Annotated in this window: 49 protein-coding genes (2 of these 49 cut by a window edge); 29 read left to right on the top strand and 20 right to left on the bottom strand. The window is 64.0% G+C overall.

What is annotated here, in order from left to right:
* Positions 1–1,271: the 3' portion of a lysophospholipid acyltransferase family protein gene (locus ABD842_RS11605; protein WP_345113763.1), read on the top strand. The gene continues 115 nt to the left of window position 1, outside the view; 1,271 of the gene's 1,386 nt are visible here — the last part of the coding sequence; its start codon lies beyond the left edge, outside the window; its stop codon occupies positions 1,269–1,271.
* A gap of 165 nt (positions 1,272–1,436) precedes the next feature.
* Here the strand turns inward: ABD842_RS11605 and ABD842_RS11600 are convergent, their stop codons facing one another.
* The 4 genes from ABD842_RS11600 to ABD842_RS11585 form a co-directional block, all read right to left on the bottom strand.
* On the bottom strand, positions 1,437–2,063 hold the full coding sequence (locus ABD842_RS11600) for a hypothetical protein (protein ID WP_345113760.1): 627 nt from the start codon (positions 2,061–2,063) through the stop codon (positions 1,437–1,439).
* A gap of 2 nt (positions 2,064–2,065) precedes the next feature.
* Positions 2,066–2,848 (bottom strand): metallophosphoesterase family protein, encoded by a 783-nt coding sequence (locus tag ABD842_RS11595; RefSeq protein ID WP_345113757.1) that lies wholly within the window; start codon positions 2,846–2,848, stop codon positions 2,066–2,068.
* Positions 2,849–3,154: 306 nt separating this feature from the next.
* A complete protein-coding gene (locus ABD842_RS11590) occupies positions 3,155–4,807 on the bottom strand; it encodes an NAD(P)/FAD-dependent oxidoreductase (protein WP_345113755.1) in 1,653 nt (550 codons plus the stop codon).
* Positions 4,808–5,207: 400 nt separating this feature from the next.
* On the bottom strand, positions 5,208–6,599 hold the full coding sequence (locus ABD842_RS11585; protein ID WP_345113752.1) for a sensor histidine kinase: 1,392 nt from the start codon (positions 6,597–6,599) through the stop codon (positions 5,208–5,210).
* Between the two features lie 166 nt (positions 6,600–6,765).
* Between ABD842_RS11585 and ABD842_RS11580 the strand changes: the two genes are divergently transcribed.
* From ABD842_RS11580 to ABD842_RS11565, 4 genes are all read left to right on the top strand, one after another.
* Positions 6,766–9,321 (top strand): T9SS type A sorting domain-containing protein, encoded by a 2,556-nt coding sequence (locus ABD842_RS11580; RefSeq protein ID WP_345113749.1) that lies wholly within the window; start codon positions 6,766–6,768, stop codon positions 9,319–9,321.
* A 137-nt stretch (positions 9,322–9,458) separates the two neighbouring features.
* The gene (gene radA, locus ABD842_RS11575) at positions 9,459–10,844 is read left to right on the top strand and encodes a DNA repair protein RadA (protein ID WP_345113746.1); all 1,386 of its coding nucleotides are present in this window, start codon (positions 9,459–9,461) and stop codon (positions 10,842–10,844) included.
* 283 nt (positions 10,845–11,127) lie between these two features.
* On the top strand, positions 11,128–12,603 hold the full coding sequence (locus tag ABD842_RS11570; RefSeq protein WP_345113744.1) for a TlpA family protein disulfide reductase: 1,476 nt from the start codon (positions 11,128–11,130) through the stop codon (positions 12,601–12,603).
* Positions 12,604–12,773: 170 nt separating this feature from the next.
* The gene (locus ABD842_RS11565) at positions 12,774–13,793 is read left to right on the top strand and encodes an SPASM domain-containing protein (RefSeq protein WP_345113742.1); all 1,020 of its coding nucleotides are present in this window, start codon (positions 12,774–12,776) and stop codon (positions 13,791–13,793) included.
* Between the two features lie 110 nt (positions 13,794–13,903).
* On the opposite strand, the gene ABD842_RS11560 is transcribed toward ABD842_RS11565, so the two are convergent.
* The 6 genes from ABD842_RS11560 to ABD842_RS11535 form a co-directional block, all read right to left on the bottom strand.
* On the bottom strand, positions 13,904–14,245 hold the full coding sequence (locus ABD842_RS11560; RefSeq protein ID WP_345113740.1) for a hypothetical protein: 342 nt from the start codon (positions 14,243–14,245) through the stop codon (positions 13,904–13,906).
* Between the two features lie 122 nt (positions 14,246–14,367).
* Complete coding sequence (locus ABD842_RS11555; RefSeq protein ID WP_345113737.1) at positions 14,368–14,565, bottom strand: FeoB-associated Cys-rich membrane protein; 198 nt, start codon at positions 14,563–14,565, stop codon at positions 14,368–14,370.
* Positions 14,566–14,700: 135 nt separating this feature from the next.
* Positions 14,701–15,513 (bottom strand): inositol monophosphatase family protein, encoded by an 813-nt coding sequence (locus ABD842_RS11550; protein ID WP_345113734.1) that lies wholly within the window; start codon positions 15,511–15,513, stop codon positions 14,701–14,703.
* 29 nt (positions 15,514–15,542) lie between these two features.
* The gene (gene lnt, locus ABD842_RS11545; protein WP_345113731.1) at positions 15,543–17,243 is read right to left on the bottom strand and encodes an apolipoprotein N-acyltransferase; all 1,701 of its coding nucleotides are present in this window, start codon (positions 17,241–17,243) and stop codon (positions 15,543–15,545) included.
* Positions 17,233–17,946, bottom strand: a complete 714-nt coding sequence (gene rsmI / locus ABD842_RS11540) for a 16S rRNA (cytidine(1402)-2'-O)-methyltransferase (protein WP_345113728.1) — start codon at positions 17,944–17,946, stop codon at positions 17,233–17,235. Before rsmI ends, lnt begins: the two co-directional genes overlap by 11 nt.
* Positions 17,947–18,024: 78 nt before the next feature.
* Complete coding sequence (locus ABD842_RS11535) at positions 18,025–18,273, bottom strand: 4a-hydroxytetrahydrobiopterin dehydratase (RefSeq protein ID WP_345113726.1); 249 nt, start codon at positions 18,271–18,273, stop codon at positions 18,025–18,027.
* A gap of 158 nt (positions 18,274–18,431) precedes the next feature.
* On the opposite strand from ABD842_RS11535, the gene ABD842_RS11530 reads away from it, so the two are divergent.
* The 3 genes from ABD842_RS11530 (at position 18,432) to ABD842_RS11520 (ending at position 20,040) form a co-directional block, all read left to right on the top strand.
* Complete coding sequence (locus tag ABD842_RS11530; protein WP_345113723.1) at positions 18,432–18,935, top strand: hypothetical protein; 504 nt, start codon at positions 18,432–18,434, stop codon at positions 18,933–18,935.
* Positions 18,936–19,009: 74 nt separating this feature from the next.
* Positions 19,010–19,237 (top strand): hypothetical protein, encoded by a 228-nt coding sequence (locus ABD842_RS11525; protein WP_345113720.1) that lies wholly within the window; start codon positions 19,010–19,012, stop codon positions 19,235–19,237.
* Between the two features lie 98 nt (positions 19,238–19,335).
* Positions 19,336–20,040, top strand: coding sequence for a metallophosphoesterase family protein (locus ABD842_RS11520; protein ID WP_345113717.1), 705 nt, complete (start codon positions 19,336–19,338; stop codon positions 20,038–20,040).
* A 72-nt stretch (positions 20,041–20,112) separates the two neighbouring features.
* On the opposite strand, the gene ABD842_RS11515 is transcribed toward ABD842_RS11520, so the two are convergent.
* Positions 20,113–20,916 (bottom strand): tetratricopeptide repeat protein, encoded by an 804-nt coding sequence (locus ABD842_RS11515; protein WP_345113714.1) that lies wholly within the window; start codon positions 20,914–20,916, stop codon positions 20,113–20,115.
* Between the two features lie 68 nt (positions 20,917–20,984).
* Positions 20,985–21,551, bottom strand: a complete 567-nt coding sequence (locus ABD842_RS11510; RefSeq protein WP_345113712.1) for a hypothetical protein — start codon at positions 21,549–21,551, stop codon at positions 20,985–20,987.
* A 166-nt stretch (positions 21,552–21,717) separates the two neighbouring features.
* Between ABD842_RS11510 and ABD842_RS11505 the strand changes: the two genes are divergently transcribed.
* The 3 genes from ABD842_RS11505 to rpiB all read left to right on the top strand — a co-directional run bounded on the left by ABD842_RS11505 (position 21,718) and on the right by rpiB (position 24,485).
* Positions 21,718–23,007, top strand: coding sequence for a serine hydroxymethyltransferase (locus ABD842_RS11505; protein WP_345113709.1), 1,290 nt, complete (start codon positions 21,718–21,720; stop codon positions 23,005–23,007).
* 149 nt (positions 23,008–23,156) lie between these two features.
* The gene (tatC, locus tag ABD842_RS11500) at positions 23,157–24,029 is read left to right on the top strand and encodes a twin-arginine translocase subunit TatC (RefSeq protein ID WP_345113707.1); all 873 of its coding nucleotides are present in this window, start codon (positions 23,157–23,159) and stop codon (positions 24,027–24,029) included.
* 18 nt (positions 24,030–24,047) lie between these two features.
* Positions 24,048–24,485 (top strand): ribose 5-phosphate isomerase B, encoded by a 438-nt coding sequence (gene rpiB, locus ABD842_RS11495; protein ID WP_345113704.1) that lies wholly within the window; start codon positions 24,048–24,050, stop codon positions 24,483–24,485.
* Positions 24,486–24,637: 152 nt separating this feature from the next.
* Here rpiB and ABD842_RS11490 read toward each other — a convergent pair whose 3' ends face one another.
* Positions 24,638–26,050 (bottom strand): hypothetical protein, encoded by a 1,413-nt coding sequence (locus tag ABD842_RS11490; protein ID WP_345113701.1) that lies wholly within the window; start codon positions 26,048–26,050, stop codon positions 24,638–24,640.
* A 159-nt stretch (positions 26,051–26,209) separates the two neighbouring features.
* Between ABD842_RS11490 and ABD842_RS11485 the strand changes: the two genes are divergently transcribed.
* The 6 genes from ABD842_RS11485 (at position 26,210) to ABD842_RS11460 (ending at position 34,368) form a co-directional block, all read left to right on the top strand.
* Positions 26,210–26,641, top strand: a complete 432-nt coding sequence (locus tag ABD842_RS11485; protein WP_345113699.1) for a ribosome-binding factor A — start codon at positions 26,210–26,212, stop codon at positions 26,639–26,641.
* A gap of 91 nt (positions 26,642–26,732) precedes the next feature.
* Complete coding sequence (locus ABD842_RS11480; protein ID WP_345113697.1) at positions 26,733–27,542, top strand: class I SAM-dependent methyltransferase; 810 nt, start codon at positions 26,733–26,735, stop codon at positions 27,540–27,542.
* A gap of 98 nt (positions 27,543–27,640) precedes the next feature.
* Positions 27,641–28,870, top strand: a complete 1,230-nt coding sequence (locus ABD842_RS11475; RefSeq protein ID WP_345113695.1) for an ABC transporter permease — start codon at positions 27,641–27,643, stop codon at positions 28,868–28,870.
* 179 nt (positions 28,871–29,049) lie between these two features.
* Positions 29,050–33,051, top strand: a complete 4,002-nt coding sequence (locus ABD842_RS11470) for an SNF2-related protein (protein ID WP_345113692.1) — start codon at positions 29,050–29,052, stop codon at positions 33,049–33,051.
* Between the two features lie 68 nt (positions 33,052–33,119).
* Positions 33,120–33,815 carry a hypothetical protein gene (locus ABD842_RS11465; RefSeq protein WP_345113689.1) on the top strand — a complete coding sequence of 232 codons (696 nt, stop codon included), beginning with the start codon at positions 33,120–33,122 and terminating at the stop codon, positions 33,813–33,815.
* A gap of 73 nt (positions 33,816–33,888) precedes the next feature.
* Complete coding sequence (locus ABD842_RS11460) at positions 33,889–34,368, top strand: SRPBCC family protein (protein ID WP_345113686.1); 480 nt, start codon at positions 33,889–33,891, stop codon at positions 34,366–34,368.
* Here ABD842_RS11460 and ABD842_RS11455 read toward each other — a convergent pair.
* Together ABD842_RS11455 and ABD842_RS11450 are read right to left on the bottom strand one after the other, a co-directional pair.
* Entirely contained in the window at positions 34,346–34,807 is a 462-nt protein-coding gene (locus tag ABD842_RS11455; RefSeq protein ID WP_345113683.1) for a GNAT family N-acetyltransferase, read from the bottom strand. The genes ABD842_RS11460 and ABD842_RS11455 overlap by 23 nt on opposite strands.
* Before the next feature lie 81 nt (positions 34,808–34,888).
* Complete coding sequence (locus tag ABD842_RS11450; RefSeq protein WP_345113681.1) at positions 34,889–35,875, bottom strand: Na/Pi cotransporter family protein; 987 nt, start codon at positions 35,873–35,875, stop codon at positions 34,889–34,891.
* Positions 35,876–36,032: 157 nt separating this feature from the next.
* Between ABD842_RS11450 and ABD842_RS11445 the strand changes: the two genes are divergently transcribed.
* The 4 genes from ABD842_RS11445 (at position 36,033) to ABD842_RS11430 (ending at position 40,228) form a co-directional block, all read left to right on the top strand.
* A complete protein-coding gene (locus ABD842_RS11445; RefSeq protein ID WP_345113678.1) occupies positions 36,033–37,235 on the top strand; it encodes a class I SAM-dependent rRNA methyltransferase in 1,203 nt (400 codons plus the stop codon).
* A gap of 30 nt (positions 37,236–37,265) precedes the next feature.
* The gene (gene crtD, locus ABD842_RS11440) at positions 37,266–38,756 is read left to right on the top strand and encodes a 1-hydroxycarotenoid 3,4-desaturase CrtD (protein WP_345113676.1); all 1,491 of its coding nucleotides are present in this window, start codon (positions 37,266–37,268) and stop codon (positions 38,754–38,756) included.
* A 119-nt stretch (positions 38,757–38,875) separates the two neighbouring features.
* Entirely contained in the window at positions 38,876–39,565 is a 690-nt protein-coding gene (locus ABD842_RS11435; protein WP_345113673.1) for a carotenoid biosynthesis protein, read from the top strand.
* 48 nt (positions 39,566–39,613) lie between these two features.
* A complete protein-coding gene (locus ABD842_RS11430; protein WP_345113671.1) occupies positions 39,614–40,228 on the top strand; it encodes a TetR/AcrR family transcriptional regulator in 615 nt (204 codons plus the stop codon).
* A gap of 44 nt (positions 40,229–40,272) precedes the next feature.
* Here the strand turns inward: ABD842_RS11430 and ABD842_RS11425 are convergent, their stop codons facing one another.
* Positions 40,273–40,515: a DUF6952 family protein gene (locus tag ABD842_RS11425; protein ID WP_345113669.1), complete on the bottom strand. Its 243-nt coding sequence runs from the start codon at positions 40,513–40,515 to the stop codon at positions 40,273–40,275.
* Positions 40,516–40,526: 11 nt separating this feature from the next.
* Positions 40,527–40,850: a thioredoxin family protein gene (locus ABD842_RS11420; protein WP_345113667.1), complete on the bottom strand. Its 324-nt coding sequence runs from the start codon at positions 40,848–40,850 to the stop codon at positions 40,527–40,529.
* A gap of 252 nt (positions 40,851–41,102) precedes the next feature.
* On the opposite strand from ABD842_RS11420, the gene ABD842_RS11415 reads away from it, so the two are divergent.
* The gene (locus ABD842_RS11415; RefSeq protein WP_345113664.1) at positions 41,103–41,699 is read left to right on the top strand and encodes an arylesterase; all 597 of its coding nucleotides are present in this window, start codon (positions 41,103–41,105) and stop codon (positions 41,697–41,699) included.
* Positions 41,700–41,759: 60 nt separating this feature from the next.
* Here ABD842_RS11415 and glgP read toward each other — a convergent pair whose 3' ends face one another.
* Positions 41,760–43,412, bottom strand: coding sequence for an alpha-glucan family phosphorylase (glgP, locus tag ABD842_RS11410; RefSeq protein WP_345113662.1), 1,653 nt, complete (start codon positions 43,410–43,412; stop codon positions 41,760–41,762).
* 361 nt (positions 43,413–43,773) lie between these two features.
* Here glgP and ABD842_RS11405 point away from each other — a divergent pair, with 361 nt between their 5' ends.
* From ABD842_RS11405 to ABD842_RS11390, 4 genes are all read left to right on the top strand, one after another.
* On the top strand, positions 43,774–45,666 hold the full coding sequence (locus ABD842_RS11405) for a glycoside hydrolase family 13 protein (protein ID WP_345113660.1): 1,893 nt from the start codon (positions 43,774–43,776) through the stop codon (positions 45,664–45,666).
* A 78-nt stretch (positions 45,667–45,744) separates the two neighbouring features.
* Positions 45,745–46,452, top strand: a complete 708-nt coding sequence (locus ABD842_RS11400; RefSeq protein ID WP_345113657.1) for an SDR family oxidoreductase — start codon at positions 45,745–45,747, stop codon at positions 46,450–46,452.
* Positions 46,453–46,545: 93 nt separating this feature from the next.
* Complete coding sequence (locus tag ABD842_RS11395; protein WP_345113654.1) at positions 46,546–48,387, top strand: alpha-amylase family glycosyl hydrolase; 1,842 nt, start codon at positions 46,546–46,548, stop codon at positions 48,385–48,387.
* A gap of 110 nt (positions 48,388–48,497) precedes the next feature.
* Positions 48,498–49,904 carry an MFS transporter gene (locus tag ABD842_RS11390; protein ID WP_345113651.1) on the top strand — a complete coding sequence of 469 codons (1,407 nt, stop codon included), beginning with the start codon at positions 48,498–48,500 and terminating at the stop codon, positions 49,902–49,904.
* 120 nt (positions 49,905–50,024) lie between these two features.
* On the opposite strand, the gene ABD842_RS11385 is transcribed toward ABD842_RS11390, so the two are convergent.
* Positions 50,025–50,426, bottom strand: a complete 402-nt coding sequence (locus ABD842_RS11385; RefSeq protein ID WP_345113648.1) for a hypothetical protein — start codon at positions 50,424–50,426, stop codon at positions 50,025–50,027.
* Positions 50,427–50,559: 133 nt separating this feature from the next.
* Between ABD842_RS11385 and ABD842_RS11380 the strand changes: the two genes are divergently transcribed.
* Positions 50,560–51,033, top strand: coding sequence for a DUF6799 domain-containing protein (locus ABD842_RS11380; RefSeq protein WP_345113646.1), 474 nt, complete (start codon positions 50,560–50,562; stop codon positions 51,031–51,033).
* Positions 51,034–51,220: 187 nt separating this feature from the next.
* Here the strand turns inward: ABD842_RS11380 and ABD842_RS11375 are convergent, their stop codons facing one another.
* Positions 51,221–52,939, bottom strand: coding sequence for a M28 family metallopeptidase (locus ABD842_RS11375; protein ID WP_345113643.1), 1,719 nt, complete (start codon positions 52,937–52,939; stop codon positions 51,221–51,223).
* 376 nt (positions 52,940–53,315) lie between these two features.
* Here ABD842_RS11375 and ABD842_RS11370 point away from each other — a divergent pair, with 376 nt between their 5' ends.
* Positions 53,316–56,375, top strand: coding sequence for a M16 family metallopeptidase (locus ABD842_RS11370; protein WP_345113640.1), 3,060 nt, complete (start codon positions 53,316–53,318; stop codon positions 56,373–56,375).
* Between the two features lie 303 nt (positions 56,376–56,678).
* Positions 56,679–56,909 carry the 5' portion of a DUF4175 family protein gene (locus ABD842_RS11365; protein WP_345113637.1) on the top strand. The gene runs 3,171 nt beyond the window's last position, so the window shows 231 of its 3,402 coding nt (coding positions 1–231); it begins with the start codon at positions 56,679–56,681; its stop codon lies off the right edge, out of view.

The following is a 56,909-nucleotide window of genomic DNA, read 5'->3' as shown; positions in this document are numbered from 1 at the left end:
TATCCAACCACCCCAACACCCTGATGGACCCGCTGGTGGTGGCGGCCAACCGGCGCGCGCCCATTTCCTTTCTGGCCAAGAGCACGTTTTTCAAAAACCCCGTGTCGAAGGCCATCTTCACCTCCGGCAACTGCATCCCGATCTACCGCCGGCAGGATGCTGAAAGCGGCGACGCCGGCGTGACGCCCGAGGAGCTGGCCCAGCGCAACGAGGCCGCCTTCGGCCAGTGCTACGACCACTTCGACCGGGGCGGCGTCATCCAGATTTTTCCCGAGGGCACCAGCGTGAGTGAGCGGCGCCTGCGGCCCCTGAAAACCGGGGCGGCCCGCATCTGCCTCGGCGCCGAGGCCCGGCACGACTTCACCCTGGGCGTGCGCATCCTGCCCATCGGCATCAACTACTTCGACCCCAGCCGCTTCCGCTCCGACGTGTTCGTAAACATCGGCCAGCCCATCCGGGTGGCCGACTACGCCCAGGCCTACCACTCCGACCCGGACGCCGCGGCCGACGCGCTGACCGAGGAAATCCGGCGGCGGCTGGAGCAGCGCCTCATTATCACCCGCGACGCGGCCGAGGACGAGCTGGTGCTGCAGATCGAGCGCACCTTCGGCGAGCATCTGGTACCCGACGACGAGGAAACGCTCTACGACAACTTCCTGCTCAGCCGCACCCTGCTGGATGCCGTGCCCTACTTCGAAAAGCACGCCCCCGCCCGCCTCACCGAGCTGCGCGACAAGCTCAGCACTTACCTGCTCGACCTGGACCGCCTGCGCCTCACCGACGAAGCCCTGGCAGCCAGCAAGGGCCGGGGGCAGCGCTGGGCGCGGGCCACGGTGTCGGGCCTCAAGCTGGGGCTGGGCCTGCCGCTGTACCTGTACGGGCTGCTCAACAACTACCTTCCCTACATCCTGCCCTCCCTGATTGCCCGGCGCGCCACCAAGGATCTGGAGTTTGTGGCGCCCATTATGATGGTCACGGGCATTATCACGTTTGGGCTGAGCTACGCCGTGCAGATCGGGCTGGTGCACCACTTCACCCGGCACTGGGCCTGGACGACGGCCTACGCGCTGAGCCTGCCGCTGTCCGGCTTTTACGCGCTCAGCTACTGGACCGGCCTGCAAACCCGCCTGCGCCGCCTGCGGGCATTGCAGCTGTTTCGCACCGAGCGGCCGGCCATGGAAGGCCTGATGCGCCAGCGCCAGCACATTCTGCGTCTGCTCAGCGAGTCGCGCGAGGCTTACCTGGCGGCTACGGCCGTGCCGGCGGGGTAAGCCCGGCAACGCATCTGCCCGGGGTGGCCGCAGGCAGGCGCTCGGAAAGGCAACCAGCCCTTTACCATCCGCTGGTAAAGGGCTGGTTGCGTTACGCTACGGAGCGGCCGCGGCAGGCTGACCAGCCGGTTTCGGGCCCGAGGTAGCTTATCGGTTCAGGGCGGCTTAGAAATCCGCCTTCACCCCGATGGCCAGGGTCAGGATCTGGCCGAAGCTCAGGCCCTGGGTGTTGGTGAGGTAGCTGTGCAGGTACAGGTCGTTGGAGCCCAGCTCGTAGAAGAGCGACACGGCCTTGGGCGCAGCCCCGTTCCGGGCGGGGCGCAGGTACGACACCCGGCTGCCGGCCAGCGGCCCGTAGCGGGTGTCGGTCGAAAACCAGTAGTAGTCGGCGGTGTACTGCCCGCGCTCCTCATCGTTGAGGGTGCCGTGGGTATAGCTGAAATAGCCGCCCACGGTCAGCGGCTTCAGCTGCCACTGCTCGGCCAGGCGCACGGTGAAGGGCGAGTACATCAGCTTGGCCGAGGCCAACGACAGCGTGGAGCCCGCAAAGCGCTTGGGCACGTAGCCCAGCAGAATATCCGTTTCCACCTTGTTATTGAGGTAAGCGTAGCCGGCCCCGGCGGCTATCATGCCGATGCCGCCGCCGGTTTGCAGTATCAGGTGGCGCGGGCGGTACCAGGGGTGGGTGGGCGCATCGGTGGGCTTGGCCGGCGCCGAATCCGGCTCCGAGGCGTGGGCGGCGGGGGCCAGCAGCAGGGCGGCCGTGGCGCAGAGGATGGTCAGGGGCCGCATGGCTAGAACTTCACTTGTTTAACGCGGAACTGCTTGTCGCCCCACACCGACACAATCATGTAGCGGCGCTCCGAAAACGCGTCGGAGTTGACGTACCACACCCCGTCGTTGAAGGGCTGGGTGATGCTGGAGCTGTGGCGGTGCCCGTTCATCTCAAACACCAGCCGGGGTGCCTCCCGCAGGGCGGCAGCATAGGCGGCGCTCAGGGCGGGGTCGAAGTCCGGGTCCTGCGGGGGCACGTGCGAAATCACGACTTCGCGGCGGGCACCGCCCAGGTCGCTGAGCTGCTGCTTCAGCCACGAAATATCGGGCGTGCGGCCGTTGAAGTTGGCCTCGCGGCCGTTGGTATCCACCATGATAAATTTGGTGTCGCCGTACTGGAAGGAGTAGTTCAGGGGCCCGAAGAGGTGCTGGTAGGCCTCGCGGCCGTTGCCCACCGAGTCGTGGTTGCCGATGACGGTCACGTAGGGCACTTTCAGCGTGCGCAGCTTCTCATCCACCCAGCGCATCTCGCGGGCAAAGCCGAAGTCGGAGATGTCGCCGGCCACGACCAGAAACCGGATGCCGGCCTGCTGGTTGACGCTGGCCACGAGGTCGTCGGCCTCGTCGTAAAAGCGCTGGGAGTCGCCGGTAAACACGAAGCGCAGCGTGTCGCCGGCGGGCAGGGGCTGCTGGCGCAGGCGCTCCAGGTTTTTGGCCGTCAGGTCGGTTTGATTTTCCGGCGAGCGGAAATCATTGGGGCTGAATTCGAGCAGCTCGCAGCCGCCCAGGGCAAGGGCAGCCACGGCGGCAAGCAGAGGAATCCGGGGTCGGAAGCGTAAAGGGTTCAACATCACGGGGCACTAAAAGGCAGGTGGGCCATCCTTTCACCAGGATGGTTTCGGCGCTATATACTCGCCGGGGGGGTAGGGTGTTTTTTGCCAAAGCTCCGGAAAAAGTGCCGGCGGGGCTACTGTTTCTGCCCAAAACTGCCTTACCGGCCCATAAACCCACGATTCGGCGCCGGCCGGGAACCTGTTTTATTTCTGAGTTTCCTAACCAAACCACGGGGCAGCAGCGGTCAGCATTGCCCGACAGTAGCCCGCCGGCCCCTACTCGTCGAGGTACTGGTGCACGAACTTGATAGCCATGCTGCCTTCGCCCACGGCGGAAGCGACCCGGGCCATGGCGCCGGCGCGGCTGTCGCCGGCGGCAAAGATGCCGGGCACGCAGGTTTCGAGCAGGTAGGGCTCCCGGTCACGCTTCCAGGCGGTGGCGTAGCGCGGGTCCGTCATCAGGTCGCGGCCGGTGAGCAGGTAGCCTTTGCCGTCGCAGAGCACCGTGTTGCACACCCACTCGGTGCTGGGCCGGGCGCCGATGAACACGAACAGCGCCCGGGCCGGCCGCACCTCGGGCTGCCCGCGCACCTCCAGCACCACTTCCTGCAGGTGGTCCTGCCCGCGCACTTCCCGCACCTGCGAGAAGGGCAGAATCTCAATGTTCGGCGTCTGGGCAATCTGCTCGATCAGGTAAGCCGACATGGACGCCGCCAGCGACTCGCCGCGGATGACGATGCACACCCGCCGGGCATACGAGGCCAGGTACATGGCGGCCTGCCCGGCCGAGTTGCCGCCGCCCACGATGTACACGTCCTGCTGGTCGCAGGAGCGGGCCTCGGTGCGGGCGGCCCCGTAATACACGCCCGCGCCGGTAAGCTGGTCGATGCCGGGCACTTCGAGGGTGCGGTAGCTGACGCCGGTGGTGAGCACCACGGCCCGGGTCTTCACCTCGGTGCCGTTGCTCAGCGTGAGCACTTTGTAGCCGTCCTGCACGCACAGGTCCGTTACTTCCTCGGGCAGAAACTCGGCGCCCAGACGCACGGCCTGGGTCCAGGCCCGGTGGGCCAGCTCGGCGCCGCTCAGGCCGGTGGGAAAGCCCAGGTAGTTTTCGATGCGGGAGCTGGTGCCGGCCTGCCCGCCCGGCGCCTGCCGCTCAATAATGAGCGTCTTGAGTCCTTCGGAAGCCCCGTACACGGCCGAGGCCAGCCCGGAAGGCCCGGCGCCGACCACCACCACGTCGTACAGCGCCTGGGAAGGCTGCGAGGGCAGGCCCATCTTCTCGACCAGGGCCGCGCGGCCGGGCCGCGCCAGCACCGTGCCGTCGGCGCTGATGGCCACGGGCAGGTCGGCAGACGTGAAGGCCGTGGTAGCCAGCAGCAGTCGGGCCTCGGGGTTGGTTTCGTAGTCCAGCCACTGAAACGCCACCATGTAGCCGGCCAGGAAGTCTTTCAGGTCGTGGGAAAGTGGTGACCATTGGAAGCCGATGACCCGCACGCCCTGGAAGCGGGGCCGGTACTGGGCCTGCCAGGCCGCCAGCAGATCGTGCAGCGTGGGGTACAGCAGCTCCTGGGGCGGGTCCCAGGGCTTGAGCAGGTAATGGTCGAGGCGGGCATTGTTGATGGCCCGGATGGCGGCCTCGGTATCGGCGTAGGCCGTGAGCAGCACGCGCTTGGCGTCGGGGTAAATGGCGCGGGCCTGCTCGAGCAGCTCCACGCCTTCCATGCCGGGCATGCGCTGGTCGGCCAGGATCAGGGCCAGGGGCTCCTCGCGCCGCTTCAGCTCCCGCAGCGTGTCGAGGGCCTCGGCGCCGGAGGAGGCGCGCAGCACCCGGTAGTCGCGGCGAAACTCGCTGCGCAGGTCCCGGTCGATGGCGCCCAGCACCTGCAGATCATCATCGACGGCGAGGAGGACGGGTTTCTTTTCCATGGTTCAGAGGCAGTTAGGCAGCAGGGGCCGGCTTGGTTTAATACAAATTTCAGAAGCTCTCCGAAGCGGTTCCGGCAGGGCAGCTGCGAGAAGGCACAGAGAAGGTACTCCGAACTCCCCCCGAAAGGACCGTATCGGGAAATTACAATAATCCGGGTGGCAGGCAGAGGGAAAGAGCGGTTCCGGGTAGGGCCGCGTTTCTGCGGTCAAAAGAGGCCGGTTCTTCGCGCTACGGCCGCCAGATGAAGGATGACAGACGATTTGCGTGGGGTTGGCATTGCCGGGCAGAGCCGAAGGCGAAGCATCTCGCGGGCTGACGGATGAATGGTAATCGTACGTCAGCCCGCGAGATTCCTCGCCTCCGCGGCGCGGCGCTCGGCATGACGTTCGGCTGCTTCACTCACCCACTCACCGGCAGCCAGGCGCAGAACTCGGTGTAGCCGGGCCGGGACTGCACTTCGAGGCGGCCGCCGTGGTCGCGGATGATGCGCTGGGCAATGTCGAGGCCCAGGCCGGTGCCGTCGCCGGCCTGCTTGGTGGTGTAGAAGGGCTCGAAGATGCGCGGCAGCACGCTGGCCGGGATGCCGGCGCCGTTGTCGATGACGAATACGCGCACGAACTCCCCCTCGTGGCAGGTGCGCAGCATAATTTCACCCCCCGGCGGCAGGGCGTCGATGGCGTTGTCGAGCAGGTTGGTCCACACCTGGTTGAGGCTGCTGACCTGACCGCGGACGGGCGGCAGATCCGGGGCGTAGTCGCGGGTGAGGCGGATGTTTTTCTCGCGCAGCTGAAAGCCCAGCATGTTCACGGTGCTGTCGAGGCCGGCGGGCACGTCGAGGGGGGCGTAGTCGCCGCCGCGGTCCATGTGGGAGTAGGTTTTCACGTTGCTCACCAGCTGGCTGATGCGGCCGCCGGCTTCCTGCACGTCCCGGATCAGGTGGAGGGTGGTGAGCTGGCCTTCGAGCCAGGCAAAGGCGGACGGCCGGGCAGCCGGGGGCAGCAGCCCGGCCACGGCGGCCAGCTGGTCCTGCCGGAGACCGGCCTCCAGCAGGCCCGCGGCCAGGCAGTAGCCGTCGGGTACGCCCTGCTCTTCGAGCCAGGTGGCCAGCTCGTCTTCCCGGTCGGCACCCTCCAGGGCCGACAAGGTGCGGGCGGGCGACTCGCCGGGGACGGCCAGCGCCGTGAGGGCCTGCATGGCTGCGGGCGTGGGGCAGTGGCCGACCAGCTCGGCAAACAGGGCGGGCTTGGCCCGGGCGCGGGCGGCCAGGGCTTCGGCGGCGCGGGCAATGGCGGCGGCGGGGTTGTTGAGTTCGTGGGCCAGCCCGGCCGAGAGCTTGCCCAGGGCCCGCAGCTTCTCGTCGCGCTCCTGCCCGCGGGCCTCGTCGCGGGCCCGGTCGCTCATCAGGGCCACCAGCCGCTGCACCAGCTCGGGGCTGGCCTGCTCCAGCGCCGGAAACTGGTCGCGGTGCAGCAGGTAGAGCAGCGTGTCGCCGGTGGCCACGCCCAGGCCGCCGATGACGCGCAGGCGGGAGTAGGGCAGCACCCCGCTGATCTGGCCCGCGCCCACCCGGAAGCGCGGCTCGCGGCTGCCGTTCCGGACCGTAAAAAACTGGATGCCGCCCTGCAGCACGGCCATCATGACCTCGGCCGCGTCGCCGGGCTGGGCGACGGTCTCGCCGTCGGACACGGCCCGGGGCTGGCCGTGGGTGAGCAGCCAGGTAAGGGTTTCGGGCGGCAGGTTCTGGAAGGTGGGAATGACCAGCAAATCGTCGGCAGTGAGGGCAGCAGGCATGGGCTACGAAGGTTTGGTCGGCGGAAATATAAGGGAAAGCCGCCGGGGAGGGAAGAGCTTGAGCGGGCCTGCTAAGGCAGCAGCTTATCAAGGCCGGCAAAGTTGGGTTTGGGCGCCAGGTTTTAGGCGTAGCTTTGGTAAACAGTATTCACTCAATCTACCTGTTATGGTTACATTCTTTACTCGCCTTGTTTTGTCGGCGGCTTTACTGGCGGGCTTAAGCAGCCCCACCCTGCTTCAGGCCCAGGCCCTGGACCCCACGTTCCAGCCCACGGTGCTGAAGACCCCACTGGCTCCGGGCATACAGCTGTCAGTAAACGCGCTGGCCGTGCAGCCCGACGGCAAGGTACTGGCCGCGGGCGGCTTCGACTTCGTCAACGGCAACCTGACGGGCAAGCTTCAGCGTTTTAACGTCGACGGCACGACAGACGCAACATTCAACGTGGGCGGCACGGGCGCAAATGCCTTTCTGTCGGCCGTGCTGTTGCAGCCCGATGGCAAAATTCTGGTGGGCGGTGGCTTCACTACGTTCAACGGCCAGCCTCGCAGCATGGTGGTCCGGCTTAACCCTGATGGCTCCCTCGACAACAGCTTCACGTTTGGCTCTTCGGCTTCCGTGCGGCAAATTACCCGCCTAGCCCTCCAGTCCGACGGAAAAATACTGGTGGCCAGCGGCCCAAGCCTGCAAAGAACGCCCGAAACCGGGGGCGTAGTCCGGCTCAATGCCGATGGCAGCGTTGATTCTTCCTTTAGTGTTGGTACCGGCAACACCCAGGGCACCACCATCTCCGTCTTGCTGGTGCAGGCCGATGGCAAAATTCTGGTGGGTGGCTCTTTTGTTCAGTTCAATGGCCAGGCGTGTATCGGTCTAGTTCGCCTGACCAGCAGCGGAGCAATCGATCCGGACTTTATGGTGACTAACACTAACTATGTCGGGTCTATTTTTTCGGCGGCAGCGCAGCAACCCGATGGCAAGCTGCTGGTGGGTGGCAGCTTCACCCAGCTCAACGGGCAGCCGGCTCCCTTTATCGCCCGGCTACTGGCTGATGGCACCTCGGACAATACCTTCCAACCTACCCCTGGCCCCAACAACTCAGTGCGTAACATTGTGCTGGAGCCCAATGGCAACATCCTGATTGCCGGTTCTTTCAACCAGGTAAGTGGCGTAAGTCGGGGCCGAATAGCCCGCCTGACGCCCAACGGCAGCCTGGACCCAGCCTTTGCTACCGGCACCGGCATTGGTAGTAGTTCCAATGCTTTGGCGCTAACCCCAGCCGGGCAGGTACTGCTGGCTGGCGGCTTCACCCAGTATAACGGAGTTTCTTACGGCGGGCTGGTACGGCTGAATGCTGTTACCGGTCAGCCTGACGCGACTTTTGCTCCCGTGATTGAGGCCCGGGGCATTATAACGCGTAGTCTGCCGCTTTCCAATGGGCAATTGCTGGTCAGCGGCAACTTCACTCAGTTTAACGGCGCAGCGGTACCCGGCAGCAGCAACTCCGTACGGCGCATCAACGCTGACGGCAGCCTGGATGGCAGCTTCACCACTCCGGCGGCCGGCACCTTGCAGGCTGTACAGTCTAATGGCAGCTTTTATGTATTCACTGGCCCTACTCCCGGCTTAGTCCTGCGACGGTATCTGGCCGATGGCACCCTGGACAACAGCTTTACCGCCCAGACCTTTGGGGTCGGCTCGCCGTCCGTCGGCCCCTTGATTCTTCAGGGGGTAGTAGCGCTGCCCAACGGGCAGTTATTCGTGCACGGACTCTTTATCAGCTACGGCAGCCGCACGGGCCTCAGTGGCCTGATACGACTCAATGCCGATGGCACCCCCGACAACGCCTTTGTGCCGGCCACTGCCCCGGCCGACCGGCGCGTACTGCAGGTGCTTACACAGCCTGGCGGCAAGCTGGTAGTGGTAGCTGATGTTGTGAACACCTTTGTAACCACTGTAAGTCGCCTAAACGCCAACGGCAGTGCCGACAACAGCTTTTCTGTCGGCACCGCCGCTGGTACCGGCGCCAACTACGCCGTTCTGCTGCAGCCCGACGGCCGCCTGCTGGTTAGCGGTGCCTTCACCAGCTTTAACGGGCAGGCCACGCCCTACGGCCTAACCCGCCTGACGGCAGACGGTGCAGCAGACCCCACGTATTCAGGCCTTGCAGGATTTTATTCACCGCGACTGGTGCAGCCTGATGGCCACCTGCTGGCTACTACTGGCAACTCCGCGTTTACCAACGCTGCTTCCGCCCTCGTGCGCCTAAATACCGATGGCAGCCTGGACGCCAGCTTCAACCCTGTCGCGACTCCTCTGAGCATCTTTACCGGCGACGATGCAATAACGGGCGTGGTCCTGCAGCCTACCGACGGCAAGATTCTGCTCTTCGGCTCCTTCCGCTACATTGCCGGGCAGGTGCGCATCGGCCTGGCCCGTCTTACCAACGTCGGTGTGCTGGCGACCCGCGGGGCTACGGCCACCCGGCCGCTGACGCTGTACCCGAACCCGGCCCACCAAGTGGCCCACCTGCAGCTGCCAGCCGAGGCCGAGGCCCGACCCGCCCTGCTGGTAGACGGGCAGGGCTGCATTGTCCGGCAGTGGACCATCCCGGCCCGGCAGGCCGAAGCCACGGTCAACCTGGAAGCCGTGCCGGCGGGCGTGTACCTGCTGCGCGTGCAGGGCGCCGCGGCCGTGTACCAGCAGCGCCTGGTGGTGACCCACTAACGTAGCGAGCTGCGAAAAAAGCCGGTTCTTCGCGGGAAGGGCCGGCTTTTTTTGGGCCGTCACCCCGGAATTTGTCGACTTACGGGCAACTTTTCGGGCTGCCCCCGCCTTATCTTCTTTTGCCCCGAACCCACCCTATGGCCAAGCTCAAGACCTTATATTTCTGCCAGAACTGCGGCGCCCAGTCGGCCAAGTGGATTGGCCGCTGCCCCAGCTGCAGCGAGTGGAACACCTACGTGGAGGAAGTTATTCAGAAGGACGACACCAAGGCCGCCGGCTCCTGGAAGCCGCCGACCACCGGCCCCGGCGCCAAAACCGTCAGCAAGCCGCGCGTCATCGGTGAAATCCACTACGAGGAAGAGTCCCGCTTCGACACCAACGACGGGGAGCTGAACCGGGTGCTGGGCGGCGGCCTGGTGCCGGGCTCGCTGGTGCTCATTGGCGGCGAACCGGGCATCGGCAAAAGTACGCTCATGCTGCAGATTGCCATGAGCCTCAAGCAGATGAAGGTGCTCTACATTTCGGGCGAGGAAAGCGAGCAGCAGATCAAGATGCGGGCCGAGCGGCTCGGCCCCCAGCACCCGCAGTGCTACATCCTGACCGAAACCAACACCCAGAACATCTTCAAGCAGATCGACCAGCTCCAGCCCAACGTGGTCATCGTGGACTCCATCCAGACCCTGCACTCGGGACTGGTGGAGTCGGGCGCCGGGTCGGTGAGCCAGGTGCGCGAGTGCACCGCCGAGCTGCTCAAGTTTGCCAAGGAAACCGGCGTGCCGGTGCTGCTCATCGGCCACATCACCAAGGACGGCTCCATTGCCGGCCCCAAGATCCTGGAGCACATGGTCGACACGGTCCTGCAGTTTGAGGGCGACCGGCACCTGAGCTACCGGATTCTGCGCACCACCAAGAACCGCTTCGGCTCCACCTCCGAGCTGGGCATCTACGAGATGCAGGGCACGGGGCTGCGGCAGGTGAGCAACCCCTCCGAAATCCTGCTCAGCCAGCGCACCGAGAGCCTGAGCGGCATGGCCATCGGGGCCACGCTGGAAGGCAACCGCCCGCTGCTGGTGGAAGTGCAGGCCCTGGTGACGCCCGCCACCTACGGCACGCCCCAGCGCTCGGCCACGGGCTTCGACGCCAAGCGCCTGAACATGCTGCTGGCCGTGCTCGAAAAAAGAAGCGGCCTGCGCCTGGGCCAGCACGACGTGTTTCTCAACATTGCCGGCGGCCTGCGTCTCGACGACCCGGCCCTGGACATTGCCGTGTGCGCGGCCGTGGTGTCGTCGCTGAACGATTTGCCGATTCCGGGCAACGTGTGCCTGGCGGCGGAGGTCGGGCTGAGCGGCGAAATCCGGGCCGTGAGCCGGCTCGACCAGCGGCTGAGCGAAGCCGAGAAGCTGGGCTTCAGCGAAATGTACATCTCCCAGTTCAACGCCCGCGGCCTCGACCTGGCCCGCTACGGCATCCGGGCCCAGCCGGTAGGCCGCCTGGACGAGGTGCTGAGCGGCTTGTTCGGATAGAACTTAAAGATGATTGGATAGGAGCATAAATCAAGCCTCCGCCCCCGGCTCCTCCCGTGGGCGGAGGCTTTTTGCGGGCCCCAAATCTCCCCCCAACGCATTCTAAGTCACAGTTTAGGCGCGGGTTACGAAAAAAGCCAAAATATGGATTGGTCAATCTAAACCTGAATCCTGTATCTTCGGTATAGGAGTTGGCTTTTCCCACGAATGCCCCGCGGCTTGCCGGCCGTCGGAAGCAGGGTAAAAAGGCCCTCCGCCTGCGTACTGACCGACTTTTCTTCTGATGGCATATTCACTTCGTATTCCGGGCGCGGGCCTGCTGATGGCCACTCTGCTGGCAGCTACCCCACTGGTCAGCCGCGCGCAGGGCACGGTAACCCTAATGGGCAAAGTCAGCGGCAAGACGGCTGATTCGGTGGCCGTTTCCATCCGGGAAAACCTGCTTGACCCCAAGGAGCAGACCACTTACGCCGCCGTCAACGACCGGGGAGAGTTCCGGCTGGCCGTGCAGGTCAGCGGCCCCACCCGCGCCGACTTAGTGTACGACGACGATGTGGCGGACCTGTTTCTGGAGCCCGGCATGGCCCTGGAGGTTAAGTTCAAGGGCAACGACCTGGCGGCCACCATCCGCTACAAGGGCAAGGGCGCCGAGCCCAACACCTACCTGGCCGAGGTCGACGAGCGGTTCACCGAAATTGATGGCTTTCAGGTGCTGCCCGAAAACATCATGTTCTACGAAACCGGCTTCCTGCACTTCCTCGACTACCGCCGCAAGGAGCAGCTTAAGTTCTACGACAACACCATCGACCAGGAACACTACTCGCAGGCTTTCCGCGACTACATCAAGGCCGAAATCGACTACAGCTACGCCAACGACCGGCTGACCTACCAGGACCTGCGCGAGCAGGTGGTGGCCACTGAAGGCCGCCTGAAAATGTCGCCGACCTACTACGACTTCCTCAAAGACCAGGCCCTGATCAACAATCCGGCGGCCATCCGCAGCGAGCTGTACCAGGAGTTTCTGCTCAACCACGTCCACTACCTGGCTACTTCCAGCGGCCATCTGCGCTCCGAACCCAACTTTTACCAGGTATGCTACGACCTGGCCAAAAGCCAGCTCACGGGTCCGACCCGCCCCATCGTGATGGGTCGGGTGCTCAAGGAGTCGTTCCGGTTTGGCCACGTAAAGCAGTCGGCTGCCATGCTGGCCGACTTCCGCGCCGCCGACCCCAAAGGCGAGTACTACCCGTTGCTGGCCCAGGACTTCGAAACCCACAAGGCCTTTGCCATCGGGGCCCTGGCGCCCAACTTCCACCTGGTCACGGCCAAAGGCGACTCGGTTTCGCTGCAGAGCTTCCGCGGCAAGCTGGTGTACATCAACTTCTGGCGCACCACCAGCGGCCTGGCCCTGCGCGACCTGCCCTACGCGGCCGAGCTGATCAAGAAGTTTGACGGCAAGAACATTGTGTTTCTGAACGTGGCCCTCGATGAGAACGAGCCCGCCTGGAAGCAGCTGGTTATCGGCAAGAAGCTGCCGGGCGTGCACGTGCGGGCCGCGGGTGGCATGCGCTCCGCCATGGCCAAGGCCTACGCCATCCAGGATGTGCCCGCCTACTTTCTGCTGGCCGAAGACGGCACGTTCCTGAATACCAAGCCCAAGCGCCTGAGCAGCCGCGCGGCCGTCGATGAAATCAAGGAGTCGTTTGGCAAGGCCAGCACCTACAGCAGCACGCTGCCGGCGGCCAACGAGCGGAAGTAGCCGCCAGCCCCTGCTCCTGCCCCGACAGGCGCCGCCCAGAGCTTCTGGCCGGCGCCTGTTTATTTTTAAGCCCCTGGCGGGCAGCCGCTACCGGTGGCGGGCCAAACTCTTTTTCCGACCGTCGGGTTACGGAGCGCACTTCGCCGCCTATTGCCGACCTTTGCTCCCGCATGGCTTCTCTCCTGACCGACGGTCTGAACTTCGTTTCCAAGCTTACGCCGCGCCGCGCCCTGAATGCGGCGCAGGTGGTGGGCAGCTACGCGCTGAGCAAGGCCACCGGCAAAGCCCGCCACTGGGGCCTGCCGCTGGCCCTGAGCTTCGAGCCTACCACCAGCTGCAACCTGCGCTGCCCGGAGTGCCCCAGCGGGCTGCGCTCCTTTACCCGCCCCACCGGCATGCTGCCCGACGAGCTGTTCAAGCGCACCATCGACGAGCTGCACCAGCGGCTGTGGTACCTGATTTTCTACTTCCAGGGGGAGCCCTACCTCCACCCCAACTTCCTGGACCTGGTGCAGTACGCGGCCGGCAAGGGCATCTACACCGCCACCAGCACCAACGCCCACTACCTCAACGACCACAACGCCCGCCGCACCGTGGAGTCGGGCCTCGACCGGCTGATTATTTCCCTCGACGGCACCACCCAGGAAGTATACCAGCAGTACCGCGTGGGCGGCAAGCTGGACAAGGTGCTGGAAGGCACCCGCAACATTGTGAAGTGGCGCAAGGAGCTCAGGTCCAGCACGCCCCGCATCATCTTTCAGTTTCTGGTAGTGCGGCCCAACGAGCACCAGATTGAGGATGCCAGAGTGCTGGCCCGGGAGCTGGGCGTCGACGACGTGTGGTTTAAAACCGCCCAGATCTACGACTACCAGCAGGGCTCCCCGCTTATCCCGACCATCGACTACTACTCGCGCTACGAAAACAACAACGGCACCTGGAGCCTCAAAAACAAGCTGCTGGACCACTGCTGGAAAATGTGGCACAGCTGCGTGATTACCTGGGACGGGCTGGTGGTGCCCTGCTGCTTCGACAAGGACGCCGAGTACCGGCAGGGCGACCTGAAAACCGAAACCTTCCGCCAGCTCTGGCACGGCCCCAAGTACCGCACCTTCCGCGCCTCCCTGCTCAAGGGCCGCGACCAGATCGATATGTGCCGCAACTGCACCGAGGGCACCAAGGTGTGGGGGTGATATTTAATTGCTAATGAATAAGCAGTAAGTAAGAATTGGCTGCCCCGGCATCCGGTTTACGGACATCAGAGCAGCCAATTCTTACTTACTGGTTCCTAATCAGGCGCAGCCTACTTGTGGGCTTTCGTCAGGTTCTTGCCCAGGTCGTCTACTTTTTTCAGGAACTCATCGGTTTCAGCATCGGCGTAGGTGCCGAAGGCGTTGGAAATGGTGCCGCGCACGCCGTCGGCGCACTCGATGGCGTAGAGAATGGACATGTCGTCCGGGTCACTTTCGCCCTCGAAGCGGTAGAAGTCGACGATGGTGACTTCTTCGGCCCCGTAGCTCTTGGGAGAAGCGGTGCTGATGGTTTGCAGGCGCCCGTCGCAGACGTTGAAGTCCTGGGTGAAGCCGTCGGCCGAGAGCTTGTTTTCAACGTTGATCAGCGAGCGTTCCTCTTCTTTGTCTTGCATCGGAGTAGTGGTTTCGGTTGGGGGAGAGCTAAGGTCGGCAGGAGCCCAAAACAAGGCCCCCGTACCGGCTATACGCAGCCGGTACGGGGGCAGGTTGTACGAAGTTGAGCCCGTAGCGAAACCTACTGAGCGCCAGCGCGGGCGGCGGCCGTTTCGATGGTGCGCTGCAGCCGGTCCACGTCGATGGTGCCGCAGCCGCCACCGCAGCCCTTGGCGCACCCGGAAGCCGTTTTGACGAAGAAAGCCCGCCAGAAGATGCGCCCGACGTAGAACGTCGCCGCCAGAAACAGCAGGCCGATGATGAGGTATTGGAAGAGCATAGCAAGGGCAAAACTACGGCTCGCGGGGAAAAGTTTGACAGTAACGCGAAGTTCCACTTCGCGAATCGTTGAACGTCAATTGCTGCCCGACAATCGTTATACCCGGCGCGGATGCCCGCGAAGTGAAACTTCGCGTTACTGCCAGAACTTGCCAATCAGCCCCTGCATCTCTTCGTGCAGCCGCCCGTTGGAGGCCAGCACCTCCCGCCCGAAGATCGGGTCGCCCTCGTGCAGGAACTGGGAAACGTGGCCGCCGGCTTCGCGCACCAGCAGGATGCCGGCGGCCACGTCGTAGGAGTTGATGTTGAACTCGAAGTAGCCGTCGAAGCGGCCGGCGGCGGTCCAGGCCAGATCCACGGCGGCGGAGCCCACGCGACGGATGCCGTTGGTGCCGCGCATAAACTCCTTCAGGATGCCCAGGTAGGCCTCGACGCGGTGGAAGTTGCTGTAGGGAAACCCCGTGGCAATCAGCGCCTGATTCAGCGTCGGCGTGGCCGACACGCGGATGGGCTGGTCGTTGCAGAACGCCCCGCCCCCGCGCACGGCCCGGAAGCACTCGTCCAGGTTCACCTCGTACACCACCCCGACGACCAGCTCCGGACCTTCCAGCAGCGCCACGCTCACCGAGTAGCAGGGCAGGCCGTGGATGAAGTTGGTGGTGCCGTCGAGCGGGTCGATAATCCAGGTCAGGGCGGTGCCGGCGCTGGTGGCCTGGCTGTCGGCGCCGGTGGTGCCTTCCTCGGTGATGAAGCCGGCCTGGGGCAGCAGCTCCCGCAGCCCGCTCACGATGAGGCGCTCCGCCTCCTGATCCACGTACGACACCATGTCGTGCAGGCCCTTGTGCTCGATGCGGCCGCGGTCGAAGGTGGCCGCTTCCTGGCGGATAAACTGGCCGGCCCGGCGGGCCACGTCGGCCACCTGGAAACTAAGGGCGGTGTAGTCGGTCATGTTTTTTGGCGAAAGAACGTCATGCAGACCTACGTGGCAAAGCGCCGGTTGAGCGCGCGTACCAGCACGAAGGCCAGCAGCAGCACGGCCAGCGCCTGGGCGGCGCGGCCAATCAGCTCGCCGTAGCGGACGTAGAAGGTGAGGTCCGTGTTCAGGTGCACCGTGCCGCGGGCGGCGGCGGGCACCCACCAGCCGGTCTGCCGGGTGATTTCGCCCTTCTGGTTGATGTAGCCCGAAATACCGGTGTTGGCCGAGCGGGCCACGTCGCGGCGGGTTTCGATGGCGCGCAGCGTGGCGTACTGCAGGTGCTGCTGGTGGCCGGGCGAGTCGCTCCACCAGCCGTCGTTGGTGATGATGCCGATCAGCGTCGCCCCGTTCTGCACGTATTCGCCCACGAAGTCGCCGTACACCGATTCGTAGCAGATAACCGGGGCCACGCGCAGGCTGGAGTCGCCGGCGGCGGGGCGGAACACGCTGCGCGTATCCTGGCTGCCCAGGCCGCCGGCGGCCCCGCCCAGGTCGATAACGAAGGCCGACAGCCAGTGCGGCACGCCCTCCACCCCCGGCACCAGCCGCGACTTATGGTAGAACTCCACCGGCTTAGCAGCATCGGCAAAAAACACGGCCGTGTTGAAAAAGTCGTAGTAGCCGATGTCGTCGCGGAAGCGGGACGAGGGGCGGGCAGCTTCCCTGGTAGGGTACGAGGTGAGGGTAGTGGCGCCGGTCACCAGCTCCAGGCCGGGGTGGCGGGCCAGAAAGGCGCGGATCTGCAGGGCTTTGGGGTTGGCCTCAAACTGGGCTTCCCAGTTCTGCTCTTCCAGCGCCGTTTCGGGCCAGAGCACCAGCCTGGTCTGGGGCGTCAGGTTCTGCTCGGTGAGCTGAAACAGGCGCTGCAGCTGCTCCTGGTAGGGAATGAACCTGGCGCCGCCCTCAAACTTCTCCTCAAACGGGTCGAAGTTGGGCTGAATCACCAGCACCTCAGCCGCCGCGCCCTTTTCCTGGTAGCGGCTACCGATAATCTTGGACAGCCCGATGGGCAGCAGGATGGCCAGCAGCGGCCCCAGTAGCAGGCGCTGGACCTGTACCCGGCCTAGCGTAGGGCCCGCGCCGGTAGCGGCATCCTGGTACTTCTGCAGGGAGAAGAACACCAGCAGATTCGCTACCCAGATCCAGAGGGAGCCGCCCAGAAAGCCGGTGTACTCGTACCACTGCACCAGCCCGTTGGCGGTGGCAAAGCCGTTGCCGAGCGTCAGCCAGGGCCAGGTGAAGTCCCAGTGCAGGTGGAGCTGCTCGAAGGCAATCCAGTAGACGGGCAACGACAGATAGCCCAGGCGGGGGCCGGCCAGTCGCTTGGTGTGGTAGAAGGCCATGACCGGCATGCACATGAACAGGGCATTGAAAATCACCGCCGTGATGCCGCCCCAGAGCGTGCTGTAGCTTACCCACCAGGTGGTAAAGGCATTCCAGAGCACTAGGGTGAGGTAAGAGTAGCGAAACACTTTCCAGCCGCTGCTGCCCCGCCGCACTAGCGCGGCTTCCAGGGACAGGTAGGGCACCCAGGCCACCAGCAGCAGCAACGCCAGCGGGGCCGGATGCACGGGCCAGCCCAGCCAGAGCAGCCCGGCGCTGAGCCCGGCCAGCAGGGCCGGCGGCCAGGAGGCCGGGCGCGTCCAGGTGAAAGCCACGGCGGGCAGGGCCGCGGGGGTTGCGGGGGCGGGTTTAGTCAGCACGGCGCTCTTCTTTGTGGCCCTGAACTACGAGGACGATTTCTCCTTTAATGCTGGTCCGGGCCGCGAAGTTCGCCGCCAGCTCGGGCAGCGTGCCGTTCACGGTTTCCTCGAACAGCTTGGTCAGCTCCCGGCTCACCGAGGCCAGCCGCTCGGGCCCCAGGGCCTCGGCCAGCTGCTCCAGGGTCTTGACGATGCGGTGCGGCGACTCGTAGAAAATCATGGTCCGGGTTTCCTGCTGCAGCTCGCGGATGCGGGTCTGCCGGCCTTTTTTCACCGGCAGAAATCCCTCGAATGTGAACCGCTCGGCCCCGAAGCCCGACTTGAGCAGGGCCGGCACGAAGGCCGTGGGGCCGGGCAGGCACTCCACCTTCAGCCCTTTGGCCAGGCACTCGCGCACCAGCAGAAAGCCGGGGTCGGAAATGCCGGGGGTGCCCGCATCGGACACCAGGGCCATCTTCTCGCCGTTGGCGAGGCGGTCCAGCACGCGCTGCACGGTCTGGTGCTCGTTGTGCAGGTGGTAGCTGAGCAGGGGCTTTTTCAACCCCAGGTGCTGCATAAGCCGGCCGCTGGTGCGGGTATCTTCGGCCAGCACTACGTCTACCTCGCCCAGGATGCGGATGGCCCGCAGGGTGATATCCTCCAGGTTGCCGATGGGCGTGGGCACGAGGTACAAGGCAGTAGGAACCGTAGGCGCGTCAGACATGGGGCAAAGGTACGCGGCCGGCGGCTACCGCAGGAAGTCAGTCCGGCCGCCGACAGCGAGGCTGCCCTCCGCTAGGTGCTACTGCGCCGCGTAGCGCGCCGCCACCTCGTCAATAGCGGCGGCCAGCCGATGGTCGCGCCGGGTTACGGTATGGCCCGCGTCGTGGGTGCGCAGGCGAAACTCGACGGTGCCGTACTCATTGGCCCACCACGGATGGTGGTCGAGGCGCTCGGCTTCGGCGGCTACTTCGGTCATGAAGGCGAAGGCCGTGGCGAAATCCGGGAAGCGGAAAGTGCGGCACAGGGCATGGTCGTGGTCGGTCCACATAAGCGGGCGGGCAAGAAAGGCGGACGGATGGCGGCGGTCTTTTGCGCCCCGCACAGGGGCGTAGGGCCAGAAGCGGCGGCTCAAGCTAAACCCAAATTCCCAAACCACAGTACACTTCCTTACCCACCCGCCACTTCCTCACTTAATCTTTCCGCCTCATGGCTATTGACCCTAACAACCGTCCCGTCCGCGTCATCAACGACGATACCACCGAGCAGGAGCTGGCCGCCGGCCACATCATTCCGGGCGCCAACCCGCCCAAGAACGAGGCGGCCCGCGGCGGCTTCGGCAACCGCGACGGCAAGGAGGGCTTCGGCACCGACAGCGGCAGCGGCAGCACGGCTATATCCGTAAACAAGGACGCCGACCGCGTGGAACCGCCGGCCGACAATATCCGCTCCAGCTTCGAAGGCCGTCCTGATGGCGAAAACCAGGATGGGCCCGACGACGACCTCACCCAGCCCCGCACCGCGCGCCCCGTCGATGAGCTGGACGGCGACGACCAGCGCGACAGCAAAGACGAGATGCGCAACCCCAACTCCCGCGTGGGCATGGGCCAGATGGAGCAGGTGCAGCCCGACCCGGCCAAAGTGGGGGCCAACACCCGCACCAACGCCGAGCTGACCGACCCCAACGCCCAGGATTCCGCCATCGACCAATAGCTTTTTTGCCGGGCCGACCGGCGCATTGGCGGCCGGTCCGGTTTTTTTGGTTTCATCCCTTAACGCCAGGTATCATGTCCAGCAAGAGCAATCAGCCATCCAAAGAGCACCACGGTGACCCGGCCGGCCAGGGCCAGTCCAAGGGCGACCCGACCAGCACCCCGGTAAACCTCGACGCCGAAACCAAGCGGCTGACCGAAGAGTACACCGAAGATGGGGTGGACGAGATTCCGCCGACGCTGGTCAACAACCCCAACCGCAACACCGACAAGACCGACCTCGACAACACGCCCTACACCTAGGCCCCGGGCCTTTAGCCTGCCTACGAAGCCTCTGCCCGACCCGCAGAGGCTTTTTTTGTACTCACTACCGCTGTTCCTCACGCTTTCCCTGCCCGCCAATGGCCCGCTACGTGACTACTGACCTGCATGGCTGCCTGCTGTCCTTCCGGGAGCTGCTGGAAAATAAGCTCCGCCTTACGCCCGCCGACGAGCTGTACGTACTCGGCGACTATGTCAACAAAGGCCCCGACAGCCGCGGGGTGCTCGACTACCTGATGGCGCTGCCCGGGCGCGGCTACCGCGTGCAGTGCCTGCGCGGCAACCACGACCAGGAGCTGCTCGACGCGGCCCGCGGCCGTACCGAAGCCCTGTGGGCCTCCGCCGCCGACCGGACGCTCACCCTGCAAAGCTTCGGGGTAACGGCGGCCACGGCTATTCCGGAGCCTTACCTGCAGTGGCTCGAAGCGCTGCCCTACCAGCTCGACATTCCTGGCTTCACGCTGGTACACGCTGGCTTCGACTTCCGCCGGCCCGCCGCCGAAATGCGCCGGGACCCGCACACGATGATGAACATCAAACAGTTTACCTTCGACGCCTCCCGCCTGCAGGGCCGGCGCCTGCTGCACGGCCACGTGCCCACTCCCGCGGCCGAGGTGGCCCGGCAGGTGCGGGAAAAGGCTGGCTGCCTCGGGCTGGATACGGGCTGCGTGTACCGGCACAATCCCGAGCTGCGCCACCTGGCCGCGCTGGAATTGGACTCGTTTCACCTTACGCTGCAGCCCAACATCGAGCCGGCCTACGCCATAGCGCAGCGGCCGGGCTAGCAAGACCCGAAGCCCTTGGGGCCGTCAGGATGCCGGCGGCAGCAGCACCTGCCCACATGGCGGACAATGCGCTTACCGGGCGGGCTCAAAGGCCTGAATCACCTTGGCGTCCAGCACCTGGCGGGCGGGCTTACGGTAAGGATTGATGGAGTCGGAGGCTACCTCCCGCAGCGTGGCCCGGGCCTCGGCGGGCTGATTGGTCATCCAGTAGGCCATGCCCAGGTGGTAGCGCGCCCTGCCGTCCAGACTCGACTGGGGCATCTGGCTGACCCGCTTCAGAAAGGGGCGGGCGGCCCCGGCCTGGTTTTGACGCAGCAGGAAAACGCCGTTGTAGTACAGCACAGTGTCCTGCCCCACGTTGTCGGTGGGCATGCGGCGCAGGGCGTGCAGAGCCGCCGGATAGTGCCCGGTGCGGTACTGCTGCATGGCTTCGGCCAGCAGCGGCCGGTGGCTGGCCAACGACGCCGACGCCGGCAGGCCAAGATCAGGCACGTAGTATTTGGCGAAGTCGCGCTGCGGGTTGCGGACCGGAGTACGCAGCACCAGCCACAGCCCCAGCAAGGCCACCACCGCTCCTACCACCAGAAAGCCCCAGCGGCGCTGCTGCCGGCGCTGGATGCGGCGCATCCGGCCCAGGGCTTCCTGCCGCTGGTCGAGGCGCATGTCGAGGCCCTGCAGGCGGTGGCGCAGGGTTTCGTGGCCCGCTACCCAGCGCAGGTCGGAGGTAATCTGTTCGTAGACTTCGTAGGCCTGCTGCAGGCCCGGGTCGCGCTCCAGGCGCACTTCAAAGGCGTCCTGCTCAATGGGCGTCATCTGCCCGTCGGCAAAACGCTCCAGCTCATCCAGGTAAGGGCGCAGGTCAACGGGCGGCGTCATAAACGGAGAGGCAGGGGAGCAGAAAGGAGAGGCAGCAGAACGGGTTGTGGCGGCTAAACTACGCAGAATCAGTTAGCCAAGGCAGCAGCTCCCCCTTCGTCGGCCGCGCTGCCCTGGTCCCGGCTCATGATTTCGTAGAGCTTGCGCAGGCAGTTGGCCTTCTGCAGCCGTGCCACGGTGGCGTTGGCGTAGCCCATCTTGCCGGCTACCTTGTCGAAGCTTAACGCCTTGAAGTAGAAATACATCAGCAGCAGCTGGCTGTCGGAGCCCAGCAGGCGGAACAGGCGCAGCATGCGCTGGCGGCGGCCGGCCTCGGCGGCGGGCAGCTCCTCGGTGCCGGTACTCACCCGGGAGGCGGCTTCTACCCGCTCCTGAGCCATGCCGTAGAGGTGGGCGCGCACGTCGGCGGGCAGCTTGGTCAGGCGGCCGTCGGCTACCTGGTCGTAAAAGTCGACCAGCACGGTGCGCAGCAGCTCGTGGGCCGGGGCCGTTTCCAGCTGGTGCTGGCGCCGGGCCCAACGGGCGAAATGGTCGCGGTTGTCCTGGTAGAAGTTGATCAGAAACGTCTGGTTGCCCACGCGCATCTGCGTCAGGGTTTCGGCAAGCTGTTGGGTCGCGGAGGCGGGCTGGAGCATGAGGGGGCGGGGCGGTAGCGGCCGAAAGAGCTCGACCGGCGCGGAACAAGATAAGGCACAACGGGCATAATCCGGTGCGGCGCCTCGAATCGGCGGCCTTCGCTCGTCGTTTGGGCCGCCGCTGCGTAAGTTGGTAGTTCCCTGCCCCCGCCGTACTTTTGAGCCTATGGAAACCCGCACCGCAATTGCCCAGGACACGGTCCTGTTCGACCTCATCCGCCAGGAAAAAGAGCGTCAGACCCACGGAATCGAGCTTATTGCCTCCGAAAACTACGTCTCCGACCAGGTGATGCTGGCCCAGGGCTCCATTCTGACCAACAAGTACGCCGAGGGCCTGCCCGGCAAGCGCTACTACGGCGGCTGCGAAATCGTGGACCAGGTCGAGCAGCTGGCCATCGACCGGGCCAAGGAGCTCTTCGGCGTGGAGTGGGTGAACGTGCAGCCCCACTCCGGCGCCCAGGCCAACGCGGCCGTGATGCTGGCCGTGCTCAACGCCGGCGACAAAATCCTGGGCTTCGACCTGAGCCACGGCGGCCACCTCACCCACGGCTCGTCGGTGAACTTCTCGGGCAAGCTCTACAAGCCGTCGTTTTACGGCGTGGAGCCCGAAACCGGCCTTATCGACTGGCAGAAGGTGAAGGAAGCCGCCCGGCGCGAGCAGCCCAAGCTTATCATCTGCGGCGCCTCGGCCTACTCCCGCGACTGGGACTACAAGGCCCTGCGCGAAGCGGCCGACGAAGTGGGTGCCCTGCTGCTGGCCGACATCTCCCACCCCTCCGGCCTGATTGCCAAGGGCCTGCTCAACTCGCCGTTTGAGCACTGCCACATCGTGACGACCACGACCCACAAAACCCTGCGCGGCCCCCGCGGCGGCCTGATCATGCTGGGCAAGGACTTCGAGAATCCGTTCGGGCTGAAAACGCCGAAGGGCGACATCCGGATGATGTCGGCGCTGCTGGACTCGGGCGTATTTCCCGGCACCCAGGGCGGGCCGCTCGAGCACGTTATCGGGGCCAAAGCCGTGGCTTTCGGCGAATGCCTGACCGATGCCTACACCGACTACACCCACCAGGTGATTAAGAACGCCCAGGCGCTGGCCGGCGCCTTCGGGGAGCGGGGCTACCAGATTATTTCGGGCGGCACCGACAACCACCTGATGCTCATCGACCTGCGCAGCAAGGGCCTGACCGGCAAGCTGGCCGAAAACACCCTCATCAAGGCCGACATCACCATCAACAAGAACATGGTGCCCTTCGACGACAAGTCGCCCTTCGTGACCTCGGGCATGCGCATCGGCTCGGCCGCCGTCACCACCCGCGGGCTGCGCGAGGCCGACATGGTCCGCATCGTGGACTTTATCGACGACGTGCTGATGCACCACGCCGACGAGGCGCACCTGCAGCGGGTACGCCGGCAGATAAACGAGTGGATGCAGGAGTACCCGCTGTTTGCTTAACGGCACGGCCGCGTGGCTGAAGGATGAAACAAGCTGCCGGGCCGACGAATGTCGGCCCGGCAGCATCCTGTTTCGGCTGGTTTTCGTTTGTGCTATACCCCGCCCTTCTGCCATTCTTCCCTTCTCCTCCTCACTCATTGCCCCCTTCAGTGGATCAGACTCAACTTTCACCCGGCACCAACCTGGGCGAAGTACACGAAATGTCGTTCATCGACCATCTGGAGGCCCTGCGGTGGCATATCATCCGCGCGGCCATCTCGATTGTCGTCTTTGCTACTGCCGCTTTCTTCGCCAAGGACTTTCTGTTCCACGACCTGATTCTGGGCCCTTCCCGCTCCGACTTCTGGACCTACCGCATGTTCTGCAAGTTCGGCAACTGGATTGGCGCCCCGAGTCTGTGCATCGATAAAGTCGGCTTTATCATCCAGAACCGGGAGATGAGCGGGCAGCTCACCATGCACATCAGCACCTCGTTTATCGTTGGGCTGGTCTTGGCTTTTCCCTACACGTTCTGGGAGTTGTGGCGCTTTATCAAGCCCGGCCTGTACCCGCACGAGCAGAAGAACTCCCAAGGCGCGGTATTTTTCGTGTCGGTGCTGTTTGCGCTCGGGCTGCTGTTCGGCTACTACATTGCCGCCCCGCTGAGCATCAACTTCCTGGCTTCCTACACCGTGGACGCCACCATCGAAAACCAGATTGACCTGCAGAGCTACCTGAGCACGCTCACCACGATGTCGATTTCCACGGCCTTCGTGTTTGAGCTGCCCATGATTGTGTTCTTTCTGGCCAAGGCCGGCCTGATTACGCCCGAAATCATGCGGCTCTACCGCAAGCACGCCATCGTGGTCATTCTCATCGTGGCCGCCGTCATTACGCCGCCCGATATTTCGGCCCAGATCATCGTCACCATCCCGATTCTGATTCTCTACGAGCTGAGCATCAACATTGCCCGCGTGGTGACCCGCAACCGCACCCAGCGCCTCAACGCCGACCTGGCGGCCAACAACGGCGTCAGCCAGTAACCTTCGACAGCCCTTTTCATGTCTTCCTCTCCCATTGCCCTCGGCTCCGACCACGCCGGCTTCGCCTACAAGCAGCTGCTGGCCCAGTGGCTGCGCGACAACGGCTACCAGGTGCGCGACTTCGGCACCGACTCGGCGGCCTCCGTCGACTACCCCGACTTCGTGCACCCGCTGGCGGCGGCCATTACCTCGGGCGAGCTGGAGCGGGGCATTCTGGTCTGCGGCTCGGCCAACGGCGTGTGCATCACGGCCAACAAGCACCAGGGCATTCGGGCGGCCATTGCCTGGGAGCCGGAACTAGCGGCGCTGGCCCGGCAGCACAACGATGCCAACATCGTCTGCGTGCCGGCCCGGTTCGTGAGCGAAGACGCCGCCCGCACCATCGTCGGCACCTTCCTGACCACGGCCTTCGAAGGCGGCCGCCACCAGACCCGCGTCAGCAAGATTGACTGCTAGCGCGCTGCCACGGCGAGCTAGGTACAAGTCCTGTGAAAGCAGAAAGCCCCGACGCTGGCCAGCGTCGGGGCTTTCTGCTTTCACAGGAGGGCTCGTCACATTTCAGAGGACGGCCTGCTTGGGCGGACGCTTCGCCATGGCGGAGCAGTTAGCTACCGGCGGCGGTACACGTGGGGCGTGCCAGTGAGCTGGTAGCGGCCAAAAACGGCGGGCACCTTGTACTGCAGCTCCGGCATGAGCCGGGCCTCGTCGATGATATAGTCTGGGGGCAGCTGAGCGAAGCTCTGCGAAAGGCGAAACACGGCGGCGTACTCATCGAGGTGGCCAAAGTCGCCCTGGGAAAGGCGCCAGTCGAGGTAGGGCGTGGCCAGGCGGTTTTGCAGGTAGGGGCGCCGGTCGGGACCCAGCACCAGCAGCCGCTGCTGCCGGATGGCGGCGTAGGCCGGGTTGGGCTGCACGGCGTAGCTCTGCTCGGCCGGAATATGCACCACCTTTTCCAGGTGCAGCAGCGTGCGGTAGCGCACCACCACCACCAGGCCCAGCAGCAGCAGCAGCAGCACTTCCATCATCCAGGCGTGCCGGGCTTTCTGCCACAGAAACAAGCTGAAATAAGTAAGCGGTGGCAGCCCCAGCACGAACGTCCCGGGCGCCACACCGCGGCCCACGGCGGCCATGGCCACCGCCACCAGCAGCCAGATCAGCATCAGCTGCTGAAACTTAATCTGAAACACCAGTCCCAGCGACGTAGTAAACGAGCGGCCCAGCGCCAGTACCAGCACGAGACCCGGAATCAACAGCAGCCGCAGCTGCACAAACAGCGGCAGACCATCGGCCCCGGCTACCAGGCCGCTCAGGGTAGGGCGCAGGTGAAACTGCGAAAACCCCGGCAGCGCTTCCTTATACAGAAAGAACGTGGCCGCCACCGCGTAGGGAAACAGAAAGCCGCAGACCAGCAGCAGGAAGCTCCGGAACGAGTTGGCGGCGAAGATGATGACGGCAAACAGCCCTACCAGCAGAAACAGCGCCAGCGGCAGGTAGCACAGCGCCGCCACGCCCACCAGGAAGCCCGCCCGGAACAGCCGCCGGTTGTCGTAGCCTTCGCGGGAAGTGGGCAGCAGCACACTCAGCGCGGCAATGATGAACGTGTGGCCCAGCAGCAGCGGCGACAGCGTGTCGAGGTCGGCGGTGAGGCTGCCCACCACCAAGTACGTCAGCGCCGCCACAAAGCCCCGCTCCGGATGCACGTCGGCGCGGTTGAGCACCAGGTTCAGGCGCAGGGCCTGAAAGAGCAGCAGCGTCAGGGCCAGCATCCGGTAGAGCCAGAGCGGGCGGCCGGCCACAGCGTCGAGGGCGCCGAAGAGCAGGGCTGCCAGCGGGGCCGTGCTGTCGTAGAGCGTCTGGTAGAGCAGGGCGCCCTCGTGCAGCCGCTCCCCCACCAGCATGGCCCGCAGCTCGGCCGCCGTGAGCGGCACGCCCAGCCAGAGCAGCGGCAGGCGCACGGCCAGGATCAGCAGCAGCAGCAGCAGCAGGCGCGAGGGCAGCGGACTTTTGAAGAAGCGAAGCACGGCGGAAACCGGGGTTTAAGAGGCGGGGAAAAGCGGGGCAAAGCGGGGCAAAGGTACTGGCATCCACCGAAGCGCCGCGGCCGGTTTTGCCGGTCAAAAATCTAAGTCCCTAAGAACCTAAGCCCCCAAGCCCCTAACTTCCTATCTTTGCCAATTCTTATGGAAAGTAAACGACAGCAAAAATTTGCCAGCCTGCTCCTGCAGGATCTGGCCGCCGTGTTTCAGCGCGACCTGCCCCACCTGTTTACGGGCCTGCCGCCCGGCATCAGCACCGTGCGCGTGTCGCCCGACCTCGGCGTGGCCCGCATCTACCTGAGCGCCCTGCTGGCCGGCAGCGGCGAAGGACTGCTGGCCGCGGTGCAGGACAACAGCAAAGCCATCCGCCAGGCCCTGGCCAAGCGCATCCGCAAGCAGGTGCGCATCATTCCCGAGCTGGTGTTCTTCCTCGACGACAGCGCCCAGTACGCGGCCAAGATGGACGCCATTATCGGCACGCTGCACATTCCGGCCGAGGCCCCCGAAGCCGACGACGCCCCCGCAGCTCCGCAGGCCCCGCCGCGGCCCAAGCTGTTTGCCGACGAGGACGAGTAGCCCCAAAGCGGAGTTGTTAGCCCTGCGCCCCCGGGACCTTCCCGGGCGCGGGTGCTGAAGCCAAGTACCAAGCACCAAGCATTAAAAAGCCTTGTATTACGACCCGATTAAGAAGTCCCTGGGCGAGGTATTCAACCGCACGCCGCTGCTGCGCCGCATTTTCTACTTCCTGCTCGATTTGCTGCTGCTGCGCACCTGGCACGTGCACCGCGAGCTGCGCCAATGGTCGGCCGGCCGCCTCAATGAGCCCCTGAACATCCTGGATGCCGGCTCGGGCTACGGCCAGTACACCTACTGGATGAGCGGGCTGAGCAAGAAGTGGCAGATTCTGGCCGTCGATGTGAAGGACGAGCAGATTGCCGACTCCAACCAGTTCTTCCGCCAGATCGGGCGCACCAACGTGCAGTTTGCCGTGCAGGACCTGGTACTGTACCAGGAGCCCAACTCCTTCGACCTGGCCCTGTCGGTCGACGTGATGGAGCACATTCTGGAAGACGTGGAAGTATTTCGCAACATCCACGCCTCGCTCAAGGACGGCGGCATGCTGCTCATTTCCACTCCCTCCGACCAGGGCGGCTCCGACGTGCACGCCGACGGCGAAACGAGCTTCATCGAGGAGCACGTGCGCGACGGCTACAACATCCACGAGATTCAGCAGAAGCTGCGCACCGCCGGCTTCGAGCGGATTGAGGCCCGCTACGGCTACGGCGAGCCGGGCCAGATTTCGTGGCGCCTGAGCATGAAGTACCCCATCCTGATGCTGGGCGCGTCGAAGTGGTTTTTCCTGCTGCTGCCCTTCTATTACCTCGTCACCTTCCCGTTCTGCCTGCTCCTGAACTGGATTGACTCCACGTCCCGCCACGATTCGGGCACCGGCCTGATCGTGAAAGCCTGGAAGTAAGCGCGACCTTTTGAGCGCAGACGCGTATCTTGCTCCTGCGTCGTGCCTGCCGATCTTTTCACCTTGTCCATCACTGCTCTCTTTCGCCAACGCCCCGCATGAACGTTCCTTTGCTCATTGCCCGGCGTTACTTCTCCTCCAAGAACAAGCGCAACATCATCAGCATCATCTCCAACATCTCGATGGTGGGGGTGGCCGTGGGGACCATGGCGCTCATTATTGTGCTGTCGGTGTTCAACGGGCTCGAGGATCTGGTGCGCACGCTCTACGGCAAGTCGGACCCCGACCTGCTGATTTCGGCCGTGCAGGGCAAGTCGTTTGAAACCAATGAGCAGCTGCTCGCTCGCATCCGCGCTACGCCCGGCGTGGCCCTGCTCACCGAGGTGATCGAAGACAACGCCTTGCTGCAGTACCACGACCGGCAGATGGTGGTTAAGCTCAAGGGCGTGAGCGACAACTACTTCGCCCAGAGCAACATCGATTCGGCCATCGTGGAAGGCGACCACCGCCTGACCCGGGCCGAGGAGCCCTACGCCCTCATTGGGGCCGGCGTGCAGCACGAGCTCAGCATTGCCATCGACAATAAGTTTGCGCCCCTGCGCCTGCTCTACCCGCGCAACACGGGCAAGAAGACGCTGTCGATGAACCCGGAAACGGCCTTCACCGAGCAGACTATCGTGGCCGGCGGCGTGTTTCTCATCGAGCAGCACATCGACGACAGCTACATCTTCGTGCCCATCGGGTTTGCCCAGAACCTGCTTAAGTACGGCTCCCGCCGCACGGCCCTGGAAGTCAAGGTGGGGGAAAGCCGCAGCATCGACGAAGCCCAGGAAGATCTGCAGAAGCTGCTGGGCCCGGGCTTCCACGTCTACAACTCCGACGAGCAGCACGTGAGCCTGCTCAAAGCCATCAAGGTGGAGAAGATGTTCGTGTTCATCACCTTCGCCTTCATCCTGCTGATTGCCTCGCTCAACATCTTCTTTTCCCTGTCCATGCTGGTCATCGACAAGAAGAAGGACATTGCCATTCTAATGGCTATGGGCGCCACCAGCCACAACGTACGCAACGTGTTCCTGTTTGAAGGCGCCATTGTGGCGCTGGTAGGCGCTTTTGTCGGCCTCACGCTGGGCATCACCATTTGCTGGATTCAGCAAACCTTCCACGTCGTTTCGATGGGCATGGCCACCAGCGTGGTCGACTCGTACCCGGTCAAAATGCAGCTTGCCGATATCGTCCTGACCGGCATTGCCATTATCATTATTACGATTACCGTTTCCATCCGCCCGGCGCTGAATGCCTCCCGGCTCGCTTTGCGCGACAACCTGTAACTCTTTGCCAGCTAAATTAGTACTCCGTATACGCCATGACGGTACTCGACGGCGGTAATGGCAGGTTGAATATAATAATGTAATTATTTTCATAATTAGTTTTACTTTTTATGAAAAAATAGATTACTTCGCATTCGCCCTGTTACATTCAGAGCTTCTATTCCGTTGGTCACACGACTATGAAGGTTTCGACTTCACAGCCTTTTCAAATTGTCTATTCGCTACTCGAACACGAGTATCTGGGGTATCTATTTGAGTCCTACGTAGTTCAGCGCAACACCCGCGGGCAGCTCACGCTGCAGCACCAGACGGTGTCGGCCAAGAATGCCCCTGAGTTTGCCGACGGGCTCGACGAAACCGACTTCGAGCTGATTGCCCTCACCGACCAGATCCAGCAGGACGTGGTCATCAAGGAGTTCTGGTCGAAGAAAACCACGCCCGCCGACTTTTTCCTGAAGATCTACGACGCCGACAAGGGCGACAAGGGGCTGCAGGACGGCATCTGCCGCTACGTGCAGGACCGCATGGGCCAGATCCTGGCCCGGCTGAAGGGCAAGCTGGTCTTCATCATGGGCAAGGACGGGGAGCCGACCTGGAAGGAAATCGGGGTGGCCCCGGAGCCAGCCTCCGTGCTGTTTCACTTCCGCCGCAACGAAGACAGCACCCACTACTTCCCCACCATTCAGTTTCAGGGGCAGAAGCTGGACTTCCAGTTCAAAAACGCGGTGCTGGTATGCACCCAGCCCGCCTGGATGCTGGTGGGCGACACGCTCTACGACTTCCGCAACGACGTGGACGGTAAGAAGCTGCAGCCGTTTCTGCACAAGAAGTTTATCATCATCCCGCGCCAGGTCGAGGACAGCTACTTTCAGCGCTTCGTGGCCCCGCTGGTCGAGTCGTTCGACGTGCACGCCCGGGGCTTCGACATCCGCTCGGAGCGCTACGTGGCCCGCCCCCAGCTCACCTTTTCCGACACGCCGGGCGCCGTTATCGTTGCCGAAGAGGAGCGCAGCCGGCCTACGCCCCGGCGGACCAGCGACGTCAGCGCCGCCGTGACCGTAGCGCCTTCCGACCACATCCACTTCGACCTGTCGTTCCGCTACGGCGACCATACCGTGCACAACAGCTACGACAAGCGGGTGTGTGTGAAGCTGGAGAAGAATGAGGATTCCTACATCTTCCACCGCCTGATCCGCAACCTCGACCACGAGCAGGAAATCATCCGGGAGCTGGCCGACCGGGCCCTGGAAGTGCGCAACGGCCGCGCCGTGCTGGAAAAGGCCACCGCCTTCCGCTGGCTGCACAGCCACGCCGAGGAGCTGGCCCGCCTGGGCTTCACGGTGCAGCAGGGCACCACCTCCAGCAAGGACTACTTTATCGGCGCCGTCACGGTGCAGGTCGGCATCACGGAGGGCAACGACTGGTTCGACGTGCACGGCACGGTGCGCTTCGGCGAGTTTGAAATTCCGTTTATCAAGCTGCGGCCCTACATCCTGAACCGCCGCCACGAGTACCGCCTGCCCAACGGGCAGATTGCCATTATTCCCGAGGAGTGGTTTACCCAGTACCTGGAGCTGTTTGCCTTCTCGGAGGAGCACCAGCAGCACCTGACCCTGCGCAAGCACCACCTGGCCCTGATTTCGGACCTGCAGAACGGCAACCTGGCCACCGTGACCATGTCCAGGAAGCTGGAGAAGCTGCGCGAGTTTGAGGCCGTGGAAGACCGGCCCATGCCCGTCGGCTTCAAGGGCCAGCTGCGGCCCTACCAGAAGGCGGGCTACAACTGGCTGCACTTCGTGAAAGACTACCACTTCGGCGGCTGCCTGGCCGACGATATGGGCTTGGGCAAGGCGCAGCCCCTGCACGCCCGCATTCTGACCCCAACAGGCTGGAAAACGATGGGCGACATGCGGGTGGGCGAGGCCGTTATCAACTCCCAGGGCCAGACTTCGCGCGTGACGGGCGTATTTCCGCAGGGCGAAAAGGAAATCTTCCGCGTTACCTTCACCGATGGCGCCACCGCCGAATGCTGCGCCGAGCACCTGTGGGCCGTGCAAAGCCCCGTGCAGAAATACCGGGGCCAGGGCTACCAGGTGAAAGAGCTGGCCCAGCTGCAGCACGACCTCCACGACCCGCACGGCAACCCCAAGTGGTTTGTTCCCCTGGTAAAGCCCGTGGCGCTGGCCGCCCGGCCCGTGCCGGTTGACCCTTATTTCCTGGGCCTGCTGCTCGGCGACGGCCGCTTCCGCCAGCACAGCATCCGCCTTTCCACCACCGACGTGGAAATCGTGAACTACGTAGCCCGGGAGCTGCCGCCAAACCTGACGATGCGCCGCCAGGATACCACCTGCGACTATTCGTTCGTGAAGAATACGCCGGGCTGGACCAACGCGCTGATGCAGAATATCCAGTCGCTGGGCCTGAAGGGCAAGCTGTCGAAGGACAAGTTCATTCCCGAAGCCTACCTCTGCAACGATGCCGCCACCCGCCTGGCGGTATTGCAGGGTCTGATGGACTCCGACGGCTACGTGTCCCGCTCCGGCGACGTGAGCCAGTTCACCTCCGTATCCCCGGGCCTGATTGAGGGCGTCACGTTCCTGGTGCAGTCGCTGGGCGGCACAGTGCGGCAGTCGAGCAAAATACCGGGCTACTCGCATCTGGGCGAAAGCCGGACAGGCCAGCAGGCGTATACGCTCACGCTGAGCCTGCCCCCGCATGTCGTGCCTTTCCGCCTGGGCCGGAAGGTGGCGCTATACCGCCCCAAAACCAAGTACCAGCCCTACCGCGGCATCAAGTTGGTGGAGCGGGTGGGCGCCATGCCGGCGCAGTGCATTTCCGTCGATGCGCCCGACCGGCTCTACGTGACCGACAACTTTGTGCTTACCCACAACACGATCCAGACGCTGGCCCTGCTGCTGGACCGCAAGGAAAGCGGCGACGCTACCGGCGCGGCCTCCCTGCTGGTGATGCCGACTTCCCTGGTGTATAACTGGCTGAGCGAGGCCCAGAAGTTCACGCCCGGCCTGCGCATCCTGACCTACACGGGCACCTACCGCGACAAGAACGTGGACCAGTTTGCCGGCTACGATGTGGTGCTGACCAGCTACGGCATCGTGCGCCTCGACGTGGAGCTGCTCAAAACCTACGGCTTCGACTACGTGATTCTGGACGAGTCGCAGGCCATTAAAAACCCCAGCTCCACGACGTCGCAGGCCGTGCGCAACCTTCGCTCCCGCCACCGCCTGATTCTGACCGGCACGCCGGTCGAAAACAGCACGATGGACCTGTGGTCGCAGATGTCGTTTATCAACCCCGGCCTGCTGGGTACTCAGACATTCTTCCGCAAGGAGTTCCTCAAGCCCATCGAGAAAGGCAAGGATGAGGGCCGCACCCGCAAGCTCCACGCCCTGATCAAGCCCTTCATCCTGCGCCGGCACAAGGCCCAGGTCGCCACCGAGCTACCCGCCAAGATTGAGCACCTGAGCTACTGCCCCATGACGGAGGAGCAGGCCCAGTGCTACGAGGAAACCAAGAGCTACTACCGCAACAAGATCCTCAAAAACATCGAGGAGCACGGCACGGCGGGCACCCAGTTTATGCTGCTCCAGGGCCTGACCAAGCTGCGCCAGATTGCCAACCACCCCCGCATGGCCCACGAGGACTACGAGCACGAGTCGGGCAAGCTGCGAGAGGTGATTCGCATGATCCGCAGCGTGGTGGCCGAGGGCCACAAGGTGCTCGTGTTCAGCCAGTTCGTCAAGCACCTCGACATCGTACGGGCCTCGCTCGACGAGAAGCAGGTGGAGTACGCCTACCTCGACGGCAACACCCGCGACCGGCACAAGGAAGTTATCCGCTTCCAGGAAACGGAGGCGCTACGCGTGTTCCTGATCAGCCTGAAAGCCGGCGGCGTGGGCCTCAACCTCACCGCCGCCGACTACGTGTTCATCCTCGACCCCTGGTGGAACCCCGCCGTGGAGGCCCAGGCCGTCGACCGCGCCCACCGCATCGGCCAGCAGCGCACGGTGTTCACCTACAAGTTCATCACCAAGAACACCGTGGAGGAGAAGATCCTGGCCCTGCAGCACAAGAAAATCCAGCTGGTCACCGACCTCATTACCACCGACGAGGCCATCATCAAGAGCCTGACCAAGGAGGATATTGAGGAGCTGCTGGGGTAGGACGTTTCACCCTACACAAACGGGCTTACTCGCAGGTTGCTAAGTAGGCAACATCTATCCACTTCGCTATGGCAGCTTTTCGGTCAAACGTTTCCCTGGATCATGAGGAATTCTCCGAAAGCCTCGTTCAATCCTGGGAGCAGAGCTTCAATATTCGCTTTGATAAGTGGGATTTTGCGCTGGCAACTACAGCCGGGGATATCTTGGCAGTAGTCCGGCAGCGGGTGGAGCAACAAGGACCATTAGTAGAAAGCAGCTTGTGCTCAACGCAGCGGCTATTTTACCGCCTACGCCGCGCCCTGATGGCAACGGGCTTGCCCCGCCACACTATAACTCCCCAACTTTGCCTGATGGAGGTAATGCCGCTAGGAAATCGGCGACAGCAGTGGCGCTTGCTGCAACGACACAGCGAAATTCCCTTGCCCGACCTGACAATGCCCGCCACTTGGTATATGGCGGTGTGGGCGCTGGTAACGGCCGGGGTCTGGCCCCTGGTTCCGGGCTGGGGGTACGCCGTTTTTACAGGATTGTCAGCAGCGCTCTGTATCCGCGAATATTCTTTCGTACAAGTGGATTTTCCGGTAACCACTTTGGGCGATCTAGCTTTTCAGTTATTTGCTCGCAGTTATCATAAAACCTCCGGAGGCCAAATGGCCTGGGCCGAGGTGCGCAGCATTGTGCTGGCAGGACTGGCCGATTGTAGCACTGAAGAGACGGACGTGGCTGCGGCAGAGCTAAATGAGCAAACGCAACTATCCTTTTAAACGACGAGGCAAAGTCGCTGAGCTTTTTAGCGCCTGCGTATAACCTCTGTCTGCCCTGGGCAGTTAGTACCCCATGCACCTCATCCTCCGCACGCCCGTCGCGCAGCCGCCCGCCCAGGTGATGGCCGGCTTCACCCGGGAGCTGTTTCTGGCCCTGGCCCCGCCCTTCCCCAAGCTCCGGCTGCACCGCTTCGACGGCTGCCGCCGCGGCGACCAGGTGGAAATCGAGCTGATAACCGGGCCCCTGCACCAGCGCTGGACCAGCCTGATTACCGACCACGGCCAGCTGCCCGACGGCACGCTGTACTTCGTGGATGAAGCCCAGACGGCCCCCGCGCCCCTGCGCTACTGGCGGCACCGCCACCTCATCGAGCCCGGCCCGCACGGCGGCAGCGTCATCGTGGACGACATTGAGTTTCGCACCGCCTCGCCGGCCCTCGACGTGCTGCTGTACCCGGCCATGTGGGCGCAGTTTGCCTGGCGCAAGCCCATCTACCGGCGCTGGTTCGGGTCAGAAAGCGGGGCGCCGGCTACAGATCCAGGACCATCTTAACGTCGGTGCGCTGGTAGGGGCTGGGCGGCACGGGCACGGCGCGGAACCCCAGCTTGCGGTATAAGGCCAGCGCCGGGGTCAGGCGGGAGTTGGAGAGCAGCTCCAGCTGGCGGGCCCCAAGCTCCCGGGCTTTGACGATGGCCGCCTGCCCCAGGGCCCACCCGATGCCCAGCCCCTGCGCGGCCGGCGCCACGGCCATCTTGGCCAGCTCAAACACGCCCGCATGCTCCCGCAGCAAAGCGCAGGTGCCCACCAGCTGCCCGTCGTACTGAGCCATGACAATGGCCCCGCCGGGCGCCAGGATGTAGCGCTGCGGGTCGTCGAGCATCTGGTAGTCGGGCTCCTCCATCACGAAGAACCTCGTTATCCACTCGTGGTTGAGGGCCCGGAACGCGGGCTGGTGGGCGGGGTCGTAGTCGAGAATGTGCAGGCTGGGCATAGGACCGCAAGGTAATTTTTTCGGCCGGCTTGCGCCGCCGCCGTCCCGGTTTTACAGCGGCTGCCTCTGCCCTGTGGCTGGTCAGGCCCGGGCCGGCGAAAGGGTTGCGGCTTTGGGCGCAGTCTCCTCATCGGGCAGCACCGCTTCGAGCAGGCGCTGGCAGAATGGGAGCAGCGGGGCAAACAGCAGCACCCCGGCCACGTTGAACAGCACGTGGGCGTGGGCAATCTGCCGGGACACGTCGGCAGCGCCGGCCAGGGTCAGCACCAGAGCCGTGAAAGGCTGGATCAGCAGCAGGCCGAGCGAAATGCTGATCAGGTTGAAGCCCAGGTGAAACAGCCCCGTGCGCACCGCCGGCCGGCCCCGCCCCACCGTGGCCAGCAGCGTATCGGAGCAGGTGCCCAGCTCGGCGCCCAGCATCACGGCAATGCCGGCGGGCAGCGTGAGCAGGCCCTTGGCCGCCAGCTTGATGACCATGCCCAGCGTGGCCGACGACGACTGCACCACCAGCGTAATCAGCGCCCCGGCCCCGGCTCCCCGGATGGGATTCTCCAGCTTGAGCAGCCAGGCCTGCACACCTTCGTATTCCTTGAGGGGCGCGGCGGCTTCGCCGATGAGGAAGAGGCTGAAAAACAGCAGCCCGAAGCAGAACAGCGCCCGACCCGTCGTGCGGCCGTTGCGCTTCTTGCTCAGCGACAGCAGCAGCAGCCCCGGCAGCATGGCCAGCACGGCGTATTGCCCTAAATCGAAGGCGAACAGCTGGCTGGAAATGGTGGTGCCGATGTTGGCCCCCAGCACCACGCCCAACGAGTTACGGAACGGCAGCGCCCCGGCACTCACCAGCGCAATGACCAGAATAATCACCACCGACGACGAATCGAGCAGGGTGGTGACGATGGTGCCGGTGAGGATGGCGGCCGGAATGGACCTGGTGAAGCGGTGCAGGTAGTCCTTCGTCTTTTCTCCAGCCACGTGGCGCAGGGCCAGGGCCAGCCGGCTCACGGCGTAGAGAAACAGCACGAGGCCGGAGGCGGCCATCAGGCCAATCGAGAGGGGAGAAGCAGCCATAAAAGCCAGGTGGCCCGCTGAAAGGCAGGGGCCTGCGCATTTCAACGCAGCGGGCCGGGCGGGTGGCGCTTCCGGGGCGTGAAGAAATTGTTACGCTCCCGACCCCGGGACTTTGGCGTACCTTTGCCCTTTCCCGTTTCGTCTGAAATTTTGCTTTATGACCGCCATCGTCACTCTCAAACCCGGTAAAGATCATTCCCTGCGTCGCTTGCACCCCTGGGTGTTTTCGGGCGCTATCGGCCGGATGCAGGGTGAGGTGACGGAAGGCGAAGTGGTGCTGGTGCAGGCCGCCAACGGCGAGGTGCTGGGCATGGGCCACTACGCGCCCGGCTCCATTGCCGTGCGCATGCTGGCTTTCGGCCCCGAGGCCGTGGCACCGGATGCCGCCTTCTGGGAAGCGAAAATCCGCAATGCCTACGCCCTGCGCCAGGGCCTGGGCCTCACCGGCGACGGCAACACCAACGTGTTTCGCCTCGCCCACGCCGAGGGCGACGGCGTGCCCGGCCTCATCATCGACGTGTACGGCGACGTGGCCGTAGTGCAGGCCCACAGCGCCGGCATGTACCACGCCCGCCCCCAGATTGCAGCCGCCCTGCAGGCTGTATTCGGCGACAAGCTCCGCGCCATCTACGACAAGAGCGCCGAAACCGTGCCCGCCAAAGCCGCCCCCGACGCCCAGAACAGCTACCTGTTCGGCAGCAGCACCGGCCAGGAGCACATCGTGTATGAAAACGGCCAGCCCTTCGCCGTCGACTGGGAGACGGGTCAGAAAACCGGCTTCTTCATCGACCAGCGCGACAACCGCCAGCTGCTGGCCCGCTACGCCCCGGGCCGGCGGGTGCTCAACACGTTCTGCTACACCGGCGGCTTCAGCTCCTACGCCCTGCAGGCCGGCGCCGAGCTGGTGCATTCCGTCGACAGCTCCAAGCGCGCCATCGAGCTGACCGAGCGCAACGCCACGCTGGCCGAGGAAGCCGGGGCCCCCGCCGGCCGCCACGAAGCCTACGCCCAGGACGTGTTCAACTTCATGAAAGGCAGCCAGGAGCAGTACGACCTCATCATCCTCGACCCGCCGGCCTTCGCCAAGCACCTTTCGGCCCGCCACAACGCGCTGATGGGCTACAAGCGCCTGAATGCCGCCGGCATCCGCCAGATTGCCCCCGGCGGACTGCTCTTTACCTTCTCCTGCTCCCAGGTGGTGTCGCCCGAGCTGTTTGAGGGCGCCGTGCTGGCCGCCGCCATCGAAGCGGGCCGCCCGGCCCGCATCCTGCACCGTCTCACCCAGCCCGCCGACCACCCGGTGAGTTTGTTTCACCCCGAAGGCGCGTACCTGAAAGGCCTGGTGCTGGCCGTGGAGTAAACCGCTTTCCTTCGCCGCTGTTAGTAGGCTGTGACCAAGAAACGAACCCCCGCCCCCAAACAGCCCGCCGCCGTCATCGGGGCCGGTATTGCCGGTATTGCTACGGCCGTACGGCTGGCCCTGAAGGGCCACCGCGTCACGGTATTCGAGGCCCAGGATACGTTCGGGGGCAAGATGCACCAGTTTACGCTGCCCGGCGGCTACCGCTTCGATGCCGGCCCGTCGCTGTTTACGCTGCCGGCGCTGGTCGATGAGCTGTTCCGGCTGGCCGGGCGCGACCCCCAGGACCACTTCCGCTACGAGCGGCTCGACCCCATCACCCAGTACTTCTTCGCCGACGGCACCCGCCTGACGGCCTGGGCGGGGGAGGAGGAGTTTGCCGCCGAAGTGGAGCAGAAGCTGGGCACGCCGGCCGCCGACGTGCTGGCGTTCCTGCGCCGCAGCGGCCGGGCCTACGCCGCCACCGAAAGCACCTTTTTGCACAAGTCGCTGCACAAAGCCAGCACCTACCTCAGCCCCGACGTACTGAAGGCGGTAGCCGCGCTGCCCGGCCTGGGCCTGACGGGCACCATGCACCAGCGCCACGCCGGCGCCTTCCGGGATGAGCGCCTGGTGCAGCTCTTCGACCGGTTTGCCACCTACAACGGCTCCGACCCCTACCAGGCGCCCGCCACGCTCAGCCTGATTCCGCACCTGGAGCACGGCATCGGCGCCTTTTACCCTGAGGGCGGCATCTACAGCATTGCCCAAAGCCTGGTGGGGCTGGCCGAGGAGCTGGGGGTGACGTTCCGCTACCGGGAGCCGGTGCTGGAAATCCTGACCGCCGACAAGCACGTCACGGGCCTGCGCACGGGCCAGGACGTGTACGACTTCGGGCTGGTGGTGAGCAACATGGACGTGGTGCCCACTTACCGCCGCCTGCTGCCCAACCAGCCCGCGCCCGAGCGCACCCTGAGCCAGCCCCGCTCTTCCTCAGCCCTGATTTTCTACTGGGGCGTGGACCGGGAGTTTGCCGAGCTGGGCCTGCACAACATCTTCTTCTCCCAGGACTACCGCCAGGAATTCGAGGCCATCTTCGGGCAGAAAACCGTCAGCGCCGACCCGACGGTGTACGTCAACATCACCTCGAAGAAGACGCCCGCCGATGCCCCGGCCGGTCACGAAAACTGGTTTGTGATGGTCAACGTGCCCCATAACCAGGACCAGGACTGGGACGCGCTCATCCAAACCACCCGCCGGGCCGTACTGGACAAGGTGAGCCGCACGCTGGGCGTGGCCGTGGAGCCGCTGCTGCGGGCCGAGCAGGTCTGGGACCCGCGGGGCATCGAGCAGCGCACTTCCTCCTTTGGCGGGGCGCTGTACGGCAGCAGCTCCAACAATGCGCTGGCGGCTTTTCTGCGCCATCCCAACTTTTCGGGGCAGCTGGAAGGTCTGTACTTTTGCGGCGGCAGCGTCCACCCCGGCGGGGGCATTCCGCTCTGCCTGCTGTCGGCCAAAATCGTGGCCGACCTGATTACTTAATTCATAATGAAGGATTAAGAATTAGTAGTTGAGGGTGTGGGCGGAGGATGGGCAGGAAACGTTGCCTGCGCCGCCCGGAAATTCTTCATTCCTAATTCCTGATTATTAATTCTCCCTGAATGCCCTTTTCCGAACCGACCCAACACCTGCCCGTTCCGCCGGTGCTGCCTGCCTCTCAGCTGCGCCGGCTGCGCGCGGCCCAGGGCCTTCTGCTGCTGTTTCACGTCACGGGCTTTCTGGGGCTGGCCTTCTCCCGGGAACCCACGTTTTACCTGCAGTTTGTGCCCCTGAACCTGCTGCTGACGGCTTTTCTGCTGCTCTCGTTTCAGCCCGACCGCCGCGGCATGTTTCCCATCTTCTGCGTGGTGGTGGCCGTGGTGGGCTTCTTCGTGGAGGTGGCCGGCATCCGCACCGGACTGCTGTTTGGCGTGTATGAGTACGGCAAAGTACTGGGCACCAAGTGGCTGGGAGTACCGCTGATTATCGGCCTCAACTGGCTGCTGCTTACCTACATGACCGGCATCCTGGCCCGCTACCTGCCCGTGCCCGCCTTCGTGCGCGCCCTGGCCGCGACTCTGCTCATGGTGGGCATGGACCTGTGCATCGAGCCGGTGGCCATGCACTACGGCTTTTGGAGCTGGCAGTACGACCGGATTCCGCTACAGAACTTCAAGGGCTGGTTTGCCGTTGCCCTCATTCTGCAGGTGTATTTCAACCGCACCGAGTTTGTCAAGCGCAACGCGCTGGTGCCGTTTGTGTACCTGCTGCAGCTGCTCTTTTTCTTCGGACTGGGCTGGTTTATTCGCTAACTTTCTGCCTTTCCGTCGCTTTTCCCCGTTCTTGCCCTACCGCCCCCTATGAATACAACCCTACATGATACCCTGCTGGAGGAAGCCCTCCGGCTTTTTCAGACCAAAGGCATTGCCGACCTCTCCATCGAGCAGATCATGAGCGCCCTGGACGTATCGGCGCCGACATTCCGCGAAATGTTTCGCGGCAAGGAAGACCTGGTGATGCAGACCATGCAGCACGACATCGCCAGGCAGCGGCGGGAGCACACCCAGCTGTTCGAGCAGGTGCCGACCCCCGTGGGACGCCTGCTGAGTCTGCTCGAGTTCGGCATCCGGGACCTGCGCAAGGTGAAAGCCCCGCAGTACTTTTCGGACCTGATTCAGCACCACCCCCAGGCCTGGGCCATGGGCCTGCAGCACCTGGATGACTATTCGTACCCCCAGATTCAGGGCCTGCTCAACGACGGCGTGGTGCAGAAGCAGTTTCGCGGCGACATCAACATTGCCCTGGTCAGCAAAATCATCATTGAGATGATCAGCCTGGTGCTCAACGAGAAGATTTTCCCCGCCAACCGCTACGATGTGGCCGAGGTGTTTCGCAGCGTGTACCTTTACTACGTCCGCGGCCTCTGCACCGAGGAGGGCATCAAGGCCGCTGCGGCCTATTTTTCCCGCATGTAATAAAAGCCAAAAAAGAGGAGCCGCTGGGCTCCTCTTTTTACTTTTTAGCTGATGGAAACGCGCACCTTTTTGGTGTACTCGCGCAGGGCATCTTTGAACTCGGAGCCGTGGTCCTGGATGTGATTCAGCACGAAGATGGCGGCAAATACGTGGGTGAGCTTTTCACCCTCATCTTCACCTTCCACCTCGAAATCGGGCTGGCGCTCATCGAGCAGGGCCTCTTCGGCTTCGACCAGGCTGGCCAGCGTCTGCGACTCCACGAGGCGCTTAATGGCGGGGATTTTCATGACCGCGGGGATTAGTTGAGGCTGAGCTTGCCGATCAGCTCGGCCACGGCTTCCTCCTTGCTGGCCGACACCGTATCGAGCAGCTGGCCGTTCTGGAAGATGGCGAAGAAAGGCAGCGTGGTTACGTTGGCGAGCTTGCGGGCTTCGGGGCTGGTTTCGGCGTTTACGTCGAGGAAGGCAACGCCCTGGTTGTGGTCGGCTTCGGCCATGCGCTTGAACTTGGGCGAGAACAGCCGACAGTTGCCACACCAGTCGGCATAGTACTTAACGACGACTTTATCGTTCGATTCGAGCAGTTGTTGGAAGTCAGCGTCAGTTGCTTTGGTAACAGACATTAGAAGGAGAAAATTTACTGGAACAAAAAACCGCCAGATAAGAACCGTTCTTATCTGGCTGCAAATCTAAAGCACTTTCCAGGCAAAAAAGTTTGTCCAGCGCTTAAATATCCGGCTGGGCCGGCCCGCAGCAACGGCCCGCGACGCTGCCGTTCGGGCTTTTTCGCCGTATGCGCTATTCCGGGCCAACTGACGCGCAGCCGGCTGCTTTCCGGCCGGCTTCCTTCCGCGGGCCGCGGTGCCCCTTAGCTTATGCAAAACATCATCTTCTTCGGCGACAGCCTCACGGCCGGCTATCAGCTGCCCGCCAGCGCGGCCTTTCCCACCCTGCTGCAGGCCCGCATCGACGCGCTGCAGCTGCCCTACAAAGCCTTCAACTACGGCGTGAGCGGTGAAACCACCGCCGGCGGCCGCCAGCGCGTGGCCAGCGTGCTGGCCCGGCAGCAACCCGACGTGTTTGTGCTGGAATTAGGCGCCAATGACGGTCTGCGTGGCATTCCGGTGCGCGAAACCACCCAGAACCTGCAGGCCATCATCGACCAGGTGCGGCAAAAGTATCCCACTGCGCGCATCGTACTGGTGGGCCTGGAGTTTCCCTTCGACCTAAGCGCGCTGGGTGGCCACCAGTATGGGCGCTACGCCGCCGAATTCAAGGCGCTGTTCCGGGAGCTGGCCGACCACAACCGCATGGATTTTGTGCCCTTCCTGCTCCAGGGCGTGCTGGGCCAGCGCCACCTCAACCTGCCCGACGGCGTGCACCCCAACGCCGCCGGACAGCAGATTCTGGCCGACAATGTGTGGGCCGTACTGGGCGGCGTGCTGCAAGCGCGGGAAAAAGGCCAGGGCTAAAAAGCGCAACGGCTCCTCCCCGGAGCAGGAAGGAGCCGTTGCCCAGCTTAGCCGGGTAGCCTACACCGTGTACATCTTCTCGTAGTACTCGGTAGCCATGCGGTGCGACTCAAACGCGGGCTCAACCTCGCGCATGGCGGTTTTGGCCGCGGCCAGAAACTCCTTGGGCTGACCGTAGTACAGCGGCACGATTTCGTTTTCGAGCACGTCCAGCACGCCGGTGGCTTCGAGGTCGTCCTTGGCGTGCTCGGGCTCGTTGAGGTTGGCCAGGGGCAGCAGGAAGCCGTTTTCGCCGTGGCGCACAAACTCCGGAATCCAGCCGTCGGGAATGCTCAGGCTCAGGCTGGCGTTCATGGCGGCCGTCATGCCGCTGGTGCCCGAGGCCTCGCGGGGGAAGCGCGGGGTGTTCAGCCATACGTCGGAGCCCTTTTTGAGCAGCGCCGAGAGGCCCAGCTCGTAGCCCGTCAGCACGGCGCAGTTGGGCAGGTGCTTGGTTTTCTGGATGATGTCGTTGAACATGCCGATGGCGCCGTAGTCGGTCGGGTAGGGCTTGCCGGCCCAGATAACCTGCACGGGCCGGTCGGCATTGCTCACGAGGCTCAGAAACCGCTCGAAGTGGCGCAGGATCAAATCGGCGCGCTTGTAGCCGGCAAAGCGGCGGGCCCACACCACGGTCAGCACGTCCGGGTCGAGCAGGGTGCCGGTCTGGTCGGCCACGAAGGCAAACAGCTCCTGCTTCAGCTCCCGCTTGCGGGCCAGCAGGGCCGCGTCGTCGTTGGCTACCAGGGCCGCGTGCAGGGCCGGGTCGCGCCAGTAGGTGCCGTTTTGGGCGTTGGTAATCGGGATGATGGGGCAGATGCCCGCGTTGTGGCCCCACATGTCGTTGGCCACGATGCCGTGCACCTTCGATACGGCGTTGGCCTTGCGCGCGAAGCGCAGGGCGGTGAGCGTGTAGTTGAGAATGTCGTTGGACTCCACCTGGGCCACGCGCCGGATTTCGTCGGCGGGCACGGTGCCGAAGAAGGTCATGTCGGTGAGCAGCTTCATGGGGTGCTCCTCGTTGCCGGCCAGCTCGGGCGTGTGGGTGGTGAACACCAGGCGCTGCTGCACTTCGGCCAAGCTGCGGCCGTGCTTTTCGTAGAGGTAAAACGCCAGCGGCAGGCCGTGGCCCTCGTTGAGGTGGTAGGTATCCACGTTCACGCCCAGCAGATCGAGCAGCTTGCCGCCGCCCGCCCCCAGCACGATGGACTGGGCCACCCGCGCGGCCTGGTCGGCTTCGTAGAGGTGGTGGGAGATGGTGCGGGAGATGTAGTCGTTTTCGGGAATGTCGGTGGTCAGAAAAAACATCGGGGCCGTGCCGAACGTGTCGGGCGCGAGGTACATGGCCTTCACCTGCACGGCGGCGCCGTGGATGGTAATGGGAAACACCAGGCCGGTATCCTGCAGGAAGGAGTAGTGCTTGTGGCGGAAATCGGCCCGCATGGTCTGGTCCTCGTTGCGGCCCTGATCGTAGTAGCCAAACGTCCAGAGCATGCCGATGCCGATCAGGTTCTGCTTGAGCTCATAGGCCGAGCGCATGTGGGAGCCGGCCAGGAAGCCCAGGCCGCCGGAATAGGTTTTCAGCGCCTGGTCCAGGGCAAACTCCATGGAGAAGTAGGCGGCCTGGGCCTTGAATTCGGGGGCGGGAGCGTATGGTTTGAACTGAAAAGACATGGGAAGGAAAGAAGGAGTGAGGCGAGCCAGCCGGCGCCGCGGGCCGGTTTGGGGCGCCAAGGTCAGCACAATCCGGGCTAAAAAAAAACCCGGAACGGCGTGACCATCAGGGCAAACGTTTGCACTGCGCCCGCCGCCACCGGCTTTTCGGCCCCCGCCGGCCCCGGAGGCCGACGCCAAACGGCAAAGCGTGAATAAATAACGCAACAAAAAAGCCCGCAACCCCGACTCCGGCCAATCAATTTTAGCCGTTTTTGGGCTCAGAAAGCCATTCTACTGGTTTGCCACGGATGGCTTATTGCACGCTCCGGCTGCTAAAGTTACCTTGCCAGCCCGCTCGCCTACCGACCTGATGCCGCCCATGAACCCACTCCGAATTTTGTTTCTGCTCACGGCCGGGTTCCTGCTGGCCGTTGCGGCCCCGCGGGCCTGGGCCGCCAGCTTCCCGACGGCAGCTCCCGCAGCTCCCGCAGCCGGCATCACCCGCATCGACCCGACTTTCTGGTGGGTGGGCATGAAAAACCCGAAGCTCCAGCTGCTGGTCCACGGCCCCGGCATTGCCGGCAGCCGCGCCGAGCTGGCCAGCTACCCCGGCGTGACGCTCGACGGCACCCAGAAGCTGGAAAGCCCGAACTATCTGCTTATCAACCTCACCATCAGCGCCGCGGCCCAGCCGGGCAGGCTCAAGCTGACCTTTACCGGCGGCAAGGCCAAGCTGAAGTACGACTATGAGCTGCGCGCCCGCAGCACCGACAAAAGCCGGGTGCAGGGCATCAACAGCACCGACTTCATCTACTTCCTGATGCCGGACCGCTTTGCCAACGGCGACCTGAAAAACGACGTGGTGAAGTCCACCCGCGTGAACCACGTAGCCCGGGACTCGATGTACGCCCGCCACGGCGGCGACTACAAGGGCATTGAGCAGCACTTCGACTACCTGAAAAGTATGGGCGTGACGGCCATCTGGCCCACGCCGGTGACGGAAAACGACATGCCCCGGGCCAGCTACCACGGCTACGCCCTCACCGACTACTACCACTCCGACCCGCGCTACGGCACCACGGCCGAGTACGCCCAGTTTGTGCAGAAGGCCCACCAGAACGGCCTCAAGGTGATTCACGACGTGGTGCTCAACCACCTGGGCTCCTACCACTACCTGTTTCTGGACCAGCCCGCCAAGGACTGGCTCAACCAGTGGCCGAAGTTTACGCGCAGCAACTACAACTCCTCGGCCCTGAACGACCCCTACGGCGCCGGGCACGACCGGGACCGGTACAACAAAGGCTGGTTCGACACCACCATGCCCGACGTGAACCAGAGCAACCCGCTGGTGGCTACCTACCTGATTCAGAACTTCATCTGGTGGGTGGAGTACACCGGCCTCGACGGCTACCGCATCGACACCTACCCGTATTCCGACCCTAAGTTCCTGATGGACTGGGGCCGGGCCCTGCTCGACGAGTACCCGCAGCTGGGCATGTTCGGCGAAGCCTGGGTGGGCAGCACGGCCCAGCAGGCCTTCTTTGCCCGCAACATTCTGCCGCCCGTCGATGGGTTCAAGGCCAACCTGCCCGGGGTGCTCGACTTCCAGGCGAACTACGCCATCCAGGACGCGCTGAAGGAAAAGGGCAACGTGACCAAGCTCTACGAGGCGCTGCAGGGCGACTGGCTCTACGAAGACGCCACCCGCAACGTGCTGTTCATGGACAACCACGACATGAGCCGCATATACTCGGTGCTTGGGGAAAGCCTGCCGCGCCTGAAAATGGGCTTTGCCTGGCTCCTGACCAGCCGCGGCATCCCCCAGCTCTACTACGGCACCGAGATTCTGATGAAGAACTTCGCCAGTCCCGACGGCCTGGTGCGCGCCGACTTCCCCGGCGGCTTTGCCGGCGACAAAAGCAACAAGTTCACCGCCGCCGGACGCACGGCGCCGGAGAATGAGGCCTTCGACTACGTCAGCAAGCTGGGCACCTACCGCCGGAGCCACCCGGTGCTGCAAACCGGCAGGCTGATGCAGTTCATTCCCGAGCAGGGCATCTACACCTACTTCCGCTACAACGAGCAGGGCGAAACGGTGATGGTGATGCTGAACTCCAATCCGGGCGAGAAAACCGTGGACGGCACCCGCTTCGCCGAGCGGCTCACGGGCTATTCGGCGGGCACGGAAGTGGTTTCCGGGGCGGCCATTCCCGATTTGAAAAGCTTCCGGGTGCCGGGCTGGTCGGCGCTGGTGGTGGAGCTCAAAAAGTAGAAACCCGGAACGCCACCCGACTTTTTTGCGTCCGGAAGTGTATCTTCTCCGGCGTTTACCATTCCTTACCTGCTGCCCATGACCGACCTAACCGATAAAGTTGCCATCGTCACCGGAGCCAGCCGCGGCATCGGGCGGGCCATTGCGCTGCTGCTGGCACTGCAGGGCGCCAAAGTGGTCTGCGTGGCCCGCTCGGCCGAAGAGCTGGAGGACGTGGCTCAGAAAACGGCCGGCCTGGCCGTGCCCGCCGATGTGGCCGACGAAACCGACGCCCAGAACGTCATCGACGAAGCCATCCGCCGCTTCGGCCGGATAGATATTCTGGTCTGCAACGCCGGCGTGGGCTCCTTCAACCTGCTGGAGCACTTCACCGTGGCCGACTGGGACCAGATGTTTGCCGTGAACGTAAAGGGCACGTTTCTGCTCTGCAAGGCCGCGCTGCCCCACCTCAAGGCCCAGCACAGCGGCCACATCGTCGGCATTGCCTCCGACGTGAGCAAGCGCACCTTCCAGCACGGGGCCGCCTACGGGGCCAGCAAATACGCCCAGGACGCGGTGCTCAGCACCCTGCGCAAGGAAGTGCGCTCCTTCGGCATCAAGGTCAGCACCATCTACCCCGGCCTGGTCGACACCTACTTCAACGACTCCAGGCCCGGCAGCCCCAACGCCGAGAAAACCCACCTCAAGCCCGCCGACATTGCCCAGGCCGTGCGCTACGTGCTCGAAGCGCCTACCCACGTCGTCATCGATGAGCTCATGATTCACCCGCTCACGCAGGAATATTGAGTTGCCAGTTGCCGGTTACCCGTTGCCAGTCATTGTTGGAACAAACTAGCAGCCGGCAACTGGTAACCGGCAACTCATTACCTTCCCGCTACTATGAACAAACTGCTGCTGCCGGCCGCTGCCGCCTCGTTGGCCCTGGCCTCTTTTGCTTACCCATTCTCGCGTTCCACAACTGCCGTGACTGAGCCCATTTCCCTCGCGGACCCCAATACCACCGATGAAGTCCCCCAGGATCATAAGCTGGTGATTTATCAGGTGATGACGCGCCTGTTCGGCAACAAAAAGGTCCTGAACAAGCCCTACGGCACCGCGGCCGAAAACGGGGTGGGCAAGTTCAACGACATCCACGACGTGGCCCTGCAGGCTATCAAAAAGCTGGGGGTGAGCCACGTCTGGTACACCGGGGTACTGGAGCACGCCACCATGACCGACCACAGCAAGGCCGGCGGCCCCGGCCCCGACGATGCCGACGTGGTGAAAGGCCGCGCCGGCTCGCCCTACGCCATCCGCGACTACTACGACATTGCCCCCGACCTGGCCGTGGACGTGAAAAGCCGCCGGCAGGAGTTTGAAGCCCTGGTGAAGCGCACCCACGCCAACGGGCTGAAGGTTATCATCGACTTCATTCCCAACCACGTAGCCCGCTCCTACGCCTCCAACGCCAAGCCCGCCGGCGTGGCAGACCTGGGCGAGAAGGACGACAAGACCAAGGCCTTCGCGCCCAACAACAACTTCTACTACCTGCCCGGCAAAAGCCTGGTGGTGCCCAAAGCCGGCAACCCGCTGGGTGCGGCCCTGGGCCCGAAGGAGGATGGCAAGTTTACCGAAAACCCCGCCAAAGCCACCGGCAACGACGTTTTCTCCGAGGCCCCGAAGGTGGACGACTGGTACGAGACCGTGAAGCTCAACTACGGCGTCGACTACCAGAACGGCCGCAGGGGCTACTTCGAGCCCATCCCCGATACCTGGCTCAAGATGCGCGACATCCTGGTGTACTGGGCCCAGAAAGACGTCGACGGCTTCCGCTGCGACATGGCCGAGATGGTGCCTATCGAGTTCTGGGCCTGGGTGATTCCGGAGGTGAAAAAGGTGAAGCCCGACATCCTTTTCATGGGCGAGGCCTACAACCCCAAGGAGTATAAAAACTACCTGGAGAAGGGCAAATTCGACTACCTCTACGACAAAGTCGGCCTCTACGACGGCCTGCGCCGCCTGATGACCACCGGCGGCACCACCGAAGACATCACCACCGTGTGGAGCCAGGAAAGCCGGGGCTTCGGCTCCCGGATGCTGCGCTTTCTGGAAAACCACGACGAGCAGCGCATTGCCTCCAAGGACTTTGCCGGCGACCCGCGCACCGCCATTCCGGCCATGACGGTATCGGCCACGCTGGGCTCGGGGCCGGTGATGGTCTACTTCGGGCAGGAGGTGGGGGAGCCCGCCAACGGCGCCGAGGGCTTCAGCGGCCCCGACGGCCGCACCTCCATCTTCGACTACTGGGGCGTGCCCGAGCACCAGAAATGGATGAACGGCGGCAAGTTCGACGGCGGCAAGCTCGACGGCGGCCAGAAGCTGCTGCGCGAGTTCTACTCCCGCCTGCTCAACCTGAGCAGCCGCAGTGAGGCCATCCGCCGGGGCCGGTTCTACGAGCTGCAGGACGCCAACAACCTGGGCAAGGAGTACGACCAGCGCATTATCTACAGCTACCTGCGCTACACCGACAAGCAGAAGCTGCTCATCGTCGTCAACTTCAGCAAGGACAAAACCCTGAAGCCCACCCTCGAAATCCCGAAGGCGGCCACGCTGGCCATGGGCCTCGACCCCGACAAGTTTTACACCTACACCGACCTGCTCAACAACTCCCCGGCCACCGGCAGCCTGACCGTGACGCTGCCCCCGCTCAGCGCCTGCGTGTTCGAAATAAACCCCAAGTAGTGGCTGGTTTTTGGGTATTGGTTTTTGGAAGTCGTTAAACGATCTAAAAACCAACAACCAATACCCAAAAACCAGCTCCCAAGCTCTAAACTTCTAAAAATTCCCCATCGATGGCAACCAGTGTAGTGGCTTCGGCCAGCACCCGCGACAAACCCCGCCTGAGCTTCTGGCAAATCTGGAACATGAGCTTCGGCTTTCTGGGCATCCAGTTCGGCTTTGCGTTGCAGAACGCCAACGTGAGCCGCATCTTCGAAACCCTGGGCGGCACCGAAATAGCTCTGTACTGGCTGGCGGCGCCCCTTACCGGCATGCTGGTGCAGCCCATCATCGGCTACATGTCCGACCGCACCTGGAGCCCGGCCTGGGGCCGGCGGCGCCCGTTCTTCCTGATCGGGGCCATTTTGGCCTCATTTGCCCTGCTGGTGATGCCCAACGTGACGGCGCTGTGGATGGCCGTGGGCATGCTCTGGATTATGGATTCCAGCATCAACATCAGCATGGAGCCGTTCCGGGCCCTGGTCGGCGACCTGCTGCCGGCCTCCCAGCGTACCACCGGCTTTGCGGCCCAGACGTTCTTCATCGGGGTGGGGGCCGTGGTGGCCTCGTCCTTGCCGTGGATGTTTGCCAACTGGTTCGACGTGCCCAATACGGCCCCGGCCGGCCAGATTCCGCCCTCGGTGAAGTACGCCTTCTACATCGGCGGCGTCGTGTTTTTTCTGGCCGTGCTCTGGACGGTGCTGCGCACCAAGGAGTACCCACCGGATAACCTGGCCGAGTTTGAGGAGGAAAAGCGGCGCACGGCCGGCTTCTGGAACGGCATCCGCGAGTCGTTTGCCGGCATCACCCACATGCCCAAGACGATGGCCCAGCTGGCCGTGGTGCAGTTCTTCTCCTGGCTGGCGCTGTTTTCGATGTGGATTTACACCACGCCCGCCGTCACCAGCCACATCTACCACACCACCGATACCACCTCCAAGCTCTACAACGAAGGCGCCGACTGGGTGGGCATCTGCTTTGCCGTCTACAACGGCGTGTCGGCCATTGCGGCGCTGCTGCTGCCGGCCATTGCCCGCGCCACCAGCCGCCGCGTGACCCACCTGATCTGCCTTACCGCCGGCGGCCTGGGCCTGATTTCGATCTACTTTATCCAGAGCCCCACCATGCTGCTGCTGCCCATGGTCGGCATCGGCATTGCCTGGGCTTCCATTCTGAGCGTACCCTACGCCATGCTGGCCGGCGCGCTGCCCGCCAACAAGATGGGCTACTACATGGGTGTGTTCAACTTCTTCATCGTCATCCCGCAGGTAGTGGCCGGCCTGATTCTGGGCTTCTTTACCAAGTCGGTGTTCCACGGCGAATCGGTGTACACGCTCATGCTGGGTGGGGTATCGATGATTATTTCCGGCCTGCTGACGTTGCGCGTCAACGATGCCGACGACATCCAGCTCCCCGCCGAAACCCCCGTGCTGGCTAACCCCGCCTACGACTCGCCCCTGCAGACGGATCCGCGCGTATAACGCTCTTTCTCAGAACCCTCATTCCAACAACAAGGGCCGCTTCCTGGCAGGAAGCGGCCCTTGTTGTTGGAATGAGGGTTCTGAAAGGCGGGCGTACCGCACGCAGCTTCGGCGCCCGGACTAGCTGCCGGTTTCGAGCCACTGCTGGGCCGGGGCTTCTTCGATAAACGAGCGGAACCCACCGCGCAGTTCGGGGTTTTTCAACCGCTCAAGGATGGTAGCCTGATGATTGGGCGTGGTCAGGTAAGCCAGGCGGGGTGAGGTCTGGGGCAGCGCTTCCACCAGCTGGGCGCGCAAATCCTTCAGCACCCACTCGAAGTCTTCGGCGCTGGCCAGGCCGCGGCTGCGCAGGTCGACCAGCCAGTGGCCGGCGCCCAGGGGCTGGGCCATAGCCAGGGCCTGCTGGTAGCCCAGCCGGTGCTCCTCCGACGATACCGGCCGCGTCCAGCGCATAAACAGCGTGTGCAGGTCGGGACGGTAGGTGAGGCGCAGGTAGCTGAGGTCGAGGAAGTGGACGAACATGGGGCCGGAAGGAACAGCAGCAATACGCAGGAACGGGCGGCGGGTAGGCGCCGGGGCGGAAAAGCCCGTTACTTTGCAGAACCAGCTAAACCGGTCCCGGACCCAAACCTCCCGGCGGCCTGATGATTAATTGATGAAATACCTGTTTTCTGTTCTTGTCCTGGGCCTGCTGGCCTTTACGGCCGCCGCCCAGCCCCCCGCCCAGCCCCAGCGCGACGGCCTTACCTGGGCCGATGGCCAGCTGCTGCTGCTCCAGGGCGGCAGCGCCCGGCCCGTGACCCGGGAAGTACGCCTGCCCAGCGGCACCCGCATTGCTCCCGGCGGCCACGTCACGCTGCCCACCGGCCGCCAGGGCCAGTTCCTGCCCGGCGACGGGGTCGACCCGGCTACCGGCACCTGGTTTGCCCGCCGCGCCCGTAACGCCGACGGCACCACCTTCCTGCCCTTGCCCGTGCGCCTGGAGTTGCCTGCCCCGGCCCTGGGCCGGGTACCGGCCAGTGGCAGCAGCACCACGACCCGCCGCTACCACTACGAGCAGAACCGCCAGCGCGACAAAAACGGCCGCCGCCTGCCCAACAAAGAGGACGACGACGATGACGACGACTAAATCCCGCCTGTCATCCTGAGCCTGCGAAAGACCTTCCTCTTCTCGTAATGCTGATTCCTTTCAGCGCAAAAGCCCTTTATCATCCGTTGGCAAGGGGCTTTTTACGTTTAATCAGCTTCCCGGAAAACGAAGAGGCCGGTCCTTCACTTTGCGTGCGCCAGATCAAGGAGGACAGGAAAAAAAGGCTCTACCTTCCGGCCATGCTCTTATCCCGGATGGCTTTGAACTCCGAGCCGGCTTTCCACTGCGGGAAGGTGGTTTCGGCGGCCAGGCGCTGGCCCACGCGGAACAGCAGGCGGGCATCCTGCTCCATGCCGCGGTAGTCGGCGGTGGGGCTGTACTCGTCGGAGGGCTGGTGGTAGTTTTTGGCCTCGAACTCCTCAGCCCGCTTTTGCGCGTACGCTTTGCCCTTCAGGCGGCTGTCGGCCTGACCGCTGGCGTAGAGGGAGGGCACGCCCACGTGGGCGAAGCTGAAGTGGTCGGAGCGGAAGAAGTAGCCTTTGTCGGCGTTCGGGTCGGGCAGGATGTAGCGGTCCTGCTCCTGGGCCGCCGCGCGGGCGTAGTCGTCCAGCTCCGACTGCCCGTAGCCGATAACGGTCAAATCGCGCATGGGGCCCATGGTGGGCAGGTCGTCCATGTTGAGGTTAGCCACGGTTTTAGGCACCGGAAACAGCGGGTGGCTGGCGTAGTACATCGAGCCCAGCAGGCCCTGCTCTTCGCCCGTTACGGCCAGAAACACGATGCTGCGGCCGGGCTTTTCCTGGGCCTGCCGGAAGGCTTTGGCAATGCTGAGCAGGGCCGCGCAGCCGCTGGCGTTGTCGGCGGCCCCGTTGTAGATGGAGTCGCCGTTCACGGCCGCCCCAATGCCCAGGTGGTCCCAGTGGGCCGAGTAGATGATGTACTCCCCGGGCCGCTTGGTGCCGGGCAGCACGGCCACCACGTTCTTGGACGTCTGCCGGCGCAGCTTGTTGGTGATGCTGGTGCTCAGCGTCAGCGCGCCCAGGGCGCCACCCTTGAAGCCTTTCTTATTGGCCGCGGCGTAGGCCTCATCGTAGCTTTGGCCGGCGGCCCCAAACAGCTTTTTGGCCGCGTCCAGGGTTATCCAGCCTTCCAGGGTGCACTTGCTGGCACCCTTGTCGGCGGTCTGGTTGCGCAGCTTGGCCCCCGAGTAGCTGCTCTGCACCACGCTCCAGGGGTAGGCCGCCGGCTTGGTGTCGTGGATGATGAGCAGACCCGTGGCGCCCTGGCGGGCGGCCTCCTCGTACTTATACATCCAGCGGCCGTAGTAGGTCATGGCGCGGCCCTTGAACAGGGTGGTGTCGTTGCCTGCGTTGCCGGGGTCATTCACCAGCACCACCACGGTTTTGCCCTTCACGTCGAGGCCGGCGTAGTCGTTCCAGCCGTACTCGGGGGCCACCACGCCGTAGCCGGCAAACACCAGCGGGGAGCTGTTCACCGTCACTTTTTCCTTTTCCTGCTGGGTAAAGGCCATGTAGTCGGTTTTGAAGCTGAGCGTCAGCGGCTGCTTGCCGCCGCTGATCTGCATGGTGGGTGCGGGCGTGCCGGTTATTTCCACCAGGGGCACAGCCTGAAAATAGGTGCCGTCCGGCCCCGGCTGCAGCCCCAGCTTCCGGAACTCGGCGGCCAGAAACGTGGTGGCTTTCTGCTCGCCGATGGTGAAGGGCTTGCGACCCTGGTACTCGTCGGAGGCCAGCACCCGGATGTAGCGGCCGATGCCCGCCGCCGTGATGCCATCCGGAGGGGAGGGCGCCACAGTGGTATCCAGCGGGGCAGCTTCAGGCGCGGCGGCGGCGGCGGCCGAGTCGGAGGAGCGGCTCTGGCAGCCGGCCAGCAGCGTGAGCAGCAGGGTGCTGGCGGCCAGCAGGGGAGAAGGAGAAAAGCGCATGGAGGGGAGGGAAGAAAGAAAAGAACGTTTCAAGGTGCCGAAAAAACGGCGTACTGCAACTTTGGGCCGGCGCGCGGCGGCCCGGCGTGGACGCGGCCCGCCGGAGCTGCGGCGCGAGCTTTCGAACCCTCACCGCGCCCAGCCGAAGCCTCGCCGCGTGCTTCCGGAGCCTCGTTCGTGCATGTATCGTGCTCCAGGCCGGCTTTTTAACCTTAAAATGCGGCGCGCTGGCACAAAAGCGGGGGCTGGCCTCGTTGTGGGGCCCACAGCCCGGCCGGCGTCTTCCGGGTCGCGTATTCTTGACGCAGCCGCCCGCCGCGCCCTGTGTCTTTTTCCCGCTTACCTTCCGGCTGAATTTCCTTCCTATTCTCCTTCTATGTCTAAACACTCCCTCCTGCTGCTCACGTTGGGCACTACGCTCGCGCTGAGCCCGGCCGTGGCCCAGCAGAAAACGGCGGCTCCGGCCCCCGCCAAATCCGCCGCCCCGGCCGGCCCCACCACGGCCGCCGGCACCCGGCTGGTGGAAAAAGTAACCCGCCAGCCCGGCGAGCTGGTGATTCCCTACGAGAAGTACGTGCTGGCCAACGGCCTCACGCTCATCGTGACCGAGGACCACTCCGACCCGCTGGCCCACGTCGACGTGACCTACCACGTGGGCTCGGCCCGGGAGCAGATCGGCAAGTCGGGCTTTGCCCACTTCTTCGAGCACATGATGTTTGAGGGCTCCGACCACGCCCCGCAGGGCATGTTCGACAAGTACGTCATCGGCTCGGGCGGCACCAACAACGGCAGCACCAACCGGGACCGGACCAACTACTACGAAACCATTCCGAACAACCAGCTCGAGCGCGCCCTCTGGCTGGAGGCCGACCGCATGGGCTACCTGCTCGACGCCGTCACCCAGCCCCGCTTCGAGGTGCAGCGCGCCACGGTGAAGAACGAGCGTGGCCAGAACTACGACAACCGCCCCTACGGCCTGGCTAGTGAGTACGTTTCCAAGACGCTCTACCCTTACGGCCACCCCTACAGCTGGCTGACCATCGGCTACCTCGCCGACCTGGACCGCTCCAACGTGCAGGACCTGAAGAACTTCTTCCTGCGCTGGTACGGCCCCAACAACGCCACGCTCACCGTGGGCGGCGACGTGCAGCCGGCCCAGGTGGTAGCCATGGCCGAGAAGTACTTCGGCTCCATCAAGCGCGGGCCGGCGGTGAAAAACAATGTACTGCCCACGCCCAGGCTCACCCAGGACCGCTACGTGAGCTACCAGGACAACGTGCGCTTTCCGATGCTGCAGCTGGTGTTTCCGACCGTACCCCAGAACCACCCCGACGAGGTGGCCCTCGATGCCCTGGCCGCCATCATCGGCGGCGGCAAGAACTCGCTGCTCTACAAGAACCTGATTAAGAACCAGCGGGCCGTGCAGGCCCGCGCCGGCCACCCTACCGCCGAGCTGGGCGGGGAATTTAACATCACGGCCCAGGCCTTCCCTGGCAAGGGCCTCGACAGCCTCGAGTACCGGGTGCGCCAGAGCCTGACCGAGTTTGAGCGCCGCGGCGTCACCGACGAAGACCTGCTGCGCTTCAAAGCCAGCCGCGAGTCGCAGCTGGTCAGCAGCCTGTCGTCGGTCAACGGCAAGGTGAGCACGCTGGCCGAAAACCAGACCTACACCGGCAACCCCAACTACCTCACCGTGCAGGTCAAGCGCCTGCGCGCCCTCACCAAGGCCGACGTGCAGCGGGTATACGGGCAGTACATCAAGGGCAAGAAGGCCGTGGTGCTGAGCGTGCTGCCCAAAGCCGGCGGCACCGCCCCGGCCCGGCCCGACAACTTCACCGTGTCGCCGGCCGGCTACCAGGCGCCCGCCGATGAGTACCAGGGCCTGAGCTACGTGAAGGGCCAGGACAGCTTTGACCGCAACGTGGTGCCCGCCGCCGGCACCAACCCCGTGGTGACCGTACCCACGCTGTGGCAGGAAGGCTTTGCCAACGGCCTGCGCGTGATGGGAACCCGCAACACCGAAGTGCCGGCCGTCAATATGCTGCTGACCATTCGTGGTGGGCACCGCCTGGCTCAGAACGACCAGGCCAAGGCCGGCGTGGCCGCCCTCACGGCGGCCATGCTCAATGAAGGCACGCAGAAGTACACCGGCGAGCAGATGGCTGCCGCCCTGGAGCGCCTGGGCAGCAGCATCACGGTCAGCCCGGGTGCCGACAACACCACCGTGCAGGTGCAGAGCCTGACCAAAAACCTGCCCGCCACGCTGGCGCTGCTGGAGGAGAAGCTGATGCGCCCGCGCTTCGACCCGGCCGACTTCGCCCGCCTCAAAAAGCAGACCCTGGAAAGTATTGCCAACCAGGCCACCCAGCCCGTGGTCATTGCCAACAACACCTACAACGCCCTGCTCTACGGCCCCGGCGACATCATGGCCGTACCCGTAGCGGGCACCACGACCACGGTGCAGAGCCTCACGCTCGACGACGTGAAGCAGTTCTACCAGCAGTACTACGCGCCCAACCTCGCGCACCTGGTCATCGTGGGCGACGTGAACCAGCAGGACGTGCTGCCCAGGCTGGCGTTTCTTAAAGCCTGGCCGCGCCAGAAGGTGACGCTGCCCGCCGGCAACCCCGGCCCGCAGCCCGATAAAACCCGCCTCTACTTCGTGAACAAGGACGGCGCGGCCCAGTCGGAAATCCGCATCGGCTACCTGGCCCTGCCCTACGACGCCACCGGCGACTACTACCGCGCGTACTTGGCCAACTACCTGCTCGGGGGCGAGTTTACCAGCCGTATCAACCGCAACCTGCGCGAGGACAAAGGCTACACCTACGGCGCTTACTCCGGCTTCCGTGGTACTCGCTACGTAGGTCCATTCACGGCCCAGGCCGGCGTGCGCGCCGACGCCACCACGGCGGCTCTGGTCGAGTTTCAGAAAGAGCTCAAGAACTTCCGCAACGGCATCACCGACGAGGAGCTCAAAACCCTGCAGACTTCCGTGGGCCAGAGCGACGCGCTGAGGTACGAAACCGGCCCCCAGAAAGCCGCCTTCCTGGCCCGCCTGCTCGAGTATGACCTGCAGCCCGACTTCGTACAGCAGCAGAACGCCATTCTGCGCGGCCTGAAGAAGGAGGACGTGCAGGCTACGGCCCAGAAAGTGCTGCCCCTGGACCAGATGTACATGGTGGTGGTCGGCGACCGGGACAAGGTATTTCCCGGCATCACGGAGCTGGGCTACGAAATCGTGGAAATGGATGCCAATGGCAACCGCCTCACGCCCCAGACCAACTTTGGCTCGTCGGCCCGGCCGGCGGCGCCGGTGCCCGCTCCCGAGGTGGTAAAAGCCAAGTCCAAAACGGAGGGTGCCGACGGCCGCAAGTCGAAGCGCAAGCTGAAAAAGGACGACAACAGCACCAAGGTAAAGGAGAAGGGCGAGTAAGCCCCCCTTCGAAACCAGCAAAAAGCCCGGTTCCTGCCCAGGAGCCGGGCTTTTTGCTGGGCTCCGGCCAACGGTTCCCGACTCGCAGGACCGCCCGGGGCGGCCCGCCGGCCCTGCGGCCTAGCGCCCGACCCTCGGCTCGTCCGGCGGGGCTGTAAAGTTTGCGCCGTGGCGGCCGGCGGAACAATTTACCCCTGGCTTGTTGTCGTTTGGGTAAGCGGGCGGCGTGCAGCCTTCGCGGCTTTAATGCGTATCTTTCCCGGGCCTGCAATGGGCCATTAGCGTGACTTGGAGAAACAATCAGTGGCTGTAACGACTACGAATGCGCCGGCACTGGAGCAGGTCCTGGCGCAGCTGGATGCTTTTAAGCGGAAGTTTTACCTGAACCTGCTGGTGCGCGGCGCCCTGGTGGCCGGCGGCCTGCTGCTCACGCTGTTCGTGGTCTTCAACCTGCTCGAGTACTTCCTTTACCTGCCAACCTGGGTGCGGGGCGGGCTGCTGTTCGGCTTCCTGGGCCTTACCCTGTACGCATTT

This window comes from Hymenobacter algoricola, assembly GCF_039539525.1.
Lineage (GTDB): Bacteria > Bacteroidota > Bacteroidia > Cytophagales > Hymenobacteraceae > Hymenobacter > Hymenobacter algoricola.
Note: the sequence above shows the minus strand (reverse complement) of the source record. Positions and strands in the feature narration are given on the sequence as shown.

What these genes read in the sequence shown, in the direction of transcription:
- ABD842_RS11600 (WP_345113760.1), bottom strand. Translation starts at nt 2,063, where the DNA reads ATGCGGCCCCTGACCATCCTCTGCGCCACGGCCGCCCTGCTGCTGGCC.
- ABD842_RS11590 (WP_345113755.1), bottom strand. Translation starts at nt 4,807, where the DNA reads ATGGAAAAGAAACCCGTCCTCCTCGCCGTCGATGATGATCTGCAGGTG.
- ABD842_RS11585 (WP_345113752.1), bottom strand. Translation starts at nt 6,599, where the DNA reads ATGCCTGCTGCCCTCACTGCCGACGATTTGCTGGTCATTCCCACCTTC.
- ABD842_RS11580 (WP_345113749.1), top strand. Translation starts at nt 6,766, where the DNA reads ATGGTTACATTCTTTACTCGCCTTGTTTTGTCGGCGGCTTTACTGGCG.
- radA (WP_345113746.1), top strand. Translation starts at nt 9,459, where the DNA reads ATGGCCAAGCTCAAGACCTTATATTTCTGCCAGAACTGCGGCGCCCAG.
- ABD842_RS11570 (WP_345113744.1), top strand. Translation starts at nt 11,128, where the DNA reads ATGGCATATTCACTTCGTATTCCGGGCGCGGGCCTGCTGATGGCCACT.
- ABD842_RS11565 (WP_345113742.1), top strand. Translation starts at nt 12,774, where the DNA reads ATGGCTTCTCTCCTGACCGACGGTCTGAACTTCGTTTCCAAGCTTACG.
- ABD842_RS11560 (WP_345113740.1), bottom strand. Translation starts at nt 14,245, where the DNA reads ATGCAAGACAAAGAAGAGGAACGCTCGCTGATCAACGTTGAAAACAAG.
- ABD842_RS11555 (WP_345113737.1), bottom strand. Translation starts at nt 14,565, where the DNA reads ATGCTCTTCCAATACCTCATCATCGGCCTGCTGTTTCTGGCGGCGACG.
- ABD842_RS11550 (WP_345113734.1), bottom strand. Translation starts at nt 15,513, where the DNA reads ATGACCGACTACACCGCCCTTAGTTTCCAGGTGGCCGACGTGGCCCGC.
- rsmI (WP_345113728.1), bottom strand. Translation starts at nt 17,946, where the DNA reads ATGTCTGACGCGCCTACGGTTCCTACTGCCTTGTACCTCGTGCCCACG.
- ABD842_RS11535 (WP_345113726.1), bottom strand. Translation starts at nt 18,273, where the DNA reads ATGTGGACCGACCACGACCATGCCCTGTGCCGCACTTTCCGCTTCCCG.
- ABD842_RS11530 (WP_345113723.1), top strand. Translation starts at nt 18,432, where the DNA reads ATGGCTATTGACCCTAACAACCGTCCCGTCCGCGTCATCAACGACGAT.
- ABD842_RS11525 (WP_345113720.1), top strand. Translation starts at nt 19,010, where the DNA reads ATGTCCAGCAAGAGCAATCAGCCATCCAAAGAGCACCACGGTGACCCG.
- ABD842_RS11520 (WP_345113717.1), top strand. Translation starts at nt 19,336, where the DNA reads ATGGCCCGCTACGTGACTACTGACCTGCATGGCTGCCTGCTGTCCTTC.
- ABD842_RS11515 (WP_345113714.1), bottom strand. Translation starts at nt 20,916, where the DNA reads ATGACGCCGCCCGTTGACCTGCGCCCTTACCTGGATGAGCTGGAGCGT.
- ABD842_RS11510 (WP_345113712.1), bottom strand. Translation starts at nt 21,551, where the DNA reads ATGCTCCAGCCCGCCTCCGCGACCCAACAGCTTGCCGAAACCCTGACG.
- ABD842_RS11505 (WP_345113709.1), top strand. Translation starts at nt 21,718, where the DNA reads ATGGAAACCCGCACCGCAATTGCCCAGGACACGGTCCTGTTCGACCTC.
- rpiB (WP_345113704.1), top strand. Translation starts at nt 24,048, where the DNA reads ATGTCTTCCTCTCCCATTGCCCTCGGCTCCGACCACGCCGGCTTCGCC.
- ABD842_RS11485 (WP_345113699.1), top strand. Translation starts at nt 26,210, where the DNA reads ATGGAAAGTAAACGACAGCAAAAATTTGCCAGCCTGCTCCTGCAGGAT.
- ABD842_RS11475 (WP_345113695.1), top strand. Translation starts at nt 27,641, where the DNA reads ATGAACGTTCCTTTGCTCATTGCCCGGCGTTACTTCTCCTCCAAGAAC.
- ABD842_RS11470 (WP_345113692.1), top strand. Translation starts at nt 29,050, where the DNA reads ATGAAGGTTTCGACTTCACAGCCTTTTCAAATTGTCTATTCGCTACTC.
- ABD842_RS11465 (WP_345113689.1), top strand. Translation starts at nt 33,120, where the DNA reads ATGGCAGCTTTTCGGTCAAACGTTTCCCTGGATCATGAGGAATTCTCC.
- ABD842_RS11460 (WP_345113686.1), top strand. Translation starts at nt 33,889, where the DNA reads ATGCACCTCATCCTCCGCACGCCCGTCGCGCAGCCGCCCGCCCAGGTG.
- ABD842_RS11455 (WP_345113683.1), bottom strand. Translation starts at nt 34,807, where the DNA reads ATGCCCAGCCTGCACATTCTCGACTACGACCCCGCCCACCAGCCCGCG.
- ABD842_RS11450 (WP_345113681.1), bottom strand. Translation starts at nt 35,875, where the DNA reads ATGGCTGCTTCTCCCCTCTCGATTGGCCTGATGGCCGCCTCCGGCCTC.
- ABD842_RS11445 (WP_345113678.1), top strand. Translation starts at nt 36,033, where the DNA reads ATGACCGCCATCGTCACTCTCAAACCCGGTAAAGATCATTCCCTGCGT.
- ABD842_RS11435 (WP_345113673.1), top strand. Translation starts at nt 38,876, where the DNA reads ATGCCCTTTTCCGAACCGACCCAACACCTGCCCGTTCCGCCGGTGCTG.
- ABD842_RS11430 (WP_345113671.1), top strand. Translation starts at nt 39,614, where the DNA reads ATGAATACAACCCTACATGATACCCTGCTGGAGGAAGCCCTCCGGCTT.
- ABD842_RS11425 (WP_345113669.1), bottom strand. Translation starts at nt 40,515, where the DNA reads ATGAAAATCCCCGCCATTAAGCGCCTCGTGGAGTCGCAGACGCTGGCC.
- ABD842_RS11420 (WP_345113667.1), bottom strand. Translation starts at nt 40,850, where the DNA reads ATGTCTGTTACCAAAGCAACTGACGCTGACTTCCAACAACTGCTCGAA.
- ABD842_RS11415 (WP_345113664.1), top strand. Translation starts at nt 41,103, where the DNA reads ATGCAAAACATCATCTTCTTCGGCGACAGCCTCACGGCCGGCTATCAG.
- glgP (WP_345113662.1), bottom strand. Translation starts at nt 43,412, where the DNA reads ATGTCTTTTCAGTTCAAACCATACGCTCCCGCCCCCGAATTCAAGGCC.
- ABD842_RS11405 (WP_345113660.1), top strand. Translation starts at nt 43,774, where the DNA reads ATGAACCCACTCCGAATTTTGTTTCTGCTCACGGCCGGGTTCCTGCTG.
- ABD842_RS11400 (WP_345113657.1), top strand. Translation starts at nt 45,745, where the DNA reads ATGACCGACCTAACCGATAAAGTTGCCATCGTCACCGGAGCCAGCCGC.
- ABD842_RS11395 (WP_345113654.1), top strand. Translation starts at nt 46,546, where the DNA reads ATGAACAAACTGCTGCTGCCGGCCGCTGCCGCCTCGTTGGCCCTGGCC.
- ABD842_RS11390 (WP_345113651.1), top strand. Translation starts at nt 48,498, where the DNA reads ATGGCAACCAGTGTAGTGGCTTCGGCCAGCACCCGCGACAAACCCCGC.
- ABD842_RS11385 (WP_345113648.1), bottom strand. Translation starts at nt 50,426, where the DNA reads ATGTTCGTCCACTTCCTCGACCTCAGCTACCTGCGCCTCACCTACCGT.
- ABD842_RS11380 (WP_345113646.1), top strand. Translation starts at nt 50,560, where the DNA reads ATGAAATACCTGTTTTCTGTTCTTGTCCTGGGCCTGCTGGCCTTTACG.
- ABD842_RS11375 (WP_345113643.1), bottom strand. Translation starts at nt 52,939, where the DNA reads ATGCGCTTTTCTCCTTCTCCCCTGCTGGCCGCCAGCACCCTGCTGCTC.
- ABD842_RS11370 (WP_345113640.1), top strand. Translation starts at nt 53,316, where the DNA reads ATGTCTAAACACTCCCTCCTGCTGCTCACGTTGGGCACTACGCTCGCG.